46 protein-coding genes and 1 tRNA gene (1 of these 47 running past the window's edge) are annotated in these 57,671 nt (G+C 70.1%); 23 read left to right on the top strand and 24 right to left on the bottom strand.

Features of this window, described 5'->3' with window-relative positions; all coding sequences use genetic code 11:
- The 8 genes from ACFVYN_RS27010 to ACFVYN_RS27045 all read left to right on the top strand — a co-directional run.
- Positions 1 to 354: carbohydrate ABC transporter permease (locus ACFVYN_RS27010; RefSeq protein ID WP_390002645.1), on the top strand; the 354-nt coding region annotated here is incomplete at its 5' end.
- On the top strand, positions 351 to 1,268 hold the full coding sequence (locus ACFVYN_RS27015) for a carbohydrate ABC transporter permease (protein WP_390002647.1): 918 nt from the start codon (positions 351 to 353) through the stop codon (positions 1,266 to 1,268). The genes ACFVYN_RS27010 and ACFVYN_RS27015, both read left to right, overlap by 4 nt.
- Positions 1,269 to 1,294: 26 nt before the next feature.
- Positions 1,295 to 2,608: a glycoside hydrolase family 36 protein gene (locus ACFVYN_RS27020; RefSeq protein ID WP_390002649.1), complete on the top strand. Its 1,314-nt coding sequence runs from the start codon at positions 1,295 to 1,297 to the stop codon at positions 2,606 to 2,608.
- Positions 2,605 to 4,596, top strand: coding sequence for a beta-galactosidase (locus ACFVYN_RS27025; protein WP_390002652.1), 1,992 nt, complete (start codon positions 2,605 to 2,607; stop codon positions 4,594 to 4,596). Before ACFVYN_RS27020 ends, ACFVYN_RS27025 begins: the two co-directional genes overlap by 4 nt.
- A gap of 42 nt (positions 4,597 to 4,638) precedes the next feature.
- Positions 4,639 to 4,953, top strand: coding sequence for a hypothetical protein (locus ACFVYN_RS27030; protein WP_390002653.1), 315 nt, complete (start codon positions 4,639 to 4,641; stop codon positions 4,951 to 4,953).
- Between the two features lie 122 nt (positions 4,954 to 5,075).
- Positions 5,076 to 5,243 carry a hypothetical protein gene (locus tag ACFVYN_RS27035; protein ID WP_390002654.1) on the top strand — a complete coding sequence of 56 codons (168 nt, stop codon included), beginning with the start codon at positions 5,076 to 5,078 and terminating at the stop codon, positions 5,241 to 5,243.
- A 30-nt stretch (positions 5,244 to 5,273) separates the two neighbouring features.
- A complete protein-coding gene (locus ACFVYN_RS27040; RefSeq protein ID WP_390002656.1) occupies positions 5,274 to 5,585 on the top strand; it encodes a trypco2 family protein in 312 nt (103 codons plus the stop codon).
- Positions 5,569 to 9,729 (top strand): trypsin-like peptidase domain-containing protein, encoded by a 4,161-nt coding sequence (locus tag ACFVYN_RS27045; protein WP_390002657.1) that lies wholly within the window; start codon positions 5,569 to 5,571, stop codon positions 9,727 to 9,729. Before ACFVYN_RS27040 ends, ACFVYN_RS27045 begins: the two co-directional genes overlap by 17 nt.
- A 101-nt stretch (positions 9,730 to 9,830) precedes the next feature.
- Here the strand turns inward: ACFVYN_RS27045 and ACFVYN_RS27050 are convergent, their stop codons facing one another.
- The 4 genes from ACFVYN_RS27050 to ACFVYN_RS27065 form a co-directional block, all read right to left on the bottom strand.
- The gene (locus tag ACFVYN_RS27050; protein ID WP_390002660.1) at positions 9,831 to 11,270 is read right to left on the bottom strand and encodes a GH1 family beta-glucosidase; all 1,440 of its coding nucleotides are present in this window, start codon (positions 11,268 to 11,270) and stop codon (positions 9,831 to 9,833) included.
- Positions 11,271 to 11,388: 118 nt separating this feature from the next.
- The gene (locus ACFVYN_RS27055) at positions 11,389 to 12,297 is read right to left on the bottom strand and encodes a carbohydrate ABC transporter permease (protein ID WP_390002662.1); all 909 of its coding nucleotides are present in this window, start codon (positions 12,295 to 12,297) and stop codon (positions 11,389 to 11,391) included.
- An 11-nt stretch (positions 12,298 to 12,308) separates the two neighbouring features.
- Positions 12,309 to 13,334, bottom strand: a complete 1,026-nt coding sequence (locus ACFVYN_RS27060; protein WP_390002789.1) for a carbohydrate ABC transporter permease — start codon at positions 13,332 to 13,334, stop codon at positions 12,309 to 12,311.
- 5 nt (positions 13,335 to 13,339) lie between these two features.
- On the bottom strand, positions 13,340 to 14,653 hold the full coding sequence (locus tag ACFVYN_RS27065) for an ABC transporter substrate-binding protein (RefSeq protein WP_390002664.1): 1,314 nt from the start codon (positions 14,651 to 14,653) through the stop codon (positions 13,340 to 13,342).
- A 355-nt stretch (positions 14,654 to 15,008) separates the two neighbouring features.
- Here ACFVYN_RS27065 and ACFVYN_RS27070 point away from each other — a divergent pair, with 355 nt between their 5' ends.
- Together ACFVYN_RS27070 and ACFVYN_RS27075 are read left to right on the top strand one after the other, a co-directional pair.
- On the top strand, positions 15,009 to 16,349 hold the full coding sequence (locus ACFVYN_RS27070) for an RNA-guided endonuclease InsQ/TnpB family protein (RefSeq protein ID WP_390002666.1): 1,341 nt from the start codon (positions 15,009 to 15,011) through the stop codon (positions 16,347 to 16,349).
- 98 nt (positions 16,350 to 16,447) lie between these two features.
- Positions 16,448 to 17,503, top strand: a complete 1,056-nt coding sequence (locus ACFVYN_RS27075) for a LacI family DNA-binding transcriptional regulator (protein ID WP_390002668.1) — start codon at positions 16,448 to 16,450, stop codon at positions 17,501 to 17,503.
- 64 nt (positions 17,504 to 17,567) lie between these two features.
- Here the strand turns inward: ACFVYN_RS27075 and ACFVYN_RS27080 are convergent, their stop codons facing one another.
- Positions 17,568 to 18,464, bottom strand: coding sequence for an SDR family oxidoreductase (locus tag ACFVYN_RS27080; RefSeq protein ID WP_390002670.1), 897 nt, complete (start codon positions 18,462 to 18,464; stop codon positions 17,568 to 17,570).
- Positions 18,465 to 18,638: 174 nt separating this feature from the next.
- Between ACFVYN_RS27080 and ACFVYN_RS27085 the strand changes: the two genes are divergently transcribed.
- Positions 18,639 to 19,517, top strand: coding sequence for a LysR family transcriptional regulator (locus ACFVYN_RS27085; protein ID WP_390002672.1), 879 nt, complete (start codon positions 18,639 to 18,641; stop codon positions 19,515 to 19,517).
- A 49-nt stretch (positions 19,518 to 19,566) separates the two neighbouring features.
- Here the strand turns inward: ACFVYN_RS27085 and ACFVYN_RS27090 are convergent.
- From ACFVYN_RS27090 to ACFVYN_RS27105, 4 genes are all read right to left on the bottom strand, one after another.
- A tRNA-His gene (locus ACFVYN_RS27090) sits at positions 19,567 to 19,642 on the bottom strand.
- 76 nt (positions 19,643 to 19,718) lie between these two features.
- Complete coding sequence (gene orn / locus ACFVYN_RS27095) at positions 19,719 to 20,321, bottom strand: oligoribonuclease (RefSeq protein ID WP_390002675.1); 603 nt, start codon at positions 20,319 to 20,321, stop codon at positions 19,719 to 19,721.
- A 117-nt stretch (positions 20,322 to 20,438) separates the two neighbouring features.
- Positions 20,439 to 21,665, bottom strand: coding sequence for a GlxA family transcriptional regulator (locus ACFVYN_RS27100; protein WP_390002677.1), 1,227 nt, complete (start codon positions 21,663 to 21,665; stop codon positions 20,439 to 20,441).
- A 386-nt stretch (positions 21,666 to 22,051) separates the two neighbouring features.
- Entirely contained in the window at positions 22,052 to 22,357 is a 306-nt protein-coding gene (locus ACFVYN_RS27105; protein WP_390002678.1) for a hypothetical protein, read from the bottom strand.
- A 334-nt stretch (positions 22,358 to 22,691) separates the two neighbouring features.
- Here ACFVYN_RS27105 and ACFVYN_RS27110 point away from each other — a divergent pair, with 334 nt between their 5' ends.
- Entirely contained in the window at positions 22,692 to 23,219 is a 528-nt protein-coding gene (locus ACFVYN_RS27110) for a universal stress protein (protein WP_390002681.1), read from the top strand.
- Between the two features lie 79 nt (positions 23,220 to 23,298).
- Here the strand turns inward: ACFVYN_RS27110 and glmS are convergent, their stop codons facing one another.
- Both glmS and ACFVYN_RS27120 read right to left on the bottom strand, forming a co-directional pair.
- Positions 23,299 to 25,116 (bottom strand): glutamine--fructose-6-phosphate transaminase (isomerizing), encoded by a 1,818-nt coding sequence (gene glmS / locus ACFVYN_RS27115; protein WP_390002684.1) that lies wholly within the window; start codon positions 25,114 to 25,116, stop codon positions 23,299 to 23,301.
- 13 nt (positions 25,117 to 25,129) lie between these two features.
- Positions 25,130 to 25,387 carry a hypothetical protein gene (locus ACFVYN_RS27120; RefSeq protein WP_020123260.1) on the bottom strand — a complete coding sequence of 86 codons (258 nt, stop codon included), beginning with the start codon at positions 25,385 to 25,387 and terminating at the stop codon, positions 25,130 to 25,132.
- A 165-nt stretch (positions 25,388 to 25,552) separates the two neighbouring features.
- On the opposite strand from ACFVYN_RS27120, the gene ACFVYN_RS27125 reads away from it, so the two are divergent.
- A complete protein-coding gene (locus ACFVYN_RS27125) occupies positions 25,553 to 27,115 on the top strand; it encodes a purple acid phosphatase family protein (protein WP_390002686.1) in 1,563 nt (520 codons plus the stop codon).
- 58 nt (positions 27,116 to 27,173) lie between these two features.
- Here ACFVYN_RS27125 and ACFVYN_RS27130 read toward each other — a convergent pair whose 3' ends face one another.
- From ACFVYN_RS27130 to ACFVYN_RS27175, 10 genes are all read right to left on the bottom strand, one after another.
- Positions 27,174 to 28,946 carry an IucA/IucC family protein gene (locus ACFVYN_RS27130; RefSeq protein WP_390002688.1) on the bottom strand — a complete coding sequence of 591 codons (1,773 nt, stop codon included), beginning with the start codon at positions 28,944 to 28,946 and terminating at the stop codon, positions 27,174 to 27,176.
- Positions 28,943 to 29,503 carry a GNAT family N-acetyltransferase gene (locus ACFVYN_RS27135; RefSeq protein WP_390002690.1) on the bottom strand — a complete coding sequence of 187 codons (561 nt, stop codon included), beginning with the start codon at positions 29,501 to 29,503 and terminating at the stop codon, positions 28,943 to 28,945. Before ACFVYN_RS27135 ends, ACFVYN_RS27130 begins: the two co-directional genes overlap by 4 nt.
- Positions 29,500 to 30,777 carry a lysine N(6)-hydroxylase/L-ornithine N(5)-oxygenase family protein gene (locus tag ACFVYN_RS27140; protein ID WP_390002692.1) on the bottom strand — a complete coding sequence of 426 codons (1,278 nt, stop codon included), beginning with the start codon at positions 30,775 to 30,777 and terminating at the stop codon, positions 29,500 to 29,502. Before ACFVYN_RS27140 ends, ACFVYN_RS27135 begins: the two co-directional genes overlap by 4 nt.
- Complete coding sequence (gene desA, locus ACFVYN_RS27145; protein ID WP_390002694.1) at positions 30,761 to 32,203, bottom strand: lysine decarboxylase DesA; 1,443 nt, start codon at positions 32,201 to 32,203, stop codon at positions 30,761 to 30,763. The genes ACFVYN_RS27140 and desA overlap by 17 nt, the downstream gene beginning before the upstream one ends.
- A gap of 138 nt (positions 32,204 to 32,341) precedes the next feature.
- Entirely contained in the window at positions 32,342 to 33,175 is an 834-nt protein-coding gene (locus ACFVYN_RS27150; protein ID WP_390002697.1) for a siderophore-interacting protein, read from the bottom strand.
- A 33-nt stretch (positions 33,176 to 33,208) separates the two neighbouring features.
- Positions 33,209 to 34,252: an ABC transporter substrate-binding protein gene (locus tag ACFVYN_RS27155; protein WP_390002699.1), complete on the bottom strand. Its 1,044-nt coding sequence runs from the start codon at positions 34,250 to 34,252 to the stop codon at positions 33,209 to 33,211.
- 130 nt (positions 34,253 to 34,382) lie between these two features.
- Positions 34,383 to 35,543, bottom strand: a complete 1,161-nt coding sequence (locus ACFVYN_RS27160; RefSeq protein ID WP_390002702.1) for an acyl-CoA dehydrogenase family protein — start codon at positions 35,541 to 35,543, stop codon at positions 34,383 to 34,385.
- 7 nt (positions 35,544 to 35,550) lie between these two features.
- Positions 35,551 to 36,471, bottom strand: coding sequence for a hydroxymethylglutaryl-CoA lyase (locus ACFVYN_RS27165; RefSeq protein WP_390002705.1), 921 nt, complete (start codon positions 36,469 to 36,471; stop codon positions 35,551 to 35,553).
- Positions 36,468 to 38,402 carry an acetyl/propionyl/methylcrotonyl-CoA carboxylase subunit alpha gene (locus tag ACFVYN_RS27170; RefSeq protein WP_390002707.1) on the bottom strand — a complete coding sequence of 645 codons (1,935 nt, stop codon included), beginning with the start codon at positions 38,400 to 38,402 and terminating at the stop codon, positions 36,468 to 36,470. Before ACFVYN_RS27170 ends, ACFVYN_RS27165 begins: the two co-directional genes overlap by 4 nt.
- Positions 38,403 to 38,408: 6 nt before the next feature.
- On the bottom strand, positions 38,409 to 40,025 hold the full coding sequence (locus ACFVYN_RS27175) for a carboxyl transferase domain-containing protein (RefSeq protein ID WP_390002710.1): 1,617 nt from the start codon (positions 40,023 to 40,025) through the stop codon (positions 38,409 to 38,411).
- A gap of 98 nt (positions 40,026 to 40,123) precedes the next feature.
- Between ACFVYN_RS27175 and ACFVYN_RS27180 the strand changes: the two genes are divergently transcribed.
- The 3 genes from ACFVYN_RS27180 to ACFVYN_RS27190 all read left to right on the top strand — a co-directional run bounded on the left by ACFVYN_RS27180 (position 40,124) and on the right by ACFVYN_RS27190 (position 42,885).
- Positions 40,124 to 40,717, top strand: a complete 594-nt coding sequence (locus ACFVYN_RS27180; protein WP_390002712.1) for a TetR/AcrR family transcriptional regulator — start codon at positions 40,124 to 40,126, stop codon at positions 40,715 to 40,717.
- Positions 40,718 to 40,824: 107 nt separating this feature from the next.
- Positions 40,825 to 41,982 (top strand): acyl-CoA dehydrogenase family protein, encoded by a 1,158-nt coding sequence (locus ACFVYN_RS27185; protein WP_390002792.1) that lies wholly within the window; start codon positions 40,825 to 40,827, stop codon positions 41,980 to 41,982.
- A 36-nt stretch (positions 41,983 to 42,018) separates the two neighbouring features.
- The gene (locus ACFVYN_RS27190; RefSeq protein WP_390002714.1) at positions 42,019 to 42,885 is read left to right on the top strand and encodes an acyl-CoA thioesterase; all 867 of its coding nucleotides are present in this window, start codon (positions 42,019 to 42,021) and stop codon (positions 42,883 to 42,885) included.
- Positions 42,886 to 42,907: 22 nt separating this feature from the next.
- Here the strand turns inward: ACFVYN_RS27190 and ACFVYN_RS27195 are convergent, their stop codons facing one another.
- Complete coding sequence (locus ACFVYN_RS27195; RefSeq protein WP_390002716.1) at positions 42,908 to 43,696, bottom strand: phosphatase; 789 nt, start codon at positions 43,694 to 43,696, stop codon at positions 42,908 to 42,910.
- Between the two features lie 248 nt (positions 43,697 to 43,944).
- Between ACFVYN_RS27195 and speB the strand changes: the two genes are divergently transcribed.
- Positions 43,945 to 44,913: an agmatinase gene (gene speB / locus ACFVYN_RS27200; protein WP_390002718.1), complete on the top strand. Its 969-nt coding sequence runs from the start codon at positions 43,945 to 43,947 to the stop codon at positions 44,911 to 44,913.
- Complete coding sequence (locus tag ACFVYN_RS27205) at positions 44,910 to 46,595, top strand: thiamine pyrophosphate-binding protein (RefSeq protein ID WP_390002720.1); 1,686 nt, start codon at positions 44,910 to 44,912, stop codon at positions 46,593 to 46,595. The genes speB and ACFVYN_RS27205 overlap by 4 nt, the downstream gene beginning before the upstream one ends.
- A gap of 495 nt (positions 46,596 to 47,090) precedes the next feature.
- On the opposite strand, the gene ACFVYN_RS27210 is transcribed toward ACFVYN_RS27205, so the two are convergent.
- Positions 47,091 to 47,897, bottom strand: a complete 807-nt coding sequence (locus ACFVYN_RS27210; RefSeq protein WP_390002723.1) for an endonuclease I family protein — start codon at positions 47,895 to 47,897, stop codon at positions 47,091 to 47,093.
- 190 nt (positions 47,898 to 48,087) lie between these two features.
- Positions 48,088 to 50,268 (bottom strand): glycosyltransferase family 39 protein, encoded by a 2,181-nt coding sequence (locus tag ACFVYN_RS27215; RefSeq protein WP_390002724.1) that lies wholly within the window; start codon positions 50,266 to 50,268, stop codon positions 48,088 to 48,090.
- 143 nt (positions 50,269 to 50,411) lie between these two features.
- Here ACFVYN_RS27215 and ACFVYN_RS27220 point away from each other — a divergent pair, with 143 nt between their 5' ends.
- From ACFVYN_RS27220 to ACFVYN_RS27240, 5 genes are all read left to right on the top strand, one after another.
- On the top strand, positions 50,412 to 51,254 hold the full coding sequence (locus tag ACFVYN_RS27220; RefSeq protein WP_390002726.1) for a serine hydrolase: 843 nt from the start codon (positions 50,412 to 50,414) through the stop codon (positions 51,252 to 51,254).
- A gap of 48 nt (positions 51,255 to 51,302) precedes the next feature.
- Positions 51,303 to 52,328 (top strand): esterase-like activity of phytase family protein, encoded by a 1,026-nt coding sequence (locus ACFVYN_RS27225; protein ID WP_390002728.1) that lies wholly within the window; start codon positions 51,303 to 51,305, stop codon positions 52,326 to 52,328.
- 104 nt (positions 52,329 to 52,432) lie between these two features.
- Positions 52,433 to 56,146, top strand: a complete 3,714-nt coding sequence (locus tag ACFVYN_RS27230; protein ID WP_390002731.1) for an ABC transporter ATP-binding protein — start codon at positions 52,433 to 52,435, stop codon at positions 56,144 to 56,146.
- 73 nt (positions 56,147 to 56,219) lie between these two features.
- Positions 56,220 to 56,609 carry a hypothetical protein gene (locus ACFVYN_RS27235; protein WP_390002733.1) on the top strand — a complete coding sequence of 130 codons (390 nt, stop codon included), beginning with the start codon at positions 56,220 to 56,222 and terminating at the stop codon, positions 56,607 to 56,609.
- Positions 56,610 to 56,719: 110 nt separating this feature from the next.
- Positions 56,720 to 57,671, top strand: the 5' portion of a protein-coding gene (locus tag ACFVYN_RS27240) for a S28 family serine protease (protein ID WP_390002736.1). It continues 488 nt past the right edge of the window; the window shows 952 of its 1,440 coding nt (coding positions 1-952); the start codon lies at positions 56,720 to 56,722; the stop codon falls past the right edge of the window.

Genomic DNA, 57,671 nt, shown 5'->3' on the forward strand with positions numbered 1-57,671 from the left:
TACCTGGCCGGGCTGAAGGGCGTGGACCCCTCGCTGCGGGAGGCGTCCTCGCTGGACGGCGCGAACGAGTGGCAGACGTTCAAGAACGTCATCTTCCCCACCCTGCGCCCCACCAACACCGTCGTCCTGGTCGTCACCATCATCGAATCCCTGCGCGCCTTCGACCTGGTGTTCGTCTTCAACAAGGGCGCCCAGGGCACCGAGCTGCTGTCGATCCTGATCACCAACAACATCATCGGCGAGTCCAGCCGCATCGGTTACGGCTCGGCGATCGCGGTGGTCCTGCTGGTGATCTCCCTCGCGGTCATCATCCCGTACCTGATCTCGACCTTCCGCAAGGAGCGCAGCGCATGAGCACCCTGAGCGCCGCCGCGCCCACCACCGGTGCACCCGTCACGGACGCCAAGCAGCGCACCCCGCTGCGCCCGGCCCGGATCCTGCTGCACGTCTTCCTGATCGGCACCTCGCTGGCCTGGCTCGCCCCGCTGCTGTGGGCCGTGTTCGCCGCCCTCAGGCCCTACAGCGAGACCAGCGCGAAGGGGTACGTGTCCTGGCCGGACACGCTCAACTTCGACAACTTCAAGAACGCCTTCACGCAGTCCGACATGCTGCACTACTTCGGCAACACGCTGCTGATCGCGGTGCCGGCCGTGCTGGTCACCCTGCTGCTGTCGTCGATGGTCGCCTTCTACGTCTCCCGCTTCGACTTCCGCCTCAACATCGCGCTGCTGCTGGTCTTCACCGCCGGCAACCTGCTGCCCCAGCAGGTCATCATCACCCCGCTGTACCGCATGTACCTGCTCATCGACCTGCCCGGCATCACCATGAGCGGCAAGCTCTACGACTCCGCCCTCGGCCTGGTCCTCATCCATGTGGCGTTCCAGTCGGGGTTCTGCGCCTTCGTGCTCAGCAACTACATGCGGATGCTGCCGCACGAGCTCACCGAGGCCGCCCTCGTCGACGGCGCCTCGGTGTGGCGGATGTACTGGCAGATCGTGCTGCCGCTGTGCAAGCCCGCGATGGCCGCGCTGGGCACGTTGTTGTCCATCTGGATCTACAACGACTTCTTCTGGGCCATCGTGCTGATCTCCACCGGCGAGAACATGCCGATCACCTCGGCCCTGAACAACCTCTCCGGCCAGTACTTCACCGACCCCAACCTCGTCGCCGCCGGCGCCCTCCTCACCGCGATCCCCACCCTGATCGTCTACTTCGTGCTCCAGCGCCAGTTCGTCAGCGGACTGACCCTCGGCGCCAACAAGGGCTGACCGCCCTCATCTGAGAGAGAACCTCCGTGCCCCACCCCTTCACCCCGCTCACCTCCGTGCCCGTGGATCCCGGCAGGGCCCGCGTCCACGAGGAGGGCTGGCAGTCCTGGAGCCCCAGCGGCGCGTACGCGCTCGGCGACAAGCCGTACCGCCCGACGAACGACAACTGGGCGACGGTCTGCTACCGGCCGGGCGCCACCGTCCCCGAAGGCACCTTCCAGGGCGAGGGCCTGCTGGCGCTCGACCCGGGCGACGGCTCGCCGGTACGGCTGTGGGCGGCGACGGACCCGCTGCACGAGGTCCCGTCGATCCGCCTGGTCGCCGAAGGCTCCGTGGCGGAGATCTCCGCCGACGGTGCGGTGAAGGAGTTCACGGGGACCGGCATCCAGTCGGTGCTGGCCGAGTGGGCCGCCGGACTCGGGGTCGAGGCCCCCCGCCCGGCGCCCACCGTCTGGTGCTCCTGGTACGAGTACTTCACCGGCGTCACCGAGGACGACATCCACGAGAACCTCCGTGCGATGGACACCCTCGACCTGCCCGTCGACGTCGTACAGATCGACGACGGCTACCAGAAGGCCCTCGGCGACTGGCTCACCCTCTCCGGCCGCTTCCGCTCCCGCGCGGGCATCGCCGACGCGATCCGGGCGCGGGGCCGTCGCGCCGGCATCTGGACGGCCCCCTTCCTGGTCGACCCGGCCAGTGACCTGGCCGCCGAGCACCCCGACTGGCTGGTCCAGGACCTCGACGGAGGCTTCCTGCACGCCGGCCGCAACTGGGGCCACGACCTGTACGTCCTGGACACCACCCACCCCGAGGCGGCGCAGTACCTGGCGTCGGTCTTCCGGACCCTGGTGTCCGAGGGCTACGACTACTTCAAGGTCGACTTCCTGTACGCGGGGGCGCTGGAAGGCGTACGGCATTCCAGCGCGGACGCGCTCACGGCCTATCGGGACGGCATCCGGCTGATCCGCGAGGCGATCGGTTCCGAGGCGTACCTGCTGGGCTGCGGAGCGCCGATCCTGCCCTCCATCGGCCTGTTCGACGCGATGCGGGTCAGCCCCGACACGGCCCCGCACCGGCGCCCCGAGGCGGACGACTACAGCCAGCCGGGCCAGGACCCGGCCGAGTTCACCGGCGTCGGCCGCCAGTGGCAGCACGGCCGGCTCTGGGTCAACGACCCCGACTGCCTGATGGCCCGCCCGGCCGTGGAGACCCGCGAGCGCTGGGCGGCCCACGTGGAGGCGGTGGGCGGTCTGATGGCCTCCAGCGACCGCCTGTTGTCCCTGGACCCGTGGGGCGTGGAGACAACACGCCGCCTTCTCACCGGAGTTGACCGATGATCCCCGAGGGCATCGCCTACGGCGGCGACTACAACCCCGAGCAGTGGCCCGAGGAGGTGTGGGCCGAGGACGTACGCCTCATGCGCGAGGCGGGCGTGAACATGGTCAGCGTCAACATCTTCGCGTGGGCGCTCCTGGAACCCCGCGAGGGCCAGTACGACTTCTCGCGCCTCGACAAGATCCTCGCCCTGCTCCACGAAAACGGCATCGCCGCCGACCTGGCGACACCGACCGCGGCCCCGCCGGCCTGGTTCTTCCGCGAGCACCCGGAGGCACTGCCGGTCGACAAGGACGGCAGGAGACTGTCGTACGGCAGCCGCCAGACGTTCTGCCCCTCCAGCCCCGCCTACCGCGAGGCCGCCCTGCGGATCGCCCGGGTGCTCGGGGAGCGGTACGCCGACCACCCGGCCGTGGTGATGTGGCACATCCACAACGAGTACGGCTGCCACAACGCGGAGTGCTACTGCGAGACGAGCGCGGAGGCGTTCCGGGACTGGCTGCGATCCCGGTACGAAGACCTGGACGCCCTCAACCACGCCTGGGGCACGACCTTCTGGAGCCAGTGGTACTACGACTGGGACGAGATCATCCCGCCCCGCGCCACCGGTGCCGTGCCCAACCCGACCCACCAGCTGGACTGGCGGCGCTTCTGCAGCGACGCACTGCTGTCGCTGTACAAGGCGGAGCGCGAGGTGCTGCGGGAGGCCGCGCCCTCGGTGCCGGCCACCACCAACTTCATGGTGATGTTCGCCTTCGACGCGCTGGACTACTGGCGGTGGGCGCCGGAGCTGGACATCGTCTCCAACGACCACTACCTGCGCTCCACCGACCCGGAGTCACAGGTCGACATCGCGCTCAGCGGCGATCTGGTCCGCTCGCTGGCGGGCGGCCCGTGGCTGCTGATGGAGCACTCGACGGGCGCGGTGAACTGGCAGCCGGTCAACAGGGCCAAGGGTCCAGGTGAGTTGCGCCGCAACGCTCTGGGGCACGTCGCCCGAGGCGCCGACGGCATCGCCTACTTCCAGTGGCGGGCCGCGAAGGCGGGCGCCGAACAGTGGCACTCCGCGATGCTCCCGCACACCGGCACCGACAGCCAGATCTGGCGTGACGTGGTGGCGTTGGGCGCGGACCTGAAGGCGCTGGCGGAGGTACGCGGCAGCACCAGCCCCGCCTCGGTCGCCGTCGTCTGGGACTGGAACGCCCGCTGGGCCCTCGAACTCCCCTCCCAGCCCAGCGAGTCGGTCCGCTACCTGGACATGGTCCGCTCCTGGTACGAGCCGCTGTGGCGCTCCGGCGTGGCGGTGGACTTCGTGCATCCGTCGGCGGACCTGTCGGCGTACCGCCTCGTCCTCGCCCCCGCCCTCTACCTCGTCGACGACGAGGGCGCGGAGAACCTGACCGGCTTCGCGTCGGGCGGCGGCACTCTGGTGGTCGGCTTCCACAGCGGGGCCGTCGACGCCAACTGTCATATCCGCCTGGGCGGTTACCCGGGCGCCTTCCGCGAGGCACTCGGCGTCGGCACGGACGAACTGTTCCCGTTGCTGCCCGGCGAGACGGTGACCCTCGACGGCGGCGGTACGGCGTCCCTGTGGACGGAGCGGGTCCGCCTGGCCGGCGCGGACGCGGTGGCGTCGTACGGCGACGGCCCCCTGCCCGGCGTCCCCGCGGTGACCCGGCACACCTACGGCGAGGGCGTGGCCTGGTACCTGGCCACCCACCCGGACCCCGACACCCTCGCCGCCCTGCTGGACCGCATCCGCACCGAGGCGGGCGTGGAGCCGGTGCGCCGGACACCCGAGGGGGTCGAGGCGGTGCTGCGCCGGGGCGAGGACGCGGACTACCTCTTCCTGATCAACCACGGTGACCGGCAGGCCGAGGTAGAGGTCTCGGCCGAAGCCACGGACCTGCTCTCGGGCAAGCCGGCCGAGGACGGCAAGGTGACCATCCCGGCGGGAGACGTCGTGGTGGTCAGGGAGTCACGCGGATGAATGCTCAGGGCCGGATTCCTATTCTTTGATGATCCAGCCCTCATGAGCGACACCTCGTACGGCATCGGCGAAGGGCCTGCCACCCGGGTGAGCCCTTCCCTCCCGGAGGGGACGGCCGAGGCGATCCGTCAACGGGTCGGCAAGCGCGAGTTCTCCGCCTTCCTCACGGAGGCCGTGAAGCGTGAGCTGCGCGGCCGGCTCCTCGATGAGTACCTGGCGGACTACGAGCACCGCAAGGGTCCGATCTCCGAGCAGGAACAGGAGCGGGCCCGGCGCGTCTTCGACGAGGTCTTCGCCGAGGGGGGCAGCGGCCCGCCGCAAGCTGAGCCACGAAGGCACACTCGTTCTTGGCTGTGAGGCCTTTCGAAGCCTGTCGGCGAATCGGAGCCGGTCGCGGCCCCGGTCGCCGAAGCGCGCGAGCGCGGCATGGAAGTGGTGATCAGCGCGCTCACCGTCATCGAGGCCGGCCATCGACGGACGTGTACGCGATCGATGCCGTCATCGCGGAGATGGCGCTGCGCCGGCGTCGGCCGGTGGTCAGGCTCACCTGTGATGTCGACGGCATGTCCAAGCTCTGCGGGGAGCAGGTGCGCCTTGTCGTCGTACAGCTCGTGCTCGCAGCCGGTGCGCGGATCGGAGACTTGTAGCATCTGAGCAGCACCGCGCAAGGGGGACCCGTGATCGAACTGGCCGACATGATCCGAGAGCTGCGGGAGCAGCTGACGACCGCTCTCGCGGACGCGGACGGCAGGATGCTCCGCTTCGAGTTGGGCCCTGTGGAGGTAGAGGCGTCCGTCGCCGTCACCCGGGAGTCGGGCGGGGACGCGAAGGTGAAGCTGTGGGTCGTCGACGCCGGGGCGAGCGGCACGTACGGGCATGCCGAGACACAGCGGATCACGCTGACGCTCACCCCCAAGGTCGTGGCGCCGGGCGGGGGTTCGGCGGGGACGGCTCTGATCACGGGTGACGAGGTTGACGACGAGATCTGAGCGGGGGCTGCGGCCGGAACGGGCCGCGGAGATCATCGTCGGACCGCCCGGCGGGCGCCGCCGTGGCTCGGGCTACCTCGTCGGCAACGGACGGGTGCTCACGGCCGCGCACGTCGTGGCGGGCGCCGACCGTATCCAGGTCCGTTTCCAGGCGGCCCGGCCGGAGGAGCTGATCGTCCACGCGACCGTCTCCTGGACGCACGACGGCATCGACGTCGCCGTCCTGACACTTCACGGCTTCATGGACGATGAGATCCCGCCCGTTTCCTACGGCGGACTCGGTGACCACGACGCGGTGCTCGTCTGCACGGCCATGGGGTTCCCTCGTTTCAAGCTCCGCACGGACGCGGCAGGTCGGCGCTTCCGGGACGCCGAACACATCGACGCGCGGTGCGCCGTGCTGGCCAACCGGCGCGAGGGCACCCTGGACCTGAGGATTGCCGCACCGCCCACCGAGGACCCGGATCCCGACAGAGACGCGTGGGAGGGGATGTCCGGCGCGGCCGTCTTCAGCGGCGGTCACCTGGTCGGTGTTGTCAGTCGGCATCACCGCAGAGAGGGGACGGGGCGGATCGCGGCGGGGCGGGTGGACCGGTGGGCGGAAGCTCTGGGCATGACAGAGCTGGCGGTTCTGTCACGGTTACTGGAAGCGGACCTCAGCAGGCTGCCGTCCCCGGTGCCGGGTGGCCGCCGTGGCCTCGTGCAGGAGATCTACCGTGCCCAACTCGCGGACATCGGACCGGAGTTGCTGGAGGAGCGCGAGGAAGATCTGGCGGATCTGGTCACTTTCTGCGGCGGGTCGGAGCCGTATCTCTGGCTCCAGGGCAGGCCGTGGGCAGGCAAGACAGCCCTCGCCGCATGGTTCGCACTGCATCCGCCGCGCGGGATCGTGCCGGTGTGTTTCTTCATCACCGCGCGGTACGCCGGCCAGTCCGACGGCGACGCCTACACGGCGGCGGTCATCGACCAACTCGCGGCGATCGCGGGTCGTGAACCGGTCACGACGGGGTCGGCGGTGGCCAGGGACGGTGAGCGCCGGCTGCTGCTGAAACAGGCGGCAGAACGGGTCGCCGAGGACGGCGGCACGCTGCTGCTGGTCGTCGACGGCCTGGACGAGGACCAGTCCCGGGTGCCGGGTGGTACGGGCACGAGCATCGCCTCACTGCTGCCAGAGCGTCTCCCGCCGAACGTCCGGGTTCTGGTGACGAGTCGGCCGAGCCCCGGCATCCCCTCGGATGTCGGCGGGGCACATCCGCTGCGTCACTGTCCGGTTGTGCGGCTCGCCACCTCGGCAGCGGCCCGCCACACCGAGCACGAGGCCAAGTACGACCTTCAACGGGCGCTGGCCGGAGACCGGTTGGAGCGGGACGTGGTCGGTCTGCTCACGGCCGCTCGGGGCACTCTCACGGTGGACGATCTGCGCGAACTGACGGGCGAACCGAACTACGAGCTGCGCCACAGACTCGGCAGCGTCTTCGGTCGCATCCTGCGGCTGCGCGGCGGCGGCTTCGAGAGCTCCGGCGACGGCGACGTGACGCTGTACACGACCAACCGTGGTTACCTCTTCGCCCACGAGACGCTCCTCGTCGCCGCCCAGACCGAACTCGGGCCGGACGTGGAGGCGTACTGGGAGCGGTTGCACGTATGGGCGCGCACGTACGAGGCCCGGGGCTGGCCCGAGGACACCCCGCTGTATCTGCTTCAGCCGTACGGCCGCATCGTCGCGTTCCTCCAGGATGCCGACCGGGTCACCGCGCTCGCCATGGACCCCCGGCGGCGGGATCGACTCCGGGAGGCCACGGGCAGCGACGCGGCCTGCCTCGCGGAGATCGCGGCGGCCAGAGAGACGGTGCTGCGGGTCACGCCGGACGACTTGGGGGCGCTGGGGTCGCTCGCGGCGGTCGGGGACTTGGTGGCGCGGCGCAACGAGTCGCTGCATCCGGACATTCCGGCGGTGTACGCGCGGCTCGGCCGGGTGCGGCAGGCGATCGGTCTGGCGCACAGTGTCTTCCGGCCCGAGCACCGGGCCCGTGCGGTGATCGGGGTGGCCCGCGTCCTGGCGGAAGCCGGGGACGGACGGGCGATGGGACTGGCGGAGGAAGGGGTGCGGCTGACGGAGCGGGATCGGACAGGGCCGACCGCCGGATTTCTCGACACCGTCGCCGCGGCGACGCAGGGCACCCGTGCGATCGCGCTGGTGCTGGCGGGCCGAGAGGAAGAGGCCGCACGCGGATTCGTCGAAGGGCCCCGACCGCAGGACGGTCCGGTTGCCAAAGCCTTCGTGGAGTCCCTCGTCAGGGCAGCGGCTGTGTTCCAGAACCGGGAAGGCGCGTCCGATCTGCTCCGGCTGGCGGAGAAATCCGCCCTGCAGATCGCATTTCTTCCGGATCGCATTCGCGTTCTGGCAGGTGTCGCCGAGGGGTGGTCGGCGAGCGGTTTCCCAGAGGCCGTGGCGCGCATCCGCGACCTCGTGGGCAGGCTCGCCCGGCACGGTGACGCGACAGACTTCGAGAACATGTACGCAGTCGCCGCCGAGTCGCTGCGCGATCTGCTCCCCGACGAGGCCGAACGGCTGACCTCACTTGCCGCGAACAAGCTGCGCAGTGGCGAACACGGCGAACACGGCGAACACGCGGACCGGGAAAAGGCGACGTGTGGCGACGTCTGGACTCTCGTCGCCCTGGGCCGGATGACAGATGCCCACCGGCTCGCGGACGCCCTCGGCGACCCCGGCAGGCTACGCGTACGACGGGTCACCTGGTCGGGGATCGCCGAGGGCTGGGCTCGCAGGGGTGTGACCACCGACGCGTGGGCAGCTCGCGAAGCGGCCAGGCAAACGGGTCTCAGCGACGGCGACATCGACGACTCCACCCGGCGGGTCGTCACACTCCTGGCGAGAGCCGGTGCCGCCGAGCAGTTGGTGGCCATGCTGCTCGCCCAGGACTACCCGTCATTCGACGACCCGTCATGGTGGGAGACGGCCGAGGTGCTCGCCGCGCTCGCCGACCATCTCGCCGTCGACGATCCGGAGCGCTCGCTGCAACTCCTCCACCTGGCGGAGCACGGTCCGCGGACAGCGGCCGTACAGACCCCTGGAGTCGACCAGGAACACCTTGCCGCCCTTGCGGGTGCCCTCGCCACCGCGGGGCGGGCCGACGAGGCCGAGCGACTCGTGTCGGCTCTCGCCGAGCCCCAGGTACGTGCCTGGGGCCTCGCCACCGTGTCCCTCGCCGTCGTGGACACCGACCCCGACCGAGCACTGCGCCTCGCCGAGCGTGCCGCCGACCTGTTTCACGAGGTCGACGAGGGATGGGGACTTGGCTCGACCACGGTCTTCACCCTCCAGGCACTCGGATGGGCCGGTGCGGTCGAAACCGTTCAGGACGTCCTCGGGCAACTCGCGCGGCAGGACAGGATTTCACGATGGCACGACCGGCTGGAAGGTCGCACCGAGGCCGCCGCGGGTCTGTGGCCGCACGACGCCGAGCTGGCGGGCCGCCTGCTGGACGACGGGCTCCGTGACCTGCGCGGTGATCCCGTGATCCCGGTCGCGGCGCTGCTGGTCGCCGTCGGGGGCCACGACGTCGAACGTGCTGCGCGCCTCAGACGACTCCTGGACCTGCGGGACGAGCACTACGACGGAAATGAGCGGAGCAGGAGAGCGGTTCTGCTCAGCCTGTTGACTGTCGCAGCCGACGGCACTGCCGCCGCCCGGCGCCGGCTCGACGATGTGGTGGCGGAGGTCGAACGGACGCTGTGGCCCGACAGCCAGGCACTGGGCGGAGCAGCCCTGGCCTATGCCGCGCTCGGGGACCACGAGGCGGCCCGGACCACGGCCCGGCGCGCGGAGGGCGCGAAGACCCTCGCCGACCTCGCGGCGTACGCGTCAATGCTGCCCGGCGGCCGCGTCCCGGTCCCACTGGTCCCGTCCCGCTTCACCCTCCTCACCCGCCGCCTGGCCTCCCTCCTCCACCCGTCTCCCACCGGTCCGGACCTCCACCGGGCTCGTTCCCTCCTCAAGGAGGCCCTCACCCCGGACGGCTGGCCCCACGCGCTCCCCGTGCTCGCCGCCCTGGACCCCGTCGCCGTCCTCCGGATCCGGGCCGTCGTCTTCGCGCACCTGGGGTTGGAACCTGAGGTGTGACAGGGACAGCGCCGGGGCGCGGCACCCCCCTCGGATGCCGCGCCCCTTCCCCCGTCCCCCGTCCCCCGTCCCCCGTCCCCCGTCCCCCGTCTTCGCAGTGGCTACTGGATGCTGTGGACCTCCGGGAGTGCGCCCGTGCGGGCCGCCCGGCCGTACCAGAGGGCGCTGGACTTGGGTGTCCGTTCCAGCGTGGTGTAGTCGACGTAGACCGCGCCGAAGCGCTTCTCGTAGCCGTAGGCCCACTCGAAGTTGTCCAGCAGGGACCACAGGTAGTAGCCGCGGACGTCCGCGCCGTCGGCGATCGCGCGGCGGACCGCGGCGAGGTGGCCGTGCAGGTAGGCGATCCGGTCGGGGTCGTGGACACGGCCGTCGGGGTCGGGCTTGTCGTCGTAGGCCGCGCCGTTCTCCGTGATGTACAGCGGCAGACCCGGCGCCTCGCGCGTGTAGCGCATGATCAGGTCGTGCAGGCCCGTCGGGTCGATCGTCCAGCCCATCTCCGTGCGCTCGCCGGGGGTCTGGTGGAACGTGACGTCGTCCGCTCCGGGCCACGGCGAGTGCGCGCTGCTGCCGTGTCCGTCGGCGCGCGGCGCGCTGCTCTCCGCGTCGGCGGCCGAGACCAGCGCGGGCGTGTAGTAGTTGAGGCCCAGCGCGTCCAGGGGCTGGTTGATCAGGGCGAGATCGCCGTCCTCGACGAACGACCAGTCCGTGATCAGCTCCGTCGCCGTGAACAGCGTCTGCGGATACGCGCCGTGCAGGATCGGCCCGTGGAAGACCCCGTTGGCCAGGTCGTCGATCTTCTGCGCCGCCGCCAGGTCCGCCGCGTCCTGCGAGAAGGGCCGCACGACCGAGGAGTTGAGGCTGAGCGCCACCGAGTTGCGGGCCGGCATCGACGCGCGCAGGGCCGAAGTGCCCAGTCCGTGCGCGAGGTTGAGCGTGTGGGCCGCCTTCAGGGAGGCCGCGGGGTCCGTACGGCCCGGCGCGTGCACCCCGGAGGCGTAGCCCAGGAAGGCCGCGCACCAGGGCTCGTTGAGGGTGATCCACTGCTCGACCCGGTCGCCGAGCGCCTCCCCGACGATCTGCGCGTACTCGGCGAAGCGGTACGCGGTGTCGCGCTCCGGCCAGCCGCCCGCGTCCTCCAGCTCCTGGGGCAGGTCCCAGTGGTACAGGGTCACGGCCGGCTTGATGCCGTGCGCGAGGAGCTCGTCCACCAGCCGGCGGTAGAAGTCCAGACCCCGCTGGACCGCGGGACCGCGGCCGGTCGGCTGCACCCGGGACCAGGAGATCGAGAAGCGGTACGCCGTCAGGCCCAGGTCGGCCATGAGCGCCACGTCGTCGCGGTAGCGGTGGTAGTGGTCGACAGCGATGTCACCGTGCTCGCCGCCCGCGGTCTTGCCCGGCGTGTGGCTGAAGGTGTCCCAGATGGAGGGCGTACGGCCGTCCTCCCGCACCGCCCCCTCGATCTGGTAGGCGGAGGTCGCGGCTCCCCACAGGAAGGCGGGGGGAAAGGTCACCGGGGTCACCGGCGTTTCGGACTCAAGCATGGAAGCGCTCCCATAAGAGGTCGTGAGACCTACTGGTAGAGGGGGAGGGGAGGGGAGGGGGAGGGCCGAGGCGACGGTGCCCCGGCCCCCTGAAGCGAGATCCCCAAGACGTACGAGGTCAGCCCTTGACGGCACCCTGCATGATGCCGCCCACGATCTGCTTGCCGAAGATCGCGAAGACCAGCAGCAGCGGCAGCGTGCCCAGCAGCGCGCCCGCCATGATCAGGGACTGGTCCGGCGTGTAGCCGCGGCCGAGCTGTGCCACCGCGACCTGCACAGTCGGGTTGCCGTTCTGGGTCAGCACCAGGAACGGCCACAGGAAGTCGTTCCACGTCTGCACGAACATCAGCATGCCGAGGACGGCCATCGCCGGCCGGGCGGCGGGGAACACGACGTGCCACACCACCCGCCAGCTGCTCGCACCGTCCACCCGGGCCGCCTCGATGATCTCGTCCGGCAGCGCCTGGATCAGGTACTGCCGCATGAAGAACACCCCGAACGCGCTCACCAGCGACGGGAGGATCACCGCCTGGAGCTGGTCCGTCCAGTCGAGCTTCGCGACCATCATGTACAGCGGGATGACGCTCAGCTGCGGCGGCACCATCATCGTGCCGATGACGATCAGCATCATCGCGCCGCGGCCCCGGAAGCGCAGCTTGGCGAAGGCGAACCCGGCGATCGTGGACAGGAAGACGATGGTCAGCGCCGACACACCGGCCACGAACGTGGTGTTGATGAACGCCTCGCCCAGGTTGGCGTCGTTCCAGGCGATGTCGAGATTGTGGAAGAGGTTGCCGCCGAACCAGAACGGCGGCGGGGTCTGCGCCAGCCGCTGGTTGTCGCGCGAGGCGGCGATCGCCGTCCACACCAGCGGCAACAGCGAGCCGATGGTGAACAGGGCGAGGATGACGTACGCGATGGGCCCCGCGTGCATCTGCCCGCCCGCACGCGCCGACTTGGGCCGGCGTACGCGCTTCGGGGGCTGGGGATCCGCGTCCGCCGCGGGTTTCGTCAGGGTCGTCGTCACGGCCGGTCTCCTTAACTACTGGCGCGCAGCCGGCGCGAGATGACGTAATTGATGATCCCGATCAGGATGAGGATCAGGAACATCGTCCAGGCGATCGCGGAGGCGCGGCCCAGGTGCATGTTCACCCAGCCCTGCTCGTACAGATACAGCCCGAGCGTCTGGAACTGGTGCTCTGCGCCGCCGGACGCGCCCTTGTTGGCGTCGAACAGCAGCGGCTCGCCGAACACCTGGCTCGCCCCGATCGTCGAGACGACGACGGTGAACAGGATCGTCGGCCGCAGCGAGGGCAGGGTGACATGGAGGAACTGCTTCCAGCGGCTGGCCCCGTCCAGGGCCGCCGATTCGTACAGGTCCTGCGGGATCGCCTGCATCGCCGCCAGGTAGATCAGCGCGTTGTAGCCGGTCCAGCGCCAGATGACGATCGACGAGACGGCTATCTGCGAGGCCCACTTGTCGTTCTGCCAGTCGATGGCGTCGACACCGACGAAGTGCAGCGCCCAGTTGATCATGCCGTAGTCGCGGCCGAAGAGCAGCACGAACACCAGCGAGGCGGCGGCGATCGAGGTCGCGTACGGCGCGAGCATCACGACCCGGTAGAAGGTCGACGCGCGCAGCTTGTAGTTGAGGATGTGCGCCAGGCCCATCGCCATCGCCAGCTGCGGGACGGTGGAGATGATGCCGATGGTCAGGGTGTTCTTCGCCGCGTTCCAGAAGAAGTCGTCGTCGAAGATCCGGGTGTAGTTGCGCATGCCGGCCCACTGCATGTCGGTGGGATCGGTCAGTTCCACCGTGTGCAGCGAGGCCCAGCCCGTGTAGATCAGCGGGAACAGGCCGAACGCGAGGAACAGCACGAAGAACGGCGAGACGAAGGCGTACGGGCTCCAGCGCATGTCCCGCTGCCAGCGGCGGGACAGCCGCGCCCGGCGCCGCTGGTCCTTGCCGTCGGGGTCGTTGGGTACGGCGTCCGCGGGCGGGCGGCCCGGGGCCGCGCCCCCCTCCTTGAGGGGGAGCGCGGCGGTGTCGTGCCGGGTGGCCATACCGGTCACTTCTCCAGGTTGTTGTCGATGGTCTTGGTGGCCGTCTCCCAGGCTTCCTTGGCCGACTTGCCCTTCGTGACGAGGATGACGCCGTTGTCGGTCAGACCCTGCTGGATGATCTGGTCCTTCGGGCCGATCACCTGCGTCGGGATGGCCTTGGCGGCCTCGGCGAAGATCTTGCCGATGGGCGCGTCACCGGTCATCGTGTTCTTCGCGTCGGTGACCAGGGGCAGGTCGTAGGCGGCGGACGAGCTCGGGAAGCTGCCCTGCACGCTGAAGAGCTTGGCCTGCTGCTCCGGCGCGGTCAGCCAGGTGATCAGCTTCTCCGCCTCCTTCACGTGCTTGCCGCTCTTGGGCACGGACAGGAAGGTGCCGCCCCAGTTGCCGGACTTGGGCGCGGCGGCCACGTCCCACTTGCCGGCGGACTCGGGTGCCGACTTGCCCTTGAGGTAGCCGAGCATCCACGGCGGGCAGGCGATCGCGGCGAACTTGCTCTTGGCGATCGTCGTGTCCCAGGCCGCCTGGAACTGCGTCTGCTTTCCGACCAGCCCGTCCTTGGCGGCCTTCGCGGTCAGGTCGAAGGCGTTCTTGATGGCCGGGTTCGACTTGTAGATGACCTTGCCGGAGGCGTCGTAGTACTTGTCCTTCTCACTGCTGACGATCGCGTTGAGCAGACCGCCGGGCGAGTCCATGAAGGTGGTGCCCTCGGGGGCCTTCTTCTTGTAGTTCTCGCCGGCGTTGACGAGCTTGTTCCAGTCGCCCGCCCACAGCTTGCCGACCTCCTCGCGGTCGGTGGGGAGACCGGCCTGCTGGAAGAGGTCCTTGCGGTAGCAGATCGCCATCGGGCCGATGTCGGTGCCGAGGCCGATGGTCTGGCCGTCCTTGGTGGTGGCCTGCTGCCACTTCCAGTCCACCCACTTGCTCTTGTCCACCCCGGCCACCTTGGACATGTCCACCAGCTTCTCCGCGTTGGTGGAGACGACCTCGGCGATGTTGCCGACCTCGATGGCCTGTATGTCCAGGAGGCCGCTGTTGGTGGTGAGGTGGTTGACGAGAGACGGGTAGTAGTTCTCGTTCCGCTCGACCACGTTCTCCTGGATCTTGATGTCCGGGTGGAGCTTCTCGTACTCCTTGTAGAGCCCGGCCTCCTTGAAGCCCTGGGTGCCGAAGAGACCGAGGGTGATCGTGGTCTTGCCGCCGCCGTCCGACGAACCACCGTCGTTGCCGTCGTCGGCACAGCCGGCCAGCAGCCCGGCGCCCAGCGACGCGACGGCCGCGAGGACCACCACCCTGCGGTGGGTTCGGGTACGTGCTCGCATTGCGTCCTCCTGTTGCCCTGACGTGCCGACCCCCCGGCCAACTGCGTTGTTGGGCCCGTTACTTGACTGCTGCGGCTCGGGCGGGGAACGTGCGGGATGTTTATGTGTCAGGTACCGTGGGAGCGCTCCCACTCGTGATGTGTTGAAGGTTCGCGGGTTGGAGCGAGGGTGTCAAGGGAGCGTGCAGGGCGATATCGCTTTGAGATGTTTCCTTCGCTGGGCCGGGTCTTTGGCCGCTGCGGAGGGTGGCGCCGTCGAAGCGGACGGACGGGGACTGTGCGGTGGCGATCACTCATTCGAGGGAGGCTGATCTGTTCTCATGCGACGTGGTCGTGGCGCCGATAGCTTCCTTGTCGTGAAGCCGGTCGTGCAGGTCAAACTCCTGCCGACGCCTGTTCAGGCGGCGGCTCTCGAGACGATCCTGCGCGCCTGCAACGAAGCCGCCTCATGGGTGGCCGAGGTGGCGTTCGAGAGCTCGGTGTACAAGAACTTCACACTGCGCAAACACTGCTACGCGGAGCTCAAGAGCCGGTGGGGATTGGGCGCGCAGGCCGCCCAGCACGTGATCAAGAAGACGGCCGACGCATACACAGTTCTGCATGCAAACCTGAACGCACACAGTCCCGGCAAGAGAAACCCGAAGCGGAAGCCGAGGGATGCGAAGCGTCCCCTCGCGTTCCGTCCGGAATCTGCGCAACCTTACGACGACCGCATGCTCTCCTGGCAGACGGAAGCGCGCACCGTCTCCGTGTGGACGACGCGTGGCAGGCTCAAGGACGTCGCCTTCGTTTGCGGTCCTGAGCAACTCGCCACACTGTCCCGGTACCGCAGGGGCGAGTCGGACCTGGTGCACCGCGACAATGCCTGGTTCCCGCTGGCCACGTGCGAAGTACCGGAAGCGGCGCTCAAAGACAGCCCTGTGAACTTCCTCGGAGTCGACCTGGGGATCGTGAACATCGCTACCACCAGTGACGGCGAGATCATGTCCGGGCGTCGGCTCAACCGCTCACGGGCCCGTGACCGCGCGCTGCGGAGGAAGCTTCAGGAGAAGGGCACCAAGTCCGCCAAACGACGCGCGCAGCGTCGACGCCGGAAGGAGGCGCGGCGGACTCGGGACATCAATCACAAGATCGCGAAACATGTGGTGGCCGAGGCTGGGGGCACCTCCCTCGCCCTTAAGGCAGTGGGGGAGCACCGGTCGTGGATTGCCCTGGAGGATCTGACGGGCATCCGCGAGCGGGTACGGCTTCGTAAGCCCCAACGGGCCACGCTCCACTCTTGGGCCTTCGCCCAGTTGGGGAGGTTCATCGCGTACAAGGCCCGCCGGGCGGGTGTGCCAGTGGTGCACGTCGATCCGGCGTACACCTCGCGCACCTGCGCCGAGTGCGGCCACGTGGACAAGGCGAACCGCGTCTCCCAGGCGTGGTTCGCGTGCCGGTCCTGCGGATTCGTTGATCACGCGGACCGGAACAGCTCCCGCAACATCCGCGCCCGTGCGTGGGAGTTGTGGCGAAGAGGGGCTCGGTCAGTGGCCCCTGCCGGCCCCGGACGGGGGCGGCTGAACGCGGGCGAAGCATCACCGCCAGTGGTGCCCGCAACGCAAGCTTTGCCGCGCAAGCGGCGGGCGGCTGACTTATCAGCCCGTTACCGGCCCACCGAGGCTGTCAGCGTTGGGGGGCAGGCCGATCAGGTCTGAGCGGGGCACGGTGGAGGTAGCCCCCGCGGCAGTCACGTCCACGCGCGGGACTGTTAAATTCCAGGCCAGCTGAGAGAAACGTCGGGAAGGCGGGGCCCATGGCAAGCCACGGAGCGCGGAGTCGAAGCGGTGGCCGGCCCACCCTCGAAGAGGTCGCCGCGCGCGCCGGCGTGGGCCGGGGCACCGTTTCCCGGGTGATCAACGGTTCGCCCCGGGTCAGCGACGCGACCCGGGCGGCGGTCGAGGCGGCGGTGGCGGAGCTCGGGTACGTCCCGAACACGGCCGCGCGCGCCCTGGCGGCCAACCGCACGGACGCGATCGCGCTGGTCGTGCCCGAACCGGAGACCCGGTTCTTCGCGGAGCCGTACTTCTCGGACATGCTCAAGGGCGTCGGCGCGGAGATCTCGGAGACCGAGATGCAGCTCCTGCTGATCTTCGCGGGCAGCGACCGCGAACGCCGCCGACTGGCCCAGTACCTGGCCGCACACCGGGTCGACGGCGTCCTGCTGGTGTCGGTCCACGCCGACGACCCGCTCCCCGACCTGCTGGCCCAGCTGGAGATCCCGGCGGTGATCAGCGGCCCGCGCTCGGCCGCGGAAACCCTCCCCTCCGTGGACTCCGACAACTACGGCGGCGGCCGCTCGGCGGTGGAGCACCTGCTGGCCGGCGGCCGCCGCGCGATCGCGCACATCACCGGCCGCCTCGACGTGTACGGCGCCCAGCGGCGCGTCGACGGCTACCGGGACGCGCTGCACGACGCGGGCCATGAGGTGGACGAGCGGCTGATCGAGCCCGGCGACTTCACCGAGGAGGGCGGCCGCCGGGCGATGACGAAGCTGCTGGCCCGCCGCCCCGACCTGGACGCGGTCTTCGCCGGGTCGGACGTCATGGCGGCCGGCGCCCGCCAGGTCCTGCGCGAGGAGGGCCGGAGCATCCCCTCGGACGTGGCCCTGATCGGCTACGACGACTCGGCCATAGCGCGCCACATGGACCCGCCCCTCACCAGCGTCCGCCAGCCCATCGAGGAGATGGGCCGCCACATGATCGACCTCCTCCTCACGGAGATCGCCGACCGCCGCCCGGCCGTTTCCCGGGGACTGGAACGCAGGCAGGTCGTCCTGGCCACGGAACTGGTGGAGCGGGCGTCGTCCTGACCCCCTGCCCTGCTGGAGGCGGAGGGGGCTCAGGAGGCTGCCCCCCTGCTGGACGCGGAGAGCCTCAGGCCGTCCTGAAGTAGTGGCCGGACTTCAGGTCCGGGATCAGGGCGGGGTGTTCCGGCCGCCAGCCGAGCAGCTTTCGTGTGAGCGCGCTCGAGGCCCCGATGTCGACGGCGGCGAAGTGGCCGAGCCAGCCGAAGTGGTCCGTCGCCTCCTCGGGGGCCACGCTCGTGACCGGCACATCGAGTCCCCGCCCGATCGTCTCGGCGATCTCGCGGAACGGCACCGCCTCGTCGCCGATCGCGTGCAGCCGTACGCCCGCCGGCGCCGCCTCGAGTGCCAGCCGGAACAGCCGGGCCGCGTCGAGCCGGTGGACGGCGGCCCAGTGGTTGGAGCCGTCGCCCACCATGGCCGAGACGCCCTTGCCGCGCGCGAAGTCGATGAACATGGGCACGAAGCCCGTGTCGCCCTCGCCGTGCACACTCGGGGGAAGCCTGAGCACCGACGAACTCACCCCGCGCTCGGCGAGCGCGAGCGTCGCGGGCTCCGAGGCGTACCGGTGCTTGCCGGGGGAGTCCGGGTCGGCCGGGTCCTCCTCGGTGCCGATGCGCCCCGGCGTGGTCAGCAGTCCCGAGGTGACCACGAAGGGCTTGCCGGTGCCTTCGAGCACCTCGCCGATGGCCTCGATGGCCTTCAGATCAGCCTCTCCCGAGGCGATCAGGTCGGTGAAGTCGTGGATGAACGCCAGGTGGGCGACCCCGTCGGCCGCCTCGGCGCCCCGGCGCAGACTGTCGAGGTCGGTCAGGTCCCCGCGATGCACCTCCGCTCCCAAGGCCTTCAGCGCCTGGACGGACCGCTCCGACCGGGCCAGGCCCACGACCTCGTGCCCGGCGCCGAGCAGCTCACGGGTGACGGCGGAACCGACGAATCCGGTCGCACCGGTGACAAATACACGCATGATAATCCTTCGCTGTGACGAGTGACCTCTTCAGAGGTGCCTCCTCAGCGTGCGGAGGCGGGGCCGCAGCAGTCCAAAGCCTGTTTCGCATGGCGTAATACGGATCAGGCATCACCGCAGCTCACAGCGGCTAGAGGCGAGAGACAGCACTGCATCTGGTCGTACGCTTCAGGCATGACCGACCTCGACCTCCGGCTGGTCCGGTACTTCACGGCCGTCGCCGAGCACCGGCACTTCGGGCGGGCCGCCGACGCGCTGCACATCACGCAGCCGTCGCTGAGCCGGCAGATCCGCCGCCTCGAGCAGCAGTTGGGCGCGCGGTTGCTGCTGGAGCGCACCCCACAGGGGAGCCGGCTCACCGAGGCGGGGGAGGTCTTCCTGCCCCGGGCCAAGGCACTGCTGCGATCGGCGGCCCAGGCGGCGAGCCTTGCCCGGGCGGCCGCAGAGCCGAGCCGGATCACCGTGGGGTACACGGCGGGGCTCATCGTCACCCCGGCGGTGCGCGCCCTGCGCGAGCGCTTCCCGGACGCCGACGTCAGGACCGCGCACGTCGACTGGACCGAGCGGACGACGGTCCTGCCCGAGCTCAGGGTCGACGTCCTGGTGACCCGGCTGCCCTTCCCGACCGACGGGGCGCAGGTGACGGTCCTCTACGACGAGCCCCGGGCGCTGGTGCTCCCGGTCGGCCACCGTCTCGCGGGCAAGGAGTCCGTCACCCTCGACGACATCGCCGACGAGCCGCTGGTCCGGGTGTCCGACCCGGTGTGGAACGCGTACTGGCGCATCGACCCCCGCCCGGACGGCCGCCCGGCACCCGACGGGCCCCTGGCCCCCGCCCTGGAGGACAAGTTCGAACTCGTGGCCTCCGGACAGGCCCTGGCCATCACGGCGTTGCCTCGCGCCGGCACGCTCCGCCCCGATGTCACCGCGGTCCCGCTGCACGGTGTCGAGCCGGCCCATGTGGTGCTCGCGACCCGCGCTGAGGAGCGGAGCCGGCTGGTCGTGGCCTTCCGCAAGGCCGCACGGGCCCTTCTCAAGGCGTCCGGTTCCTGAAACGACCTCAGCCGGTGACCTTGTCTCCAAGGTCACCGGCTGAGGTGAATGGGGTGAGTGACGGGACTTGAACCCGCGACTTCCTGGACCACAACCAGGTGCTCTACCAGCTGAGCTACACCCACCATGTTCGGCTGTCCTGGTTTCCCTGACCGGCCGAGAAAAAGTGTACAGGGTCCGAAGGGGTGCTCGCGCACGCCTTTACTGCGAGGGCAGCACGTGCTTCGCGGCGATCGACTTCGCGGTGTCGGAGTCGGGTCCGGGCTGCGGGACGAAGATCGCCTCGCGGTAGTAGCGCAGCTCCACGATGGACTCGCGGATGTCGGCGAGGGCGCGGTGGTTGCCGTTCTTGTCCGGGCTGTTGAAGTAGGCCCGCGGGTACCAGCGCCGGGCGAGCTCCTTGACGGAGCTGACGTCCACGATCCGGTAGTGGAGGTAGTCCTCCAGGGTGGGCATGTCCCGGAGCAGGAAACCGCGGTCGGTGCCGACCGAGTTGCCGCACAGCGGGGCCTTGCCGGGTTCCTTGACGTGCTCGCGGACGTAGGAGAGGACCTGCTCCTCGGCGTCGGCGAGGGTCGTGCCGCCGGACAGCTCCTCGAGCAGCCCGGACGCGGTGTGCATCTGACGCACCACCTCCGGCATCGTCTCCAGCGCCTGGTCCGGCGGGCGGATGACGATGTCCACACCGTCGCCGAGCACATTGAGCTCGGAGTCGGTGACGAGGGCGGCAACCTCGATGAGCGCGTCGTCGGACAGCGAGAGGCCGGTCATCTCGCAGTCGATCCACACCATGCGATCGTTCATGCGAACACCCTACGGCTGACGTCTGTGTTTGTGGTCCCCGCGTCGGCGCCCCGCATCGGTGCCGGGCGCCCGGGAACGCCGGGCGGGCCTTCGCAGGCCGCGCCCGGCGTCAGGAATTCACGTGCCGCTGCGCTGCCCCGGCAGGCTCGCCCGGCCGCCGCCGACGTACAGCTCGCGGCCGTTCTCGGAGTGCGGACCCGCGGGGGCCGGGGTGCGGCGGGCCTGGAGCGGCACCGGACCGCTCTCCGGGTGCAGCTGCACCGGCGGGTTGGGCGCGGGACCCGTCGGGCCCACCGAGCCGTCGCTGTCCACGGGCTTGTCGCCCTGCGGACGGCGGGCCCGGTACGCGGCCCGGTAGGCGGCCGGGGACGAGCCCAGCTGCCGCCGGAAGTGCCCGCGCAGCGCCACCGGCGAGCGGAAGCCGCAGCGCCCCGCGACCTCGTCCACCGAGTAGTCCGACGTCTCGAGCAGCCGCTGCGCCTGCAGCACCCGCTGGGTGATCAGCCACTGCAGCGGAGCCGAACCCGTCAGCGAGCGGAACCGGCGGTCGAACGTACGACGGCTCATGTACGCTCGCGCCGCCAGCGTCTCCACGTCGAACTGCTCGTGGAGGTGCTCCAGCGCCCAGGCGACGACCTCGGCGAGCGGGTCGGCGCCGATCTCCTCCGGCAACGACCTGTCGAGGTAGCGCTCCTGACCGCCCGAGCGGCGCGGCGGGACCACCAGGCGGCGGGCCAGCGCGCCGGCCGCCTCGTTGCCGTGGTCCGTCCGCACGATGTGGAGACAGAGGTCGATTCCGGCCGCGGTACCGGCCGAGGTCAGTACGTCGCCGTCGTCCACGAAGAGTTCTCGTGGATCCACGTGCACCGACGGATAGCGTTTGGCCAGCGTCGGCGCGTACATCCAGTGTGTCGTCGCGGGCCGGCCGTCCAGCAGGCCCGCCGCCGCCAGCACGAAGGCGCCGGTGCACAGGCCGACTATGCGGGCGCCTTCCTCGTGCGCCCGGCGCAGCGCGTCGAGCGCGTCCTCCGGCGGCGGTGAAGTGATCGAGCGCCAGGCCGGTACGACGACCGTGCCCGCACGTGAGATCGCTTCCAGGCCATGCGGTGCGGTGAGTTCCAGGCCCCCTGTGGTCCGCAGTGGGCCTTCCTCGCCGCCGCAGACCAGTAGGCGGTATCGCGGTACGCCGGCGTCCTGGCGGTCAATCCCGAACACCGACAAAGGTATGGAACTCTCGAAGATGGGGCCGCCGCTGAACAGCAGCACCGCGACGATCTCCTTGCGGCGTCGCCCGGAAAGTTTCCGGGCCGCGGCTTCCGGCGCGGCGGCGGAGTCGTGGCTCATACTGCTAAGCCCCCCTCGGTGGTCGCGGCGCCCCTAACTTGTCGGGCATGTCGCTCCAGCACGTTTCCCCTCGGTCCTGCACGAGTCCCCCGCCGTAAGACGTCAAGATCGAATCTACTGTGTCCCGTCGTGCCGGCGTGACCAGTTCGTCATCCGGCATATTGTCGACATGGCAACTTGGCGTAAAGCATTCGATCACGAAGCGTTGCACTCGTGGGCCCTGCAGGGAAGTGCGCCTTGTGGCAGTGGCTAATCCACGTAGGGTGCGCAGGTCCCCGGAGACCCTGTCCGTGCAGGTGGAACGGGGGTTGGGGGGTGGTCGGACCAAGGGACACGCCCAACGCGGAAGTTGGCTGAAAAGAATCGTCGGGGTGCATGGAAACCGGTCAGCCGCCCGGTGTCGTTCCCCCGGTGTGACGACCGCCTCGGCGGGCCCCGGCGCCGCTCCTGTGATGACGGCCGCGGCGGGGCTCGCGCTCCTCGGCGTGCAGTCGGGCCGCGCCGCGCTCCGACTGGCGCAGGAGGATACGGCAGACGGCTGTGACGGCGGCGAGACCGAGGGCGGTGCCCGTCGCGCCGGCCAGTGAGGTGCCGTACCAGACGAGCACCACGGGGACGACGACGCAGCTGAAGGCCGCCCAGCGGACCACGTCCGTGGTCGAATCGTCGGAGGGCGGTCGGTGTCCGGTCATCGCGTGCTCCCTGTGGCGTCTCCCCGCGGCGTGGCTCACGGGTTCAACGCCTGTTCGACCCTTCGGTCACTGTGTCGAGGGGCCGTCCGGGGTCCGGGCCGGCCACGGTGGCGTGAATCCTGTGCAAACCGCCTGTACAGCGCAGCAACCATTGCGTTACGGGCGCCCCCTCGTGCATGCTCCCTGGAACCCCCACGGACGGTGTGCGGGCTCTGGGCGAAGGAGGCTTCGCGCCGTACCCTTGGGGGTATGGGGTTGGGAAGATGATTCCCGGACACAGCTCCGCCGCACACTGTCGTCCCTCCCACACAAGGATCACAACGCCGAGACAGCCATGGCCGGTCACGAATTCTTCGAACACGCGGACCGCAAGCGGCCCGTCGCCGACCCCACGGCGGCCGAGCCCCTGGCGGCGGAAGAGCCACGCCACTCCTGCGACCCCGCCTTCAAGCACGGCGTAGTGGTCGGCTTCGACGGCTCCACATCCAGCGAGCGCGCCCTCGCGTACGCGATCGGCATGGCCCATCGCTCCGGCTCGGGCCTGATCATCGTGCATGTCGCCAACCGGCTGCCCACCACCGTGTGGGCCGGCTGCGAGCCACCGGTCTTCGTCGACGTGCCGGACCACCGCACCGAGGTGCTCGGCCTGGAGCTCGCCTGTGCGGACTACCTGTCCGAGGTCCCCTGGATCCTCGTCGAGCGCGGCGGGGACATCTGCCACGAACTCGAGGAGGTCGGGCGGGAGTACGAGGCGGACGCGATCGTCGTCGGCTCCACCCACGGCCTCGTCGGGCGCATCTTCGGCTCGGTCGCGGGGCGGCTCGCCAAGCGGGCGAAGCGGCCCGTCATCGTGATCCCGTAACGCCTTTCGCGTAGAGACGGACCCCCCGTGCCTGGTGGTGGCACGGGGGGTCCGTCCTCGTTGTGGGGGTGTGCGGCTGCTACTCGACGGTCACCGACTTCGCGAGGTTCCTGGGCTTGTCGATGTCCCGGCCGAGGGCAAGTGCCGTGTGGTAGGCGAGGAGTTGGAGCGGGATGCCCATCAGGATGGGGTCCAGTTCGTCCTCGTTCTTGGGGACCACGATCGTCTCGTCGGCCTTCTCCTGGTGCTGGTGGGCGACCGCGAGGATCCTGCCGCTGCGGGCCTTGATCTCCTCCAGTGCGGCGCGGTTCTTCTCCAGGAGGTCGTCGTCGGGGACGATCGCCACCGTGGGCAGGGCCGGCTCGATCAGGGCCAGCGGGCCGTGCTTGAGCTCGGAGGCGGGGTAGGCCTCGGCGTGGATGTAGGAGACCTCCTTGAGCTTCAGGGAGGCCTCGCGGGCCACCGGGTAGCCCCGCACCCGGCCGATGAAGAGCATCGAGCGGGCGTCGGCGTACTGCTCGGCCAGCTTCTTGATGTGCTCCTCCTGCTCCAGCATCTCGGTGATCTGGGCGGGCAGCCTGCGCAGGCCCTCGATGATCCGCTTGCCGTCGCGGACGGACAGGTCACGGGTGCGGCCGAGGTGCAGGGCGAGCAGGGCGAAGGCCACCGTGGTGTTGGTGAAGCACTTCGTGGAGACCACGCAGACCTCGGGGCCCGCGTGCACGTAGATGCCGCCGTCCGCCTCGCGGGCGATCGCGGAGCCCACCACGTTCACGACACCGAGCACCCGCGCGCCCTTGCGCTTGAGCTCCTGGACGGCCGCGAGGACGTCGTAGGTCTCACCGGACTGGGAGACGGCGATGTAGAGGGTGTCGGGGTCGACGACCGCGTTGCGGTAGCGGAACTCGGAGGCCGGCTCGGCGTCCGCGGGGATACGGGCCAGCTCCTCGATCATCTGGGCGCCGATCATGCCGGCGTGGTACGAGGTGCCGCAGCCGAGGATCTTCACGCGGCGGATCTGCCGGGCCTCGCGGGCGTCCAGGTTGAGGCCGCCGAGGTGCACGGTGGAGAAGCGGTCGTCGATGCGGCCGCGCAGCACGCGGTCCACGGCGTCGGCCTGCTCGTGGATCTCCTTGTGCATGTAGGTGTCGTGGCCGCCCATGTCGTAGGAGGCGGCCTCCCACTCGACGGTGGTGGGCTCCGCCGTCGTGCGGGTGCCCTCCGTGGTGTAGGTGCGGAAGTCGTCGGCCTTGAGGGTGGCCATCTCGCCGTCGTCCAGCGTGACGATCTGCCGGGTGTGGGCGACCAGCGCGGCGATGTCCGAGGCGACGAACATCTCCTTCTCGCCGATGCCGAGGACGACCGGGGAGCCGTTGCGGGCGACGACGATGCGGTCCGGGAAGTCGGCGTGCATCACGGCGATGCCGTAGGTGCCCTCGATCACCCGCAGGGTGTCGCGGACCTTGTCCTCCAGCTTCTCCGCCTGGGAGCGCGCGATGAGGTGGACGAGGACCTCGGTGTCGGTCTCGGAGAGGAACTCGACGCCGTCCGCCTCCAGCTTGCGGCGCAGGTCGGAGGCGTTGTCGATGATGCCGTTGTGGACGACGGCGACCTTGCCCCCGGCGTCCAGGTGCGGGTGGGCGTTCACGTCGGAGGGGGCGCCGTGGGTGGCCCAGCGGGTGTGGGCGATGCCGGTCGTGCCCTTGAAGCGGGCCGGGACCTTCGCCTCCAGGTCACGCACCCGGCCCTTGGCCTTGACCATCTTCAGCCCGGCCGTCTTCGGCGAACTGACGACGATGCCCGCCGAGTCGTAGCCGCGGTATTCGAGGCGCTGCAGGCCCTCCAGGAGCAGCGGGGCGACATCACGCTTTCCGATGTATCCGACAATTCCGCACATATAGCTGTGTCCCCTAGCCGTAGACCATGCGGCGCAGCTGCCTCAGCGTCAGCTCGGGCGGCGCCACCGCGCGGTATTTCAGATCCGCCTCGATCCGTCCGAAGATCTCCGCGTTCACCAGGCCCTGCGCCTGGAGTTCGCGGTGGCGGCGACGGACGTAGTCCTCGGTCGTCTCGTCGAAGAAGGCGAGCACGTCCTGGATCACGCGCAGTGCCTCGCCCCGGCTGAGGGGCGTGGACCGCGTCAGATGATCAACAAGTTCGTCGTGCACCCGGTAGATCCTGGGGGACCGGAAGCTGTTTCGCAAGAATCCTGCCCGATATCGGGCAAGTGGCTGTTGATGTTCTTATGAACGTCTGTTCGCGAGCTGTCCATCCTGTGTCCTACACCCCGTTGCCCCGACAGACGAGTTTCAGACGCCATGGACATTCCTCGCATGGGAGTACCCGACGAGCTCGCCGAGCGCATGAGCATGGCCGAGCAGCACGAGTACCTGCACACCAAGTTCTCCCGGCGCACCATGATCAGGGGCGGCGCCGTCACGCTGGGCGCCGTCGCGGGTGGCGCGTTCGTGCCGGGTGCCGTCGCCCAGGCCGCCACGCCGACCCGGACCCTCCCCGCCACCGAGAGCGTCGACGGCGCCCTCGTCGCCCCCTTCGGCCGTCACCTCGCCTACGGCAACGACGCGCGCACCGAGATGACCGTCTCCTGGCAGGTGCCGGTCGCGGTCAAGAAGCCGTTCATCCGGATCGGCGCCCGCCCCTGGGACCTCTCCCGCAAGATCGAGGCCGAGGTGCGCACCCTGTACACCCCGGCCGGCGTCGGCGCGAGCGCCGACCACACCCAGTACTACCTGCACGCAAAGCTGAGCCGGCTGCGCCCCGGCCAGACCTACTACTACGGCGTCGGCCACCAGGGCTTCGACCCCGCCGAGCCGCACCTGGCCGGCACCCTGGGCACCTTCACCACCGCGCCCGCCCACAAGAAGCCGTTCACCTTCACGGCCTTCGGCGACCAGGGCGTCGGCTACCACGGCCTGGCCAACGACAGCCTGCTCCTCGGCCAGAACCCGGCCTTCCATCTGCACGCCGGCGACATCGCCTACGCCGACCCGGCAGGCCAGGGCAAGTCCGCCGACACCGGCTTCGACGCGCGGGTGTGGGACCAGTTCCTCGCCCAGACCGAGTCGGTCGCCAAGTCCGTGCCGTGGATGGTGAGTTACGGCAACCACGACATGGAGGCCTGGTACTCGCCCAACGGCTACGGCGGCGAGGAGGCCCGGTTCACGCTCCCCGACAACGGGCCGGACAAGAAGCACCTGCCGGGCGTGTACTCCTTCGTCCACGGCAACACGGCGATCATCTCGCTGGACCCGAACGACGTCTCCTTCGAGATCCCGGCCAACCTCGGCATCTCCGGCGGCACCCAGACCACCTGGTTCGAGGGGCAGCTGAAGAAGTACCGGGCCGCGAAGGACATCGACTTCATCGTCGTGTTCTTCCACCACTGCGCCTACTGCACCTCCACCGCGCACGCCTCGGAGGGGGGCGTGCGCCAGGAGTGGGTGCCGCTGTTCGAGAAGTACACGGTGGACCTGGTCATCAACGGCCACAACCACCAGTACGAGCGCACCGACGTCATCAAGGGCGACAAGGTCGCCAAGAAACTCCCGATCGGAGAGACCGCGTACCCCGAGACCGAGGGGGTCGTCTACGTCACCGCGGGCGCCGCGGGCCGCAGCCTGTACGCGTTCACCGCGCCGGACTCCTACGAGGGACACCTCGACGAGCAGGAGTCGGTCGCCTCCTTCATCAACACCAAGGACGGCAAGGTCAACGAGACCGTCACCTGGTCCCGGGTGCGCTACCTCAACTACTCGTTCCTGCGCGTGGATGTGGAGCCCGCGGCGAAGGGCCACTACGCCAAGCTGAAGGTGTCGGGCATCGCCGAGACCGGTGACCGCATCGACCACTTCACGGTGGCACGCCGGGCCAAGTAGCGAGGGACGGGGCCCGGGAGGACCGTACTCCCGGGCCCCGCCCGCCAGTTGGGGCCCCTTACAGACCCGCGAGGGGGTTGTGCAGCGTGCCGACCAGCTGGAGCGCGCCCGACGGGTCCGCGAGGTCGACCATCTGCCGGTTGTTCCGCAGCTGGAGGCGGTTGAGGCAGGACAGGGCGAACTCGGGCGCGAACATGTCGTACCGCGCGAACGTGTCCGCCAGTTCGGGCACCGAGCGCTGGTAGTCGCGGGTGACCTCGGCGACCGTGCGCCAGAAGTCCTCCTCCTCCAGGATTCCCTCGGTGGCGAGGTTCGCGGCGAGGAAGCGGAAGAAGCAGTCGAAGACGTCCGTGAAGATCGACAGCAGCTTCTTGTCGTCGGGGACCTCCACGCGCAGCCGCTCGACCGCCGGAGGCAGTACCGCCTCCGGGTCCATGACGGCGATCTCCTCGGCGATGTCCTTGTAGATCGCCCGCTCGACCACGCCGTCCTTCAGGACCAGGATGACGTTCTCGCCGTGCGGCATGAACACCAGGTCGTAGGCGTAGAAGCTGTGCAGGAGCGGGGTGTAGTAGGCGCGGAGGTAGCGGCGCAGCCAGTCGGTCGGGGTGAGCCCGGACCGCTCGACGAGGGCGCCCGCGAAGGACCGGCCCTCGTGGTCGACGTGGACCAGCGAGGCCATCGTGGCGAGCGACTCGCCGTCCTTGAGGGAGGGGACCGGGCTCTCGCGCCACAGCGCGGCCAGCATCTTGCGGTACGGCGAGTAGCGGTCCGTGGCGGCCTCGTACTCCAGGTGCCGGTAGCCGACGGCGGCCCGCTCGCGGATGATCGTCAGCCCCGTCGACTTCAGCACCGGGTCGCCCTCGATCAGCCCGGCGAGCCAGTCGTTGATGGCCGGGGTCGCCTCCATGTACGCGGCCGAGAGTCCGCGCATGAAGCCCATGTTGAGGACGGAAAGGGCCGTCTTCACATAGTGCTTCTCCGGGTTCGACCGGTTGAAGAAGGTCCGGATGGACTGCTGGGCCAGGTACTCGTCGTCGCCCTCTCCGAGACAGACCAGCAGCCCTCGGGCGACCTCGGCGGCGAAGGTGACGGTGAGCTTGTTCCACCACTGCCAGGGGTGGACCGGTATGAGGAGATAGTCGGCCGGATCCAGGCCCTTGTCGCGCAGGACGCCGTGGAAGCGCTCGACGGTCTCCTCGCCCAGCTCCTGGCGTACGAAGGTCTCGTACTCGATGCCGATCCCGGCCGTGAAGGCCGCGCGGGAGCGGTGCGCGGCGAGCCAGACCAGTCGGACCGGGCTCGCGGTCTCGGGCGCGTACGACAGGTACTCGTGGACGCCGAAGCCGAGCCGGCCGTTGTTGGCGACGAAACAGGGGTGGCCCTCGGTCATCCCGGTCTCGATGTCCTGGAAGCCGCTCTTCGCGAGCTCGGCGACCGGGACCCGGGGCTTGGTGAGCTTGTAGCAGGTGCCCGAGAGGGTGGAGGAGATCTCCTCCAGGTAGACCGGCAGGATCTCGTCGCTCAGACCCAGGGTCTGCTTGAGCTCGATGAAGAAGTCCAGCGCGGCGAGGGGGAGTTCGGTGCCGTCGCGGTGCCGGGTGATGGAATCGGCGTCGACCTGCCAGTGGTCCAGGGCGCGGCGGACGGCCGTGAAGTCGTAGCGGGTCTTGCCGTCGTCGCTGCGGACGACGTACTGGTCCTTGTCGGTCTCCTCGGGCTCGATCAGCCGCTCGTGCGCGAACTCGGCGAGGCCCTTGCGGACCAGCAGGCGGTTGGCCACCTCCCAGCGCTCGGGGGAGAGGTGGGCCACGGCGTCGGCGAGGCTCATGCGGTCACCCCCGTCGCGACCATGCTGTGTTGAATTTCAAAGAAGCGCTCCCGCGTGCAGAAGCTCAACAGGGCCGTTTTCTCCGGCTTTTGAATCTCGCGCTCGGGCACGAACCCGACGGCCTCGTTCAGGGCGTGGACGGCCTTGTTGGAGACGTCGGGCTCCACGACCACCCGCAGGGCGGTCGGGTCCTCGAAGAGGTGGGCCATCACGGCGGTGATGACGGACCGGGTGAACCCGTGGACGGGCCGGTCGGTCGCGGGGGTGAGGAAGTGCATGCCGACATCCCCGGGCCGGGGCTCGTACAGGCCGACCAGCTCGCGGTGGGCGGGGTCGTACGTCTCCATCAGGAAGGCGGGCTCGCCGTCCTCGTCGAGGCCCAGCAGCGCCTGGTGGTGCTCGTCGGCCGCGATGTCCATGTACGCGCGCTCGACGTCGACCAGCGTGGCGTCCTGCATCATCCAGAACGCCGCCTTGGGGTGGGTGACCCACCCGTGCACCAGCTCGGCGTCCTTCAGGGGGTCGAGGGGGCGGAAGGTGAAGGTCGTCCTGCTCATGCGGAAAACTCCTGGAACGCGGTCGTCTTCTCGACCGGGTAGTACTCGGTGCCGAGCAGCTCTCGGATGATGCAGCTGTTGCGGTAGGCGCCCATGCCCAGGTCGGGGCTGGTGATGCTGTGGGTGTGGACCCCGGCGTTCTGGAGGAAGACGCCTCTGCCCGTGACGTCGATCGCGTAGGTGCGGGACACGTCGAAGTTGCCGTGGGAGTCGTACACCAGGCGGTCCTTGACCGGGGTCAGGAAGTCCGGCTCGGCGTACTTGTAGCCGGTCGCGAGGACGAGGCCCTGCGACTCGATCTCGAAGTCCTTGCCCTGCTCCTCCTGGCGGAAGGCGAGGGTGTAGGTGCCGTTGTCGTAACGCGCGCTGTTCAGCGAGGAGTTGGTGAGCAGCCGGGTGGGGACCGGGCCGCCGAGGTTCTTCCGGTAGAGCAGGTCGAAGATCTCGTTGATGAGGTCGCCGTCGATGCCCTTGAACAGGCCCTTCTGTTCGGCGGTGAGCCGGTAGCGGGTGGCCTCGGGGAGCTCGCGGTAGTAGTCGATGTACTCCGGGGAGGTCATCTCCAGCGTGAGCTTGGTGTATTCGAGGGGGAAGAAGCGCGGGGAGCGGGTCACCCAGTTCAGCCGGTAGCCGTGGACGTCGATCTCGCCGAGGAGGTCGTAATAGATCTCGGCGGCGGACTGCCCCGAGCCGACCAGGGTGATCGACTCCTTCTTCACCAGCTCGCTTCTGTGCTGCACATAGCGGGAGTTGTGGATGAAGTCGCCGCCCAGCCCCTGGCAGGCCTCCGGGATGTGCGGCGGGGTGCCGGTGCCGAGGACCAGGTGGCGGGCGCGGAACTCCTCACCGGCCGCGGTCCTCACGACGTAGAGCTCGTCCTCGTACGTCACCTCGGTGACCGTCGTGCCGAAGCGGACGTTGCTCAGTTTGTTCGCGGCCCAGCGGCAGTAGTCGTCGTACTCCACCCGCAGCGGATAGAAGTTCTCGCGGATGTAGAACGAGTACAGCCGGCCCTTCTCCTTCAGGTAGTTGAGGAAGGAGTACGGCGAGGTCGGGTCGGCGAGGGTGACCAGGTCCGACATGAACGGGGTCTGGAGGTGGGCGCCGTCCAGGAACATGCCGGCGTGCCACTCGAAGTCCGGCTTCGAGTCCAGGAAGATGCCGTCGAGTTCGGCGATGGGCTCGGTGAGACAGGCCAGGCCGAGGTTGAAGGGGCCCAGCCCGATACCCACGAAGTCGTAGGTCTTGGCAGGGTTTTCAGGACGCGCGGTCAAGGGACTCTCCCAGGTACTGCTCGGCGTGGCCGGCGATCAGGTCGAGGACGGCGGAGATGTCCTCGACCGTCGTCTCGGGGTTGAGCAGGGTGAACTTCAGGTAGTGGCGGCCCTGGACCTTCGTGCCCGCGACCACCGCGTCACCGGAGGCGAACAGGGCCTTGCGGGCGTACAGGTTGGCGCGGTCGATCTCGGCCGGGTCGGTGACGGCGGCGGGGAGGTAGCGGAACACGAGCGTGGACAGGCTCGGTGCGACGACCACGTCGTAGCGCGGGTCGGCGGCGAGCAGGTTCCAGCCCTCGACGGCCAGGTCGCAGACCTCGTCGAAGAGCTGCCCGATGCCGTCGGCGCCCATCACGCGCAGGGTCATCCACAGCTTGAGCGCGTCGAAGCGGCGGGTGGTCTGGAGGGACTTGTCCACCTGGTTGGGGATACGTTCCTGCACCATGCGGCGCGGGTTGAGGTACTCCGCGTGGTAGGTGGCGTGGCGCAGGGTCGAGGAGTCGCGGACCAGCACGGCGGACGAACTCACCGGCTGGAAGAAGGACTTGTGGTAGTCCACGGTGACCGAGTCGGCGCGCTCGATGCCGTCGATGCGGTCCCGGTACTTGACGGAGGCGAGCAGCCCGCAGCCGTAGGCGGCGTCGACGTGCATCCAGGTGCCGTACTGCTCGCACAGCTCGGCGATCTCGGGCAGCGGGTCGATGGAGCCGAAGTCGGTGGTGCCGGCGGTGGCGACGACGGCCATCGGGACCAGGCCGTCGCGACGGCAGCGCTCCAGCTCACGGGCGAGGGCGACGGTCTGCATCCGCTGGTCGTGGTCGACGGGGATGGAGACCACGGCGTCCTGGCCGAGGCCGAGCAGTTTCGCCGACTTCCTGACGCTGAAGTGGCTGACCTCGGAGGCGAAGACGCGCAGTCTCGCCAGGGAGTCGGTCTTCGCCTCCTCGCGGGCCAGCAGCAGCGCCTGGAGGTTGGACTGCGTCCCGCCGGAGGTGAACACGCCGTCGGCGACCGGGCCCAGGCCGATGCGCGCGGCCGTCCAGTCGATCAGTTTGCGCTCGATGAGGGTGCCGCCGGCCGACTGGTCCCAGGTGTCCAGGGAGGAGTTGACGGCGGAGAGGATGGCCTCGCCGAGCACGGCCGGGATCACGACCGGGCAGTTGAGGTGGGCGAGGTAGCGGGGGTGGTGGAAGTAGACCGCGTCCCGGAGGTAGACCTCCTCCAGCTCGTCGAGCACCGCCGTCGTGTCCAGCAGGGGCTCGTCGAGGTCGATCTCGTCGATGCGGGGGGAGAGGGCGTCGACGGTGATGCCGGTGAACGGCCTTGTGGTGGTGGCGAGTTTGGCCGCCACCCGCTCGATTCCTTCGGTCACGGAGCGGCGGTAGCTCTCCGCGGTCGTGTCATTGAGCAGGTGCGAGCGCATGTGGGGGCCCTCCGGTGGGGAAATCCATGCGGGACGGGGCAGGAGCGGGGCGATGCCGGCTTCAACTTAGGTAAGCCTAACCTAATTAACGCGGGCCAAAACCTGCCCCATCCGTGACCGGCGTCACGTCGAGGGGAGTTACTCGGCCGCCCGCAGCTGCTCCTCGGTCATCCCCTGCCGCCAGTACCCGACGAAGGTGACCCGGCGCCGGTCGATCCCGCGCTCCCGCACGAAGTGCCGCCGCAGCTCCTTCACGCACCCGGACTCCCCGGCGATCCAGACGTACGGCCGCTCGGTGTGCGGGAGTTGGGCGTCACGAAGGGCGTCGAGGGCCAGGGGGGCGCAGGTGGCGCCGGACGGGTCGGCCACGAGCCAGGTGATCTCGGCGTCGGCCTCGGTGGGGAGGTCCTGGATGTCCCCGGCGTCACCCACCTCCAGCCAGACGCGGGCGCGCTGTCCGGCGGGGAGGGCTTCGAGGATCGAGGAGACGGCGGGCAGCGCGGTCTCGTCCCCCCAGAGCAGCACCAGGTCGGTGTCCTCGGGCGGCCGGAACCGGATCGCCCGGTTGTCGGCGACGGCGGGCCCGAGCAACTGGACCCGGTCGCCCGCGGCGGCACGCGCGGCCCACCGGGAGGCGGGTCCGGCGGGCTCGTGCAGCACGAAGTCGATGTCGATCTCGTCGGGGTCCCGGCGGAGGCCTCGGAGGGTGTACGACCGCATCACGGCCCGTACGTCGTCCGGGAGTTCACGCCAGGCCTGCCACCAGCCGTCCCCGAGCTCGACGGGAACCCCGGGCTCGGTCCGCCCTTCGGCGGGGAGGAAGAGGGACAGCGACTGGTCGCGTCCGTCGGAGAAGAAGTACTGGAGATCCTCTCCGGTGAAACTGACCCGGACCAGAGACGGCCCGAGCCGCCTCGTCCGTACGACCTGGAGGGAGAAGAAACGGAACGGGGCGGCTATGGCCGTCGTCATGTCGGGCTCCTGGGCTCAGGAAGTGCTACGGAGTCAGCTGACCTTCTTCGCGGTCTCGATCGCCTTCGCGAGGTTCTCCACCATCGCCACGCACTTGTCGTACGACGGGATCGGCTCGGGCGACCGCGCGATGACCTGGCCCGCCTTCACCGCGGGCAGCTTCTTCCAGGTCGCCTCGGTGATGTCGGCCGGCTGGATCGTCGCCGTACGGTCGTCCATCATGATGATGTCGGCCGCGTACTTGTCGACGTTCTCCCAGCTCAGCGACTCGTACCAGCCGCCGGAGGCCTTGAGTACGGACGCCGGGGGCTCCACGAAGTTCACGCCGAGCGCCTTGAAGTACTCGAGGTCGATGGACAGGTTGGTGCCGGAGACGTAGAAGACGTCCTGGGCCGCGGACCCGGCGAGCACCCTGATGTCGGGGTGGGCCTTGGCGGCGGCGCGCAGCCGCTGCGACGCCGACTCGAACCGCTTCTTCGCGTCGGTGACCTTCGTCGCCGTCATGTCGGCGCCGAGGGACTCGGCCAGCTCCCACACCCGCTGGAGCGGCGTGGTGATCTGACGGTCGTAGACGGAGATGGCCACGCTCGGCGCCAGCTTGGCGATCTTGGACGCGGAGGCCGCGGGGACGTACCAGAGGGTGCCGGCGCTGTCGAAGGTCGTGGTGACGAGGACCTCGGGCGCGAAGGTCGCGTACTGCTCGACGTTGAACTGGTCCCAGACGTTGCCGAAAACGGTCAGCTTGCTGACGTCCATGTCGCCGGCCTGGACGTCGGCCTTGCCGTCCTTGGTCTTGGTGGGACCGAAGACGCCCTTGACCTCGATGCCGTAGTCGTGGAGCGCGGCGGCGACGCCGACGAAGGCGACGATCTTCGTGGGGACCTCGTCGAGCTTCACGGTGGTGCCGCGGTCGTCCTTGAAGGTCCACGCCCCGGACTTCGCGGCCGTGGTCTTCGTGCCAGAGCCCTCGCCGCCGGAGTCGTCACCGCAGGCCGCGAGCACGGCGCCGAGGCCGAGTGCGCCGCCCGCGGCGAGGATGCCACGGCGGGTGAGGTGGGCGGCTCTTGCGTTGGACATGAATGGCTGCTTTCGAACGGGGCGAAGCGCCCGCCGGACAAGTTCGAAGGTAGGTTAGCCTAACCTCAGTGAATGTCCAGAGGGTGGGGCGCCGCCCCGTCGAAGCCGTGGGTGCCCGGTGGGCTCCGGTCTAACCCGCGAGCCCCAACTCCCGCGCGATCAGCATCCGCTGGACCTCGCTCGTGCCCTCGCCGATCTCCAGGATCTTGGAGTCGCGCCACATACGGGCGACCGGGTACTCGTTCATGAAGCCGTAGCCGCCGTGGATCTGGGTGGCGTCACGGGCGTTGTCCACGGCGATGGTGGAGGAGTACAGCTTGGCGAGGGCGGCCTCCTTCTTGAAGGGTTCGCCGGTGACCAGGCGCGAGGCCGCGTCCCGCCAGGCGAGGCGGGCGGTGTGGGCCTTCATCTCCATGTCGGCGATCTTGAACTGGATCGCCTGGTTGGCGCCGATCGGCCGCCCGAAGGCCTCCCGCTCCTTCGCGTACTTCACCGACTCGTCCACACAGCCCTGCGCGAGCCCGGTCGCGAGGGCCGCGATGGCGATCCGGCCCTCGTCGAGGATCCGCAGGAACTGGGCGTAGCCGCGGCCCTGTTCGCCCAGCAGGTTCGCCGCCGGGACCCGGACGTCGGAGAAGGACAGCTCACGGGTGTCGGAGGCGTTCCAGCCGACCTTCGAGTACGGCGCCGCGACCGTGAAGCCCGGGGTGCCGGAGGGGACGATGATCGAGGAGATCAGCGGCTTGCCGTCCGGCTTGCGGCCGGTGACGGCGGTGACGGTGACCAGGCCCGTGATGTCGGTGCCGGAGTTGGTGATGAAGCACTTGGTGCCGTTGATGACCCACTCGTCCGTGTCCGGGTCCAGGCGGGCCGTCGTCCGGGTCGCCCCGGCGTCGCTGCCGCCGTCCGGTTCCGTGAGGCCGAACGCGCCCAGGATCTCCCCGGAGCACAGTCGGGGCAGCCACTCGCGCTTCTGCTCCTCGGTGCCGAACAGGTGGATCGGCATGGCGCCGAGCGAGACGCCGGCCTCCAGGGTGATGGCCACCGAGGAGTCCACGCGCGCGAGTTCCTCCAGCACGAGGCCGAGAGCCAGGTAGTCGCCGCCCATGCCGCCGTACTCCTCGGGGAACGGCAGCCCGAACAGGCCCATGCGGCCCATCTCGCGGACGATCTCGTACGGGAACTCGTGGTGTTCGTAGTACTCGCCGATCTTCGGCGCCACTACGTCATGGGCGAACTCCTCGACAGTACGGCGGAGTTCTTCCAGCTCGGGGGAGAGGCGGTGGTCCATCGGGGGTTCACTCCTGGTGGGAGAGGGCGCGGACGGTGCGGGACGGGCTGGGTCGGCCCAGGTGTTCGGCCATCCAGACGCTGGTGGCGACGAGACGGCCGAGGTCGACACCGGTGTCGATGCCGAGGCCCTGAAGCATCCACACCAGGTCCTCGGTGGCGAGGTTGCCGGTGGCGGACTTGGCGTACGGGCAGCCGCCGAGGCCGCCCGCGGAGGCGTCCACGGTGGTCACGCCGTGCTGGAGGGCGGCGTAGGTGTTGGCGAGGGCCTGGCCGTAGGTGTCGTGGAAGTGCACGCCCACCTTCTCGACGGGGACGTCGAGTTCGGTCAGCAGGGCGCGTACGTGCCCCGGTGTCGCCACTCCGATGGTGTCGCCGAGGCTCAGCTCGTCGCAGCCCATGTCGAGCAGGGCGCGGCAGACCCTGGTGACCTGGGGGATCGGGACCGCGCCCTCCCACGGGTCGCCGAAGCACATCGACAGGTAGCCGCGCACGTGCACGCCCTCGCCCTTCGCCCGTGCGACGACCGGCTCGAACATCGCCAGTGCCTCGTCGACCGTGCGGTTGAGGTTGGCCTTGGCGAAGGACTCGGTGGCGCTCGCGAACACGGCGACCCGGCGGGCTCCGAGGGCCAGCGCGCGGTCCAGGCCGCGTTCGTTGGGCACGAGGACCGGCAGGTCGACGGGCACGTCGGCGATCTGCGGGAACAGCTGCTCCGCGTCGGCGAGCTGGGGCACCCACTGGGGGTGGACGAAGCTGGTGGCCTCGATCGTGGTGAGCCCCGCGTCGGCGAGGCGGCGCACGAACTCCGCCTTGACCTCGGTGGGCACGGTCGACTTCTCGTTCTGCAGGCCGTCGCGGGCGCCGACCTCGTGGATGCGGACGCGGGCCGGGAGCCCGCTCTCCGGTACGACCATGGGGAGTGTCATCGCTCGTCCTCCACGGGGGTGATGTCCACGGGGGTGATGACCGCCAGCACCTGGTCCATGGCGACCGTGGTGCCCGGCGTGACGTCCAGCTCGGCGACCGTGCCGGCGTGCGGGGCGGAGATGACGTGCTCCATCTTCATCGCCTCGACGACGAGCAGACTCTGCCCCGCGGCCACCTCGTCGCCGACGGCCACCTTCACGACGGTCACCGTGCCCGGCATGGGGGCGGTGAGGGAGTCGGCACCGGCGTGCCCGCCGCCGGTGAGGGACGCGGCCACCGGGTCGTGGTCGCGGACGTGCCAGGCGTCGCCGTCCCGGCCCACCCAGTCACCGGCCCGGTGGAAGGTGTGGCGGACCCCGTCGAGGGTGACGGTGACCTGGTCGTCGGTGACGGTGTGGGTGCCGCGCGGGACGTACTCCACGGGCTCCTGCACGCTCAGCGGAAAGCCGACGGCCTTCGTGAACCGGGAGCCCCCGAGCCGCCAGCCGCTCGGCACCGAGAACGGATCGGTCCAGCCCCCTCCGCGCGGACGCAGCGCATCGAGCCGTACGGCCGCCGCCGCCTCGTAGACCTCGTCCGGTACGTCCGTGGAGACCAGGTCGTCCACCACGCGCTCGACCAGCCCGGTGTCCAACTCGCCCGCGACCACCGCCTCATGGGCCAGCAGCCGGCGCAGGAACCCCGCGTTGGTCTGCACGCCCAGCGTCACCGTCTGTGCGAGGGCCGCCCGGAGCTTCCTGAGCGCGGTCGCGCGGTCCGGGCCGTAGGCGATGACCTTGGACAGCATCGGGTCGTACAGGCTGCCGACCTCGGTGCCCTCGCTGAGCCCGGAGTCGGTGCGGACGCCGTCGCCCTGGGGTTCGTGGAGTCGCAGCACGGTGCCGCCGGAGGGGAGGAAGCCCTTCGACGGGACCTCGGCGCAGATCCGGGCCTCGATCGCGTGCCCGGTCAGCCGGACGTCCTGCTGCCCGAACGGCAGCCGCTCGCCCGCCGCCACCCGCAGCTGCCACTCCACCAGGTCCAGGCCGGTGATCAGCTCGGTGACCGGGTGCTCCACCTGGAGGCGGGTGTTCATCTCCATGAAGTAGTACGACGACGGGTCGTCGCCCGGCACGATGAACTCCACGGTGCCCGCGCCCCGGTAGCCGCAGGAGCGGGCCGCCTCGACCGCCGCCTCGCCCATCGACGCGCGCGTGTCCTCGTCGAGGAGGACGCTGGGCGCCTCCTCGATGATCTTCTGGTGCCGGCGCTGGAGGGAGCACTCGCGCTCGCCGAGGTGGATCACGTTCCCGTGGCCGTCGGCCAGCACCTGGATCTCGATGTGCCGGGGCCGGTCGACCCACCGCTCCACGAGCAGGGTGTCGTCGCCGAAGGAGGTGCGGGCCTCGCGGCGGGCGGCGGCGATCTCCTCCTCCAGGACGGTGAGGTCCCGGACCAGCCGCATGCCCTTGCCGCCACCGCCCGCGCTCGGCTTCAGCAGCACCGGGGCGCCCAACGCGCGCGCGGCCTCGGCGAGTTCGGGGTCGCGGCCGCCGGGCACGACCGGCACTCCGGCCGCCTCGACCGTCTCCTTGGCGCGGATCTTGTCGCCCATGAGGGAGATCGCGTCCGCCGGTGGCCCGATGAAGACCAGCCCGGCCTCTTCGCACGCACGCGCGAAGGCCGCGTTCTCGGCGAGGAAGCCGTACCCGGGGTGGACGGCCTGGGCGCCGGTGCGGGCGGCCGCCTCCAGGAGCCGCTCGGCGGACAGATAGCTCTCCGAGGCGGGCGCCGGTCCCAGCCGTACGGCGGTGTCGGCCTCCCGGACGTGCCGGGCGTCGGCGTCCGCGTCGGAGAAGACGGCCACCGAGCGCACGCCCAGGGCGCGCAGGGTGCGGATGACGCGGACCGCGATCTCGCCCCGGTTGGCGACAAGCACTGTGTCAAACATGGGTCCTCACATCCGGAAGACGCCGAACTGGGGGTCGCCCAGCGGCGCGTTGGCGCATGCGGTCAGGGCCAGGCCGAGCACCTGACGGGTGTCGAGCGGGTCGATGACCCCGTCGTCCCAGAGGCGGGCGGTGGCGTAGTAGGCGTTGCCCTGACGCTCGTACTGGGCGCGGATCGGGTCCTTGAAGGCGTCCTCGTCCTCGGCGGACCAGCTCTCGCCCCGCTGCTCCAGCTGGTCCCGCTTGACGGTCGCGAGGACCGACGCGGCCTGCTCGCCGCCCATGACGGAGATCTTGGCGTTGGGCCACATCCACAGGAAGCGCGGGGAGTAGGCCCGGCCGCACATCGAGTAGTTCCCGGCGCCGTACGACCCGCCGACGACCACCGTCAGCTTGGGCACGCGCGTGCAGGCGACCGCGGTCACCATCTTGGCGCCGTGCTTGGCGATGCCGCCGGCCTCGTAGTCCTTGCCGACCATGAAGCCGGAGATGTTCTGGAGGAACAGCAGCGGGATGCCGCGCTGGTCGCACAGCTCGATGAAGTGGGCGCCCTTCTGGGCCGACTCGGAGAACAGGATGCCGTTGTTGGCGACGATCCCCACCGGGTGGCCGTGGATCCGGGCGAAGCCGGTGACCAGGGTCTGCCCGAACTCGGACTTGAACTCGGCGAAACGGGAGCCGTCCGTGATGCGCGCGATGATCTCGCGGACGTCGTAGGGGGTGCGGGAGTCGGTGGGCACGGCGCCGTAGAGGCCGTAGGGGTCGACCTTGGGCTCCACGGCGGGCCGGACGGACCAGGGCAGCGGCCCGCGCGCGGGGAGCGTGGCCGCGATGTTCCGAACGATCCTCAGCGCGTGGGCGTCGTCCTCGGCGAGGTGGTCGGTGACGCCGGAGATCCGGGAGTGCACCTCGCCGCCGCCGAGCTCCTCCGCGGTGACGACCTCTCCGGTGGCGGCCTTCACCAGCGGGGGGCCACCGAGGAAGATTGTGCCCTGGTTGCGGACGATCACGGCCTCGTCGCTCATGGCGGGGACGTAGGCGCCGCCTGCCGTGCACGAGCCGAGCACGGCGGCGATCTGCGGGATGCCGGCCCCCGACATCCGGGCCTGGTTGTAGAAGATCCGCCCGAAGTGCTCGCGGTCCGGGAAGACCTCGTCCTGCATCGGCAGGAAGGCGCCGCCGGAGTCCACGAGGTAGATGCAGGGCAGGTGGTTGTCGAGGGCGACCTCCTGCGCGCGCAGGTGCTTCTTCACCGTCATCGGGTAGTACGTGCCGCCCTTGACGGTGGCGTCATTGGCGACGATCACGCACTCGCGCCCGCTCACCCGCCCGATCCCGGCGATGACCCCGGCCGCCGGGGCCTGTCCGTCGTACATCCCGTCGGCGGCGAGCGGGGCCAGCTCCAGGAAGGGCGAGCCGGGGTCGAGGAGGGTGTCGACCCGGTCCCGGGGCAACAGCTTCCCGCGCGCGGTGTGCCGCTCGCGGGCCCTGTCCCCGCCGCCCAGCCGGGCCGCCGCGAGCTTGTCCCGCAGCTCGTCCACGAGGGCCCGGTGGGCCTCCTCGTTGGCCTTCCAGGCCTCGGACGCGGGGTCCGCCGCGCTCGTCAGCTCGGGTGCCTGATCCATGTCCTCGCGGTCCCCTCACCCAGTGATCGCCTGTTAATGAGCGTTAACCATCTCCTTCAGGTTAACGACCGCTAACCTCCCTGTCTAGAATTGCTTTCATGGCCACGAGAACCGACGCCCCCACCCGCCGCGAGCAGATCCTCAAGGAGGCCGCGCGGCTGTTCGCCGAGCGCGGGTTCCACGGCGTGGGCGTGGACGAGATAGGCGCGGCCGTCGGCATCAGCGGCCCCGGGCTCTACCGGCACTTCCCGGGCAAGGACGCGATGCTGGCGGAGCTGCTGGTCGGCATCAGCGGCCAACTGCTGACGGGCGGGAAGAGGAGGGTCGCCGAGTCGGGCCAGGGCGACCCCGAGGCGCTGCTGGACTCGCTGATCGAGGGCCACATCGACTTCGCGCTCGACGACCGCCCCCTGATCACCCTGCACGACCGCGAGCTGGACCGCCTGCGCGAGAGCGACCGCAAGCTGGTGCGGCAGCTGCAGCGGCAGTACGTCGAGCTGTGGGTGGAGATCCTGCGCGAGGTCTACCCCGGCCTCGCCGAACCCGCCGCCCGCTCGGCCGTGCACTCCGTCTTCGGGCTCCTGAACTCCACCCCGCACCTGGGCCGCCCCGGCTCGCTTCCCGGTCGCGGCGCCACCGCGGAGCTGCTGCACCGCATGGCCAAGGGGGCGTTCGCGGCCGCGGCGGCGTGACGAGCGTTACGGGATCACCTCTGGACGGCTCTCCTTACCGGCCGGTACCTTTGAGTTCTGAGCAAGCGCTTAGATATGGACCCTTGAGCCAGGTGGAGGTGGCGGCGGTGCGCCGTACGGTGTTCAACGAGGATCACGAGGCGTTCCGGGAGACCCTGCGCGCCTTCATCGAGGCCGAGGTCGTCCCCGTCTACGACGAGTGGTTCGCAGCCGGCCAGGCGCCGCGCGACTTCTACTACAAGCTCGCCGAGCTCGGCATCTTCGGCATCCGCGTGGACGAGGAGTTCGGCGGCGCCGGCATCGACTCGTACAAGTTCGAGGCCGTCATGTACGAGGAGACGGCACGCGCGGGTGTGCAGTTCGGCGGCTCCGGTGTGCACGTCCTGCTGGGCCTGCCGTACATCAAGATGCTCGCCACCGACGAGCAGAAGAAGCGGTTCCTGCCGAAGTTCGTCACCGGCGAGGAGATGTGGGCCCTGGCGATGACCGAGCCGGGCACCGGCTCCGACCTCGCGGGCATGAAGACCACCGCCAAGCTCTCCGAGGACGGCACGCACTACGTCCTCAACGGCTCCAAGACCTTCATCACCGGTGGCGTCCACGCCGACCGTGTGATCGTCTGCGCCCGCACCTCCGCGCCCACCGCCGAGGACCGCCGCCACGGCATCTCCCTGTTCGCCGTGGACACCAAGTCCGAGGGCTACTCCATCGGCCGCAAGCTCGACAAGCTCGGCCTGAAGACCTCCGACACCGCCGAGCTGGCGTTCGTCGACGTCAAGGTCCCCGTCGAGGACCTCCTCGGCGAGGAGAACAAGGGCTTCTACTACCTCGGCCACAACCTCGCCTCCGAGCGCTGGGGCATCGCCTTCGGCGCCTACGCGCAGGCCAAGGCCGCCGTCCGGTTCGCCAAGCAGTACGTCCAGGAGCGCACCGTCTTCGGCAAGCCGGTCGCCTCCTTCCAGAACACCAAGTTCGAGCTGGCCGCCTGCCAGGCCGAGGTCGACGCGGCCGAGGCCGTCGCCGACCGCGCGCTCGAAGCCCTCGACGCCGGCGAGCTCACCCCCGCCGAGGCCGCCTCCGCCAAGCTGTTCTGCACCGAGGTCGCGCACCGCGTCATCGACCGCTGCCTCCAGCTGCACGGCGGCTACGGCTTCATGAACGAGTACCCGATCGCCCGCCTGTACGCGGACAACCGTGTCAACCGCATCTACGGCGGCACCAGCGAGATCATGAAGACGATCATCGCGAAGGACATGGGTCTGTAAGCCGCCCGCAATCACCGGCCGGTACAAAAGAACCCCATGAGCCAGGCACTTCAGGACCTCCTCGATCTGCTCGACCTCGAGCAGATCGAGGAGGACATCTTCCGCGGCCACTCCCGCCCCGCCGTCGTCCCGCGCGTCTTCGGCGGGCAGGTCGCGGCGCAGGCGCTGGTCGCCGCCGGGCGGACGGTCCCCGAGGACCGGCTCGCCCACTCCCTGCACGCGTACTTCCTGCGTCCCGGTGATCCGGGCGCGCCGATCGTCTACACCGTCGACCGCATGAACGACGGCCGGTCCTTCACCGCCCGCCGGGTCCTCGCGGTCCAGCACGGCCAGCCGATCTTCGCCCTCTCCGCCTCCTTCCAGCGGCACGAGGACGGCTTCGACCACCAGGCGCCGATGCCCGGCGCCCCCGACCCGGCGACGCTGCCCACCTCCGCGGACCGGCTGCGCGGCTACGACCACCTGGACCCGGCGGTCGTGGAGCGGTTCCTGGAGACCCGCGAGGCGATCGACCTGCGGTACGCCGACGATCCGCCGTACGGAAGGTTCGGCGAGCCGCGCGAGCCGCACTCCCAGGTCTGGTTCCGCACCAACGGCAAGCTCGCGGACGACCCGCTGCTGCACGTCGTCCTCGCCACGTACGTCTCCGACATGACGCTCCTCGACTCGATCCTGCTCGCGCACGGCCGCGGCGGCTGGGCGGTCGGTGACGTCGTCGGGGCCTCGCTGGACCACGCGATGTGGTTCCACCGCCCCTTCCGCGCCGACGAATGGCTCCTGTACGACCAGGAGTCCCCGTCGGCCCAGGGCGGCCGGGGCCTGGGCCAGGCCCGCATCTACACCCAGGACGGCCGGCTGGCCGTCTCGGTGATCCAGGAGGGCGTGGTCCGCGCGCCCAGGTGAGCCACGCCCAGGACAGTCCTGGCTAGGACAGCCCGGCCTCGCTCAGCAGGTACGCCGTCATCGGGTCGTAGTGGCGCGGGCTCACCACGTGGTCGTCGAGGGGCACGGTCACCTGGACCGTGCCCTCCGCCTCGCCCACGAAGAGCGCCGGGTCGTTGGAGTCGGCGTAGCCCACCGCGTCCACGCCGTGCTGAGCGGCGTACCCCGCCCAGCCGTGGTCGGCGACGACCAGGTCGGGCAGCGGGCGGCCCTCGCGCTCCAGGGCCGTGAGGACGGCCTTCATCGGGTCGCCGGAGTGGGTGTGCCACAGCGTCGCGCCGTGCTCCAGGACCGCCACGTCCGCGAACTGCATGACGTACCCCTCGTCCGTCTGCAGCCCGTCCGGGATGACGACGATCTCGCAGCCGGCGGCGCGCAGCGCGGCGCCGGTGGAGTGGTGGACGTCGAGAAGCCCGCCGGGATGACCGGTCGCGAGAAGCACCCGCTGCTGCCCGTCCGCCGCCTTGCGCAGCCGGGCCGCCATCCGCTCCAGAGCGCCGACGGTCAGCTCCGGGTCGATGGTGTCCTGCCCGTACCGGTACTCCGGGTCGTCGTTGACCCCCACCCGCTCCGCCATCACCGCGAGCACGTCCTGCTCGTCGCTCCAGCGGTCACCGAGCTCCAGGCCGAGCCAGTAGTGGCGGTTGCCGTTCGCCAGCTGGCGGTAGTGCGAGAGGTTGTTCTCCCGCGGCGTGGCCACCTCGCCCGCGATACGGGTCTTCACAAGGTGGTCGACGAGCTCGGCGCGGCTGGGTGTCCCGGGTATCGGCATGTCTCCCATTCTGAGGTACGCCCTCACGGGACCGCCCCGCATCCCGCCCGCTGGGACGCGGCTCACGCGCTCATGACCTGCGCAGCGCGCTTGATGGACGTTTCCTCCATCCTGTCGCACCGCTGTGTACGAAACGCACAATTCGCGATCGTCTTGCGGCCGCCTAGTGTCGAAGGCCATGCCACACAACTTCATACGTTTTGTATCGCCCTATGTGCGATGAAGCACAGGAAAGAAGGCATCACCCCATGAGCAGCAACGAGACCCCTCGCGGCCCCGTCGACTCCTCCCGCATCCCGCGCTACGCCGGGCCCGCGACCTTCGCCCGGCTGCCGCGCCTCGACGAGGTCGGGCGGGCCGACGTCGCCGTCGTGGGCGTGCCCTTCGACTCGGGTGTCTCCTACCGGCCCGGCGCCCGCTTCGGCGGCAACGCTATCCGTGAGGCGTCCCGGCTGCTCAGGCCCTACAACCCGGCGCAGGACGCGTCCCCGTTCGCGCTGGCGCAGGTCGCGGACGGCGGGGACATCGCCGTGAACCCGTTCAACATCAACGAGGCCGTCGAGACGGTCGAGGCGGCCGCGGACGACCTCCTCGGCACCGGCGCCCGCCTGATGACCCTGGGCGGCGACCACACCATCGCCCTCCCACTGCTCAGGTCCGTCGCGAAGAAGCACGGCCCGGTCGCCCTGCTCCACTTCGACGCCCACCTCGACACCTGGGACACCTACTTCGGCGCCGAGTACACGCACGGGACGCCGTTCCGGCGGGCGGTGGAGGAGGGGATCCTCGACACCTCCGCCCTCTCCCACGTGGGCATCCGCGGGCCGCTGTACGGCAAGCAGGACCTCACCGACGACGAGAAGCTGGGCTTCGGCATCGTGACGTCCGCGGACGTCATGCGGCGCGGCGTGGACGAGGTCGCCGACCAGCTCCGCCAGCGCGTCGGGGACCGCCCCCTCTACATCTCCATCGACATCGACTGCCTGGACCCGGCCCACGCGCCCGGCACCGGCACCCCCGAGGCGGGCGGCATGACCTCCCGCGAGCTGCTGGAGATCCTCCGGGGTCTGGCATCGTGCAACCTGGTGTCGGCGGACGTCGTCGAGGTGGCCCCCGCGTACGACCACGCGGAGATCACGTCGGTGGCGGCCTCCCACACCGCCTACGAACTGACCACGATCATGTCCCGCCAGATTGCAGAGGCCCGCGCGCAGTGACTCACGACCACGACCTGGTGCTCCGTCCGACGGAGGCGCAGATTTCCGCTGCTCTGAACCCTCCTCCCGGCCGCCACGGCGGAGACCTGGTCGTGGAGACGCTGGCCGCGCTCGGCGCGACGACCGTCTTCGGCCTGCCCGGCCAGCACGCGCTCGGCGTGTTCGACGCGCTACGGCGCTCCGACCTGCGGTACATCGGCCTGCGGGTGGAGAACAACGCGGGCTTCGCTGCGGACGCGTACGGCCGGATCACGGGGGAGGCGGCCCCGCTGCTGCTGTCGACGGGACCCGGGGCGCTGACGTCCCTGGCCGCTCTCCAGGAGGCGGCGGCGGCCTCGGCGCCCGTCCTGGCGATCAGCAGCCAGATCCCCTCGGCCGGTCTCGGCGGTGGCCGCCACGGCTATCTGCACGAACTCCCGGACCAGGCCGCCTCGTTCAGGGGTGTGGTCAAGTCGGTCCACACCGTCCGCACCCAGTCCCAGATCCCCTCCGCGATCGAGGCGGCCTGGAAGTCGGCGCTGACCGCCCCGCACGGCCCGGTGTGGGTGGAGATCCCGCAGGACGTGCTGCTGTCCCCGACCCTGATCCCCGTGGTGACGGGCGGCGACGCCTTCCCCGAGGAGCTGCCACCGCGCCCGGAACTCACGGCGGTGGCGGCCGACCTGCTCTCTCGCGCCGCGCGTCCGGCGATCATCGCGGGCGGTGGAGTGGTGCGCGCGGACGCTTCGGGGAAGCTGCGGCAGCTGGCGGAGGTTCTGCGGGCCCCGGTGGTCACCACTCCCGGCGGCAAGGGCGCCTTCCCCTGGACGCACCCCCTGTCCCTCCAGTCGTGGATCGAGGACCGCCACACCACGGACTTCCTGGAGGACGCGGACGTACTGCTGGTGGTGGGTTCGGGGCTGGGCGAACTCTCCTCGAACTACCACACGTTCAAGCCCCGGGGCCGGGTCGTCCAGATCGAGGCGGACCTCGGCAAGCTGGAGTCCAACCACCCCGCGCTCGGTATCCACGCCGACGCGCGACTGGCGTTGCAGGCGCTGCTGGAGACGGTGTCCCCGAGGCAGGACGCGCAGGCTCCGGAGCGTGTACGTGACGTGCTGGCCCGCGTCTCGGCTCGTATCGCCGCCCAGGAACTCACCCTGGAACAGGAGCTGTTGGCCTCGATCCGCCGGGCCCTGCCCGCCTCCGCCCCGTCCTTCTGGGACATGACGATCCTCGCGTACTGGGCCTGGTCGGCCTTCGACGCCAAGGGCCCCAACCACATGCACTCCGCCCAGGGCGCCGGCGGCCTCGGCTACGGCTTCCCCGCGGCGCTGGGTGCGGCGGTGGCCGACCCTTCGCGCCCGGTCCTCGCGGTCTCCGGCGACGGCGGCGCCCTGTACTCCATCGCCGAACTCGCCACGGCCCGCCAGTACGACCTGAACGTCACCTGGCTGATCGTCGACGACGGCGGCTACGGCATCCTGCGCGAGTACATGACGGACGCCTTCGGCCGGGCCACGGCGACGGAACTGACCCGACCGGACTTCGTGGCACTGGCGGAGTCGTTCGGTGTCCCCGGGGTCCGTACGACCCCGGAGACCCTCGCGGACGACCTGTCGAAGGCGCTCGGCTCACCGGGGCCGTCGGTGGTCGTGCTTCCGGCGGTGCTGCGGATGTTCGCGCCGACGCATGGGGGTTGAGGCCTGGTCATTCGATGGCGGGAAGCACACATAGAGGTGCCTCGGCCGACCGAACTGATCCGAACGCAGCCCAGCGAACGGGGCTGTCCAGGACCGCTCCCGCGCCGTGATCACACCGCCAAGATCGTCCCACCCGCGCGAGCAGCAGCGCGGGAGAGCCGGCGGAGGGCGGAAGAGGGGGGTGGATACATGGCATCACATCTCCAGTCCCGAGCTGGCTGCCGGGGCCTGTCCGACCCACCCCCCATAGCCGCGAGTCCCTCACGATCTCCGTCCGGCCAATCACGCCGCACCGTATCCCGGGCCACTGACAACACGGTGTCATCGGCGTCCTCGGCCATGGCGGGGCAAATGCCGGCCGGTATCTCGCAAACCCCGGCCCCACAAAAAACCAGCGTCTCCGGGGGTTCGTACGTCCCCGGAGACATTGGCTGGGTGCTGCGTGGTCCAGGACGCTCGCCTCACCAAGCCTTCGGCAGGCGTCCTCCGAGCGCTCTACCAGATCGCCTCGACCCACTCCGGGTGGTCGATGAACGGGTTGCGGTTGTGCTGGTAGGTGTCGTAGATGACCTGGTTGCGCTTCTCCTCGAAGGCGCTCGGCGGGTCCGCCTCGTTCCAGGCCTTGAGGACGGAGAGCTTGCCGATGTACGGGTTGGAGCCGTTGTTGACCTTCTCGTTGGGCTCCAGGTCGGCGAAGCCGTCGCCGCCGTCGTAGCGCACGGCCATGTAGAGGATCATGCGGGCCACGTCGCCCCGGTCCGCGGCGCGCGGCGCGAAGGAGTCGGAGTCGACGGTGCTGCCGCCGCCGCCCGTGACGGCGCTGCCGCCGTTGTCGAAGTCGAGGTTGCCGCGGATGCTGTTGACCTGGACGTCCGCGGGACGCAGGTGGTGCAGGTCGGTGCCCGGGCCGGTCACCTCGCCGAAGTCGCCGTGGGACTTGGCCCACACGTGCTCGCGGTTCCAGTCGCCGGTGTCACCGCCGTTGAGGGACTTGCTGCGGGAGACACCGCTGTACAGCAGGATCACGTTGCTGCTGTTGTTCGGGTCCTGGTCGGTGACCTTGAGCGCGTCCCAGACCGCGGAGTAGGAGATCTTCGAGACGTTGGCGCTGATGATCGTGTGCAGCGAGGACTTCAGGCTCGTGCCCGTCTTGCCGACCGCGTTCTTGTAGTACGTCGCGTCGTACGCGGTCGTCGTGGCGGCGGCCGGGGTCGTGGTCACGACCGGGGCGGCGAGCCCGACCAGCACGGCGGCGGTGGTGAGCGCCACCGACTTCCAGCTGCGGATGCGTGTCGCCAGCATAAAGGGGGTCCCATCTACGCGGGTTGAATGGAGGCGGCAGTTGGGAGCGTGACATGGACATGCGGCGGTGTAAATGGATGGCGCGTGTCCATTGGGTGACCTGAAACGGCAAATCAGGCCTTGCCTACGCGAGTTGACACGCGAAAGCGGCCCCCGTCGCGTGATCGGGGGCCGCCGTGCCGGGACTTGGTCAGCCGACGTCCGACGGGTCCAGGCGGTAGACCGTCGAGGTGTTCGTGCTCGACGTCGAGCTCTTGCTCGTGCTGTAGTCGCTCGCCTTCACCGCCGTGCCGTTCTTCTGCACCCAGCTGGTGATCTCCTGGCTGAGGCTGCTGTTGCCGCCCATGCCCCCGCCGCCGAGCTGGATGTAGTGCAACTCGCCCTTCTTCACCAGCTCCTTGAGCCTGGCGAGGGTCATCGCCTGATCGGTGCCGGTGAAGCCCCACATGGAGATGACGGGCTTGTGCGTGCTGAGGATCAGCTGGCCGGCACTCTGCGAATTGGACACCGCGAGCAGCCACTTGGCGCCGTCCTGGTGCTTCTCCAGGTACGAGACCAGCGCGCTGTCGACGCTGCCGCCCATGCCGCGGCCACCGCCCCCGCCGCCGGGGCCGCCACTCGTGCCGCCACCGGGAGCCGTACCGCCGCCCGGGCCCTCCCCGTTCGTGCCGCCCGGCGCGCCGCCCTGCGGAAGGTCACCGGTACCGCCACCAGGCTGCATCCGGCCGTTGCCGTCACCGCCGCCGGGGAGTTCCCCGCCCGCCTGGCCGCTGCCTTGCCGGGTGCCGCCCGGCATCCGGCCGCCGAAGCCGCCCCGGCCGCCCCCGGGACCGCCCATGCCGCCCCCGGTCGACGGACCCGCCGTCGGGTTGGTGCCGCCCATGCCGCCGGAGGCGGAGGAGAGGGCCGGTGAGGCGGCGTACGCCGTCGGGCCCGCCAGGGCCGCCACGATCGCCGCCGCGACGGACACCCCGAGCAGCCGCAGCCGCGTCCCCGAGCCCGCCGTACGCAAGACGAGCAGGCCCGCGATCGCCAGGACCATGAGGACGCCGACGACCGGCCACAGCCAGGTGTTCCAGCCGGTGGCCCGGCGCAGCAGCACGATCGCCCAGAGGCCGGTGACCGCGAGCCCGGCCGGCAGCACCCAGGACCAGCGGGCGTCACCGCCGCGGAAGGCGCGCCACAGCATGACGCCGCCCGCGCCGGTCAGCGCCGCGATGCCGGGGGCGAGCGCGGTCGTGTAGTACGGGTGCATGGTGCCCTCGGCCATCGCGAAGGTCAGGTAGTGCAGCACCAGCCAGCCGCCCCACAGGACGAGCGCGGCCCGTGTCATGTCGGTGCGCGGAGCCCGGCCGCGCAGCACGAGACCGGCGACGAGCGCGAGGAAGGCGAAGGGGATCAGCCAGGAGATCTGGCCGCCGAGGATGTCGTTGAACATCCGGCCGATGCCCGCGGTGCCGGCGAAGGTACCGCCCCCGCCCCCGCCCCCGCCCCCGCCGTTGCCCTCGCCGCCGAGGACCCGGCCCAGGCCGTTGTAGCCCATGATCAGGTTCCAGGCGGAGCCGTCGGTCGAACCGCCGATGTAGGGCCGGTCGTCGGCCGGGACGAGGGACACGGCCGTCGCCCACCAGAAGCTGGAGACCGCCAACGCCACCGCCGCGAGGGCCAGGTTGACGGCCTTCTTCCGCCAGCCGAGCTTCGAGGCGTACAGGTACACCGCGAAGACGGCCGGCAGGGCGATGTAACCCTGGAGCATCTTGGTGTTGAAGGCGAGCCCGAACAGGACCGCCGAGCCGATCAGCGGCAGCAGCCTGTCGGTGCGCACGGCGCGCAGGGCGAGGGCCGCGCCGCCGACCATCAGCAGGACGAGGACGGTGTCGGGGTTGTTGTCCCGGTTGATCGCGACGGTGATCGGGGTCAGCGCGAGGACGAGCGCGGCGATCGCGGCCGCCGCGTGCCCGAACACCCGCTTCACGGAGGTGTGCAGGATCCAGATGGTGCCGAGGGCGGCCCCGATCTCGGGCGCCATCATCTGCCAGGTGCCGAAGCCGAAGACCCGGCACGACAGGCCCATGACCATCAGGGCGAACGGCGGCTTGTCGACGGTGAGGAAGTTCCCCGCGTCGAGAGAGCCGAAGAACCAGGCCTTCCAGCTCTGCGTACCGCTGTAGATCGCGGCGCTGTAGAAGCTGTTGAGGCCGGATCCGGACAGATTCCAGCCGTACAGGACGCCGGCCAGGGCCAGGATCGCGAGCAGTACGGGCAGCGACCAGCGCGGGGCCTTGTCCGGGGGCGCCGCGGGCGGGGCCGGCGGTGGCCAGTCGGCGGACACGGGCTCGGCGTGGGGGTGGGGATCGGTGGCAGATGTCACCCGGGCATCGTGCGAAGGGCGGTTGGGTGAGGGCTGTGACGTACCTGGTGCTCTCCTGTGAAAACGCCACGGGTTAGGTAACGACTCGCACAACCATTCCCCATGCGTACAACCATCCGCCCCCGTACGAGAGTCAACAGGGCATGACACGGGGGATATTCAGACACAAGAAATGGATCGCGACGGGCGCGCTGGCCGCGTGCGTCGCCGTCGCCACGCCGGCCGCCGCCGCGACCGCACCGGCCGTCAGCTGCACGTCCGCCAAGGCGGGCCTCGCCGACAAACTCAAGCGGGACATCACGTCCGCCCTCTCCAACCGCTCGGGCACGGTCGCCGTCGGCCTCTACGACCGTACGACCAACACCACCTGCACCCTGCGCTCCTCCACCGCCTACGACTCCGCGAGCGTGGTCAAGGTGACCGTTCTCGCCACGCTGCTGTGGGACGCGAAGAAGCACAACCGGTATCTGACCGACCGCGAGAACACCCTCGCCAAGGCCATGATCACCAAGTCGGACAACGACGCGACCAGCAAGCTGTGGCGACAGCTCGGCCTGACCAAGATCAAGGGCTTCCTCGCCGCGGCCGGCATGACCCAGACCAAGCCGGGGGCGAACGGCTACTGGGGCCTGACCCAGATCACCGTCACCGACGAGCAGAAGCTGCTCAAGCTGCTCACCGCGACGAACACGGTCCTGAGCGACAACTCACGCGCCTACATCCTGAAGCTGATGGGCCAGGTCATCTCCTCGCAGCGCTGGGGCACACCGTACGGCGCCGGATCGGGCGTCTCCTGGCACGTCAAGAACGGCTGGCTCCAGCGCTCCACGCACGGCTGGCGGGTGCACAGCGTCGGCACCTTCAAGGGCGGCGGCCACGACTACACGATCACGGTGCTCACGCACGGCAACAGCACCATGAACTACGGCATCACCACGATCCAGGGTGTCGCCAAGGTCATCCACCGGGATCTCGCGGCGAGCTGACGCCTGCCGGACTCCCGGACGTCACCGGCCCGTCCTACGGTGACGTCCATGCAGCTGAGAACCGTACTCGCGACCACCACCGCGGCCCTGGCTGCGGCGACCTGCCTCGCGGCCACAGGCCCGGCGCAGGCCGCCGCGCCGGTGAGCCACGCCTGCTCCCCGTCCGTCTCCCTCGACCGCTTCTCCGACGCGCTCGACAAGACGACGTACGACGGCACGTTCGTCGGCAACCTCTCCGCGCTCGCGGTGGACCGGGACGGCTCGCTCGTCGCCCTCTCCGACCGTTCGGCCCTGTTCGACCTGGACGCCAGGACCCTCGCGCCGACGTCGGCCGTCCCGCTCGCCGACGAGAACGGCGCCGCGCTGGACTCCGAGGGCCTGGCGATCGACCGGGACGGCACCCGGCTGATCACCTCGGAGACCGAGCCGTCGATCCGCCGCTACAGCGCGGACGGCACGATCCTCGACCGCCTCCCCGTCCCGGCCGCCCTCCAGGTCGCCCCGGCGGGCCGCGCCACCGCCAACCAGACCTTCGAGGGCCTGACCCTCCTGAACGGCGGCCGCACGCTGCTCGCCTCCATGGAGTACGCGCTCTCCGGCGACACGGCGGGCATCGTCCGCTTCCAGACCTGGCAGCGGCACGGAAAGGGCTGGAGGCCCGGAGCCCAGTACGCCTACCGCACCGACGCCGCCTTCCTCGGCGTCCCCGAGGTCCAGGCCCTCCCCGACGGCCGCCTCCTCGTCCTGGAACGCGGCTTCACCCCGGGCGTCGGCAACACGGTCCGCCTCTACCTGGCCGACCCCCGCCACGCGACGGACACCAGCGGCGTCGAGAACCTGACCGGCCAGTCCGGCGTACGCCTGATCAGGAAGACCCTGCTCACGGACATCGCGAGCTGCCCGACCCTGGGCGCGACGGCGAAGCAGCCCCAGCCGAACCCGCTCCTGGACAACATCGAGGGCATGGCGATCACCGGCCACGCCAAGGGCCGCCTCAAGGTGCTCCTGGTCAGCGACGACAACCAGAACGCGGTGCAGACGACCCGGTTCTACTACCTGAGGGTGCGGGTCTGACACGGGTCCGACACTCGGGAATGTTGCGGAGGGATGAAATCCGCTTCCTTTGGCGTTGGTGCCTTCCGGTAGATCAGGACGACCGACACACCGGAGGGCACCGCGTGGAACCGCAACGGGGCTGGGCACGACGACTGGCCGGGTACGCCTGGCGTTACCCGAAGGACGTCGTCCTCGCTCTCGGCTCCTCCCTCGGCGGCATGGCCGTCATGGCGCTCGTCCCCCTGGTCACCAAGGTGATCATCGACGACGTCATCGGCGATCACAGCAGGGACATGGCCCCCTGGGCCGGTGCCCTGATCGGCGCGGCGGTCCTCGTCTACGTCTTCACCTACGTCCGCCGCTACTACGGCGGCCGTCTCGCCCTCGACGTCCAGTACGACCTGCGCACGGAGATGTTCGGTACGATCACCCACCTCGACGGCCGCCGCCAGGACGAGCTGTCCACCGGCCAGGTCGTCGGCCGGGCCACCAGCGACCTCCAGCTGATCCAGGGCCTGCTCTTCATGCTGCCCATGACCATCGGCAACATCGCCCTCTTCGTGATCTCCCTGGTCGTGATGGCCTGGCTGTCGATCCCGCTCACCCTGGTCGCCCTGGCGGTGGCCCCGGCCCTGTGGTGGATCGCGAAGCGCTCCCGCTCCAAGCTGCACCCCGCCACCTGGTACGCCCAGGCCCAGGCCGCCGCCGTCGCGGGCGTGGTCGACGGCGCCGTCAGCGGCGTACGCGTGGTGAAGGGCTTCGGCCAGGAGGACCAGGAGACGGGCAAGCTCCGGGAGGTCGGCCGCCGCCTCTACGCGGGCCGCCTGCGCACGATCCGCTTCAACTCGAAGTACACCCCGGCCCTCCAGGCCGTCCCCGCCCTCGGCCAGGTCGCGATGCTGGCCGTCGGCGGCTGGCTCGCGGTCCGCGGTCACATCACGCTCGGCACCTTCGTCGCCTTCTCCACCTACCTCGCCCAGCTCGTCGGCCCGGTCCGCATGCTCGCCATGGTCCTCACGGTCGGCCAGCAGGCCCGCGCCGGCACCGAGCGCGTCCTGGAGCTGATCGACACCGAGCCGTACCTGAAGGACGGCACCAAGGAGCTGCCCGCCGACGCGCCGGCCACCGTCGAGTTCGACGACGTGTCCTTCGGCTACGACCATCAGCGCCCGGTTCTCGACGGCCTGAGCTTCGAGATCCGCGCCGGCGAGACCCTCGCGGTCGTCGGCTCCTCCGGCTCGGGCAAGTCCACGGTCTCGCTCCTGCTCCCGCGCTTCTACGACGTCACCCACGGCGCCGTCCTCATCGGCGGCCACGACGTCCGCGAGCTGACCCTGGACTCCCTGCGGGCCGCGATCGGCCTGGTCCCCGAGGACTCCTTCCTGTTCTCGGACACGGTCCGCAACAACATCGCCTACGGCCGCCCCGACGCGACGCAGGAGGAGGTCGAGAAGGCCGCCCGCGCCGCCCAGGCGGACCGTTTCATCGCCGAGCTGCCCGAGGGCTACGACACCAAGGTCGGCGAGCACGGCCTCACCCTCTCCGGCGGCCAGCGCCAGCGCGTCGCGCTCGCCCGGGCGATCCTCACCGACCCGCGCCTGCTCGTCCTGGACGACGCCACCTCCGCCGTGGACGCCCAGGTCGAGCACGAGATCCACGAGGCTCTGAAGCAGGTCATGGAGGGCCGCACCACCCTCCTCATCGCCCACCGCCGCTCCACCCTGAACCTCGCCGACCGCATCGCTGTCCTGGACGACGGCCGCCTCGCCGACGTGGGCACCCACGAGGAGCTGGAGCGGCGCTCCGCCCTCTACCGCCGTCTGCTCACCGACCCCGACGGCCTCGGTGGCACCTCCCCGGGCCACGCCCACCCGGTCGCCGCACAAGCCGTGGACGAGGACACCTCCGTACGCGACGAGCTGGACGCCGAGTTCGACGCCGAGCGCGGGGTCACCCCCCGCCTGTGGACCGGCGACCGCGAGCGCAAGGATCTGGCCCTCGCCGGCACCCCGGCCACCCCCGAACTCCTCGCCGAGGTCGACGCGTTGCCCCCGGCGACGGACACTCCCGACATCGACGAGGCACGCGCGGTCACGCCCGAGGAGTCGTACGGCCTGCGACGGCTGCTGCGCGGCTTCGGACGCCCGCTGCTGATCAGCCTGGGCCTGGTCGCCGCGGACGCCGGCCTGGGCCTGCTTCTTCCGATCATGATCCGGCACGGCATCGACGACGGTGTCTCACGGATGGCCATGGGCGCGGTCTGGACGGCGGCCCTGCTCGCCCTGCTCTCGGTCCTCGTCCAGTGGGCCGCCCAGATCGGCGAGACCCGGATGACCGGACGCACCGGCGAACGGGTCCTGTACTCCCTGCGCCTGAAGATCTTCGCCCAGCTCCAGCGGCTCGGACTCGACTACTACGAGCGGGAGTTGACGGGCCGGATCATGACGAGGATGACGACGGACGTCGACGCCCTGTCGAGCTTCCTCCAGACGGGTCTGGTCACGGCGTTCGTCTCGGTCGTCACCTTCTTCGGCATCATGGTCGCCCTGCTGGTGCTCGACGTACAGCTGGCGCTGGTCGTCTTCGCGACGCTGCCGCCGCTGGTCGTCGCCACGTACTTCTTCCGCAAGGCGAGCGTGAAGGCGTACGAACTCGCCCGGGAACGCGTCTCGTTGGTCAACGCTGACCTCCAGGAGTCGGTGTCGGGGCTGCGGATCGTGCAGGCGTTCCGGCGGGAGCGGGACGGCGGGGCCCGGTTCGCCGAGCGCAGTGACAGCTACCGCCAGGCTCGCATCCGGGGCCAGTGGCTGATCTCGATCTACTTCCCCTTCGTACAGCTGCTCTCGTCGGTCGCGGCGGCCGCCGTGCTGATCGCGGGCGCGGGCCGGGTGGACGCGGCGACTCTGACGACCGGCGCGCTGGTCGCCTACCTCCTCTACATCGACCTGTTCTTCGCCCCGGTCCAGCAGCTCTCCCAGGTCTTCGACGGCTACCAGCAGGCGACCGTCTCCCTGGGCCGCATCCAGGAGCTGCTCCAGGAGCCGACGTCCACGAAGGCGGCCGAGGAGCCCCTGGAGGTCCTCTCCCTGCGGGGCGAAGTCGCCTTCGAGAACGTGCACTTCGCCTACGGGGACGACGAAGAGGCCCTCGGCGGCATCGACCTGAAGATCCCCGCAGGTCAGACGGTCGCGTTCGTCGGCGAGACGGGCGCGGGCAAGTCCACCGTGGTCAAGCTGGTGGCCCGGTTCTACGACCCGACGGGCGGCCGGGTCACCGTCGACGGCACGGACCTGCGCGCCCTGGACCTGACCTCCTACCGCCACCGCCTCGGTGTGGTCCCGCAGGAGGCGTACCTCTTCCAGGGCACGGTCCGGGACGCCATCGCCTACGGCCGCCCGGACGCCACCGACGCCGAGGTCGAGGCGGCGGCCCGCGCGGTCGGCGCCCACGAGATGATCGCCACGCTGGAGGGCGGCTACCTCCACGAGGTCGCCGAGCGGGGCCGCAACCTCTCGGCGGGCCAGCGCCAGCTGATCGCGCTGGCCCGCGCCGAGCTGGTCGACCCGGACATACTCCTCCTAGACGAGGCCACGGCGGCCCTCGACCTCGCCACCGAGGCCCAGGTCAACCAGGCCACCGACCGCCTCGCGGGCCGTCGTACGACGCTCGTCGTGGCCCACCGCCTGACGACCGCGGCCCGTGCCGACAGGGTCGTCGTGATGGATCATGGCCGCGTGGTGGAGGACGGCACCCACGACGAACTGCTCGCCCTGGAGGGGCGGTACGCCGAGTTGTGGCGGACGTTCGTGGGGGAGCCGGTCGAGGTGTCCCGCTGACGGTCGTGCAACCGTCGGACATACGTTGTGCGTCCGTACACCTGTACGCCCGAAAGCTGCGGGAGGGACGGCAGTGAAGAGTGGAGCGATACGGCGACTGGCTCAGGGGCTGGCCGTGATGGCGGTGGCCGGGATGCTCGGGGTCGCCGCGCCGGGGCACGCGCATGCCGTGGCCTCGTCGTGCGAGGGGCGCAAGGTCAGGTCGTTCCCGTTCTCGACCGGCACGGTGGAGGTCTACAAGCGGCGCGGCTACGTGTGCGCGGTCACGCTTCCCGATCGCCCCGGGGTCCGGCAGTACATGAAGGTGAGCCTGCGGGCCTACGGGCTGCGGCCGGTCGAGGACGCGGGCCGGTACAAGTACCGGGCAGGCCCCGTCACCGTGCACGCCGGGCAGCGGAAGGTGTGGGTGAAGGGCGCGGTCGGCCGGGGCACGTACGACTCGCACGGCTGGATCCGCCTCTGAGACACAGCTTTCTCACAGGGTTTTCCCCATCGAGACGCCATCTCCCCTGGTGCCGACCGGACTTGCCCCGCTAGCGTCCGGCGGACATCTGTACTCACAGGGGAGGGTGCATGCGCAAGGCGCTCAGATGGCTTCTCACGCTGGTCGTGCTCATAGGCACGGTCGGCACGGCAGGCGCGGCCACCGCCGCGGAGCCGGAGGCCAGAGGCACCAGTGCCACCACCGACATCAAGGACCAGCTCCTCGCCGTCCCGGGGATGAGCCTGATCGAGGAGAAGCCGTACACCGGTTACCGCTTCTTCGTGCTCAGTTACACCCAGCCGGTCGACCACCGGCACCCGTCCAAGGGCACGTTCCAGCAGCGGATCACCGTGCTGCACAAGGACGTCAGCCGGCCGACGGTGTTCTACACCGGCGGCTACAACGTCTCCACCACGCCCCGGCGCAGTGAGCCGACCCAGATCGTGGACGGCAACCAGGTCTCCATGGAGTACCGCTTCTTCACGCCCTCCCGGCCGGCCCCGGCCGACTGGACCAAGCTGGACATCTGGCAGGCCGCCAGCGACCAGCACCGCATCTTCCAGGCGCTGAAGAAGATCTACTCGAAGAACTGGATCTCCACGGGCGGCTCCAAGGGCGGCATGACCGCCACCTACTACGAGCGCTTCTACCCGCGCGACATGGACGGCGTCGTCGCCTACGTCGCCCCCAACGACGTGGTGAACAACGAGGACTCGGCCTACGACCGCTTCTTCGCGAAGGTCGGCACCGAGGAGTGCCGCGACCGGCTGAACGCGGTGCAGCGCGAGGCCCTGGTCCGGCGCGAGGCCCTGGAGAAGAAGTACGCCGAGTACGCGGCGGCCGAAGGCTTCACCTTCACCACCGTCGGCAGCCTCGACAAGGCCTACGAGGCGGTCGTCCTCGACTACGTGTGGGGCTTCTGGCAGTACAACCTGCTCGCCAACTGCGGTGACGACACACTGATCCCGCCCGACGCCAAGACCGCGACGGACGACCAGATCTGGAACTCCGTCGACACGATCTCCGGCTTCTCCGCCTACG

It is taken from the genome of Streptomyces sp. NPDC058307 (assembly GCF_042880295.1).
Classification (GTDB): domain Bacteria; phylum Actinomycetota; class Actinomycetes; order Streptomycetales; family Streptomycetaceae; genus Streptomyces.

What these genes read in the sequence shown, in the direction of transcription:
- ACFVYN_RS27100 (WP_390002677.1), bottom strand. Translation starts at nt 21,665, where the DNA reads ATGAGCCACGACTCCGCCGCCGCGCCGGAAGCCGCGGCCCGGAAACTT.
- ACFVYN_RS27210 (WP_390002723.1), bottom strand. Translation starts at nt 47,897, where the DNA reads ATGCTGGCGACACGCATCCGCAGCTGGAAGTCGGTGGCGCTCACCACC.
- ACFVYN_RS27175 (WP_390002710.1), bottom strand. Translation starts at nt 40,025, where the DNA reads ATGGATCAGGCACCCGAGCTGACGAGCGCGGCGGACCCCGCGTCCGAG.
- ACFVYN_RS27085 (WP_390002672.1), top strand. Translation starts at nt 18,639, where the DNA reads ATGACCGACCTCGACCTCCGGCTGGTCCGGTACTTCACGGCCGTCGCC.
- ACFVYN_RS27170 (WP_390002707.1), bottom strand. Translation starts at nt 38,402, where the DNA reads ATGTTTGACACAGTGCTTGTCGCCAACCGGGGCGAGATCGCGGTCCGC.
- ACFVYN_RS27075 (WP_390002668.1), top strand. Translation starts at nt 16,448, where the DNA reads ATGGCAAGCCACGGAGCGCGGAGTCGAAGCGGTGGCCGGCCCACCCTC.
- ACFVYN_RS27220 (WP_390002726.1), top strand. Translation starts at nt 50,412, where the DNA reads ATGACACGGGGGATATTCAGACACAAGAAATGGATCGCGACGGGCGCG.
- ACFVYN_RS27125 (WP_390002686.1), top strand. Translation starts at nt 25,553, where the DNA reads ATGGGAGTACCCGACGAGCTCGCCGAGCGCATGAGCATGGCCGAGCAG.
- ACFVYN_RS27195 (WP_390002716.1), bottom strand. Translation starts at nt 43,696, where the DNA reads ATGCCGATACCCGGGACACCCAGCCGCGCCGAGCTCGTCGACCACCTT.
- ACFVYN_RS27060 (WP_390002789.1), bottom strand. Translation starts at nt 13,334, where the DNA reads ATGGCCACCCGGCACGACACCGCCGCGCTCCCCCTCAAGGAGGGGGGC.
- ACFVYN_RS27105 (WP_390002678.1), bottom strand. Translation starts at nt 22,357, where the DNA reads ATGACCGGACACCGACCGCCCTCCGACGATTCGACCACGGACGTGGTC.
- speB (WP_390002718.1), top strand. Translation starts at nt 43,945, where the DNA reads ATGAGCAGCAACGAGACCCCTCGCGGCCCCGTCGACTCCTCCCGCATC.
- ACFVYN_RS27180 (WP_390002712.1), top strand. Translation starts at nt 40,124, where the DNA reads ATGGCCACGAGAACCGACGCCCCCACCCGCCGCGAGCAGATCCTCAAG.
- ACFVYN_RS27110 (WP_390002681.1), top strand. Translation starts at nt 22,692, where the DNA reads ATGGCCGGTCACGAATTCTTCGAACACGCGGACCGCAAGCGGCCCGTC.
- ACFVYN_RS27225 (WP_390002728.1), top strand. Translation starts at nt 51,303, where the DNA reads ATGCAGCTGAGAACCGTACTCGCGACCACCACCGCGGCCCTGGCTGCG.
- ACFVYN_RS27080 (WP_390002670.1), bottom strand. Translation starts at nt 18,464, where the DNA reads ATGCGTGTATTTGTCACCGGTGCGACCGGATTCGTCGGTTCCGCCGTC.
- ACFVYN_RS27050 (WP_390002660.1), bottom strand. Translation starts at nt 11,270, where the DNA reads ATGCTTGAGTCCGAAACGCCGGTGACCCCGGTGACCTTTCCCCCCGCC.
- ACFVYN_RS27135 (WP_390002690.1), bottom strand. Translation starts at nt 29,503, where the DNA reads ATGAGCAGGACGACCTTCACCTTCCGCCCCCTCGACCCCCTGAAGGAC.
- orn (WP_390002675.1), bottom strand. Translation starts at nt 20,321, where the DNA reads ATGAACGATCGCATGGTGTGGATCGACTGCGAGATGACCGGCCTCTCG.
- ACFVYN_RS27150 (WP_390002697.1), bottom strand. Translation starts at nt 33,175, where the DNA reads ATGACGACGGCCATAGCCGCCCCGTTCCGTTTCTTCTCCCTCCAGGTC.
- ACFVYN_RS27130 (WP_390002688.1), bottom strand. Translation starts at nt 28,946, where the DNA reads ATGAGCCTCGCCGACGCCGTGGCCCACCTCTCCCCCGAGCGCTGGGAG.
- ACFVYN_RS27155 (WP_390002699.1), bottom strand. Translation starts at nt 34,252, where the DNA reads ATGTCCAACGCAAGAGCCGCCCACCTCACCCGCCGTGGCATCCTCGCC.
- ACFVYN_RS27190 (WP_390002714.1), top strand. Translation starts at nt 42,019, where the DNA reads ATGAGCCAGGCACTTCAGGACCTCCTCGATCTGCTCGACCTCGAGCAG.
- ACFVYN_RS27065 (WP_390002664.1), bottom strand. Translation starts at nt 14,653, where the DNA reads ATGCGAGCACGTACCCGAACCCACCGCAGGGTGGTGGTCCTCGCGGCC.
- ACFVYN_RS27025 (WP_390002652.1), top strand. Translation starts at nt 2,605, where the DNA reads ATGATCCCCGAGGGCATCGCCTACGGCGGCGACTACAACCCCGAGCAG.
- ACFVYN_RS27015 (WP_390002647.1), top strand. Translation starts at nt 351, where the DNA reads ATGAGCACCCTGAGCGCCGCCGCGCCCACCACCGGTGCACCCGTCACG.
- ACFVYN_RS27160 (WP_390002702.1), bottom strand. Translation starts at nt 35,543, where the DNA reads ATGGACCACCGCCTCTCCCCCGAGCTGGAAGAACTCCGCCGTACTGTC.
- ACFVYN_RS27165 (WP_390002705.1), bottom strand. Translation starts at nt 36,471, where the DNA reads ATGACACTCCCCATGGTCGTACCGGAGAGCGGGCTCCCGGCCCGCGTC.
- glmS (WP_390002684.1), bottom strand. Translation starts at nt 25,116, where the DNA reads ATGTGCGGAATTGTCGGATACATCGGAAAGCGTGATGTCGCCCCGCTG.
- ACFVYN_RS27030 (WP_390002653.1), top strand. Translation starts at nt 4,639, where the DNA reads ATGAGCGACACCTCGTACGGCATCGGCGAAGGGCCTGCCACCCGGGTG.
- desA (WP_390002694.1), bottom strand. Translation starts at nt 32,203, where the DNA reads ATGCGCTCGCACCTGCTCAATGACACGACCGCGGAGAGCTACCGCCGC.